Source organism: Aneurinibacillus tyrosinisolvens (genome assembly GCF_001015055.1).
GTDB classification, from domain to species: domain Bacteria; phylum Bacillota; class Bacilli; order Aneurinibacillales; family Aneurinibacillaceae; genus Aneurinibacillus_A; species Aneurinibacillus_A tyrosinisolvens.
The window spans coordinates 1-55,688 of the sequence record NZ_BBWZ01000013.1; the positions used below are offsets into that span (position 1 = coordinate 1).

At 46.2% G+C, this 55,688-nt stretch carries 60 protein-coding genes, 1 pseudogene and 1 riboswitch (1 of these 62 running past the window's edge); of the genes and pseudogenes, 45 read left to right on the forward strand and 16 right to left on the reverse strand.

The window, feature by feature from the left end:
- Positions 1–288: 288 nt before the first annotated feature.
- The 9 genes from MBEAL2_RS13430 (at position 289) to MBEAL2_RS13475 (ending at position 8,392) form a co-directional block, all read left to right on the forward strand.
- Entirely contained in the window at positions 289–1,332 is a 1,044-nt protein-coding gene (locus tag MBEAL2_RS13430; RefSeq protein ID WP_047152810.1) for a two-component system sensor histidine kinase NtrB, read from the forward strand.
- A 330-nt stretch (positions 1,333–1,662) separates the two neighbouring features.
- Positions 1,663–2,097, forward strand: a complete 435-nt coding sequence (locus MBEAL2_RS29275) for a MarR family winged helix-turn-helix transcriptional regulator (RefSeq protein WP_052947710.1) — start codon at positions 1,663–1,665, stop codon at positions 2,095–2,097.
- Between the two features lie 142 nt (positions 2,098–2,239).
- A complete protein-coding gene (locus tag MBEAL2_RS13440) occupies positions 2,240–3,223 on the forward strand; it encodes an ABC transporter ATP-binding protein (RefSeq protein ID WP_047152811.1) in 984 nt (327 codons plus the stop codon).
- Positions 3,220–4,335: an ABC transporter permease gene (locus tag MBEAL2_RS13445; RefSeq protein ID WP_047152812.1), complete on the forward strand. Its 1,116-nt coding sequence runs from the start codon at positions 3,220–3,222 to the stop codon at positions 4,333–4,335. Before MBEAL2_RS13440 ends, MBEAL2_RS13445 begins: the two co-directional genes overlap by 4 nt.
- Before the next feature lie 33 nt (positions 4,336–4,368).
- The gene (locus tag MBEAL2_RS13450) at positions 4,369–4,806 is read left to right on the forward strand and encodes a DUF6526 family protein (protein ID WP_047152813.1); all 438 of its coding nucleotides are present in this window, start codon (positions 4,369–4,371) and stop codon (positions 4,804–4,806) included.
- Positions 4,807–5,339: 533 nt separating this feature from the next.
- Positions 5,340–6,851, forward strand: coding sequence for a protein adenylyltransferase SelO (locus MBEAL2_RS13455; RefSeq protein WP_047152814.1), 1,512 nt, complete (start codon positions 5,340–5,342; stop codon positions 6,849–6,851).
- 298 nt (positions 6,852–7,149) lie between these two features.
- Positions 7,150–7,650: a peroxiredoxin gene (locus MBEAL2_RS13465; RefSeq protein ID WP_269082478.1), complete on the forward strand. Its 501-nt coding sequence runs from the start codon at positions 7,150–7,152 to the stop codon at positions 7,648–7,650.
- A gap of 40 nt (positions 7,651–7,690) precedes the next feature.
- A complete protein-coding gene (locus MBEAL2_RS13470) occupies positions 7,691–8,125 on the forward strand; it encodes a glycine/sarcosine/betaine reductase selenoprotein B family protein (RefSeq protein ID WP_047152817.1) in 435 nt (144 codons plus the stop codon).
- Between the two features lie 99 nt (positions 8,126–8,224).
- Positions 8,225–8,392 (forward strand): hypothetical protein, encoded by a 168-nt coding sequence (locus MBEAL2_RS13475; RefSeq protein ID WP_236692837.1) that lies wholly within the window; start codon positions 8,225–8,227, stop codon positions 8,390–8,392.
- 96 nt (positions 8,393–8,488) lie between these two features.
- Here the strand turns inward: MBEAL2_RS13475 and MBEAL2_RS13480 are convergent, their stop codons facing one another.
- Positions 8,489–9,385: an AraC family transcriptional regulator gene (locus tag MBEAL2_RS13480; RefSeq protein ID WP_236692841.1), complete on the reverse strand. Its 897-nt coding sequence runs from the start codon at positions 9,383–9,385 to the stop codon at positions 8,489–8,491.
- A gap of 207 nt (positions 9,386–9,592) precedes the next feature.
- Here MBEAL2_RS13480 and MBEAL2_RS13485 point away from each other — a divergent pair, with 207 nt between their 5' ends.
- The 3 genes from MBEAL2_RS13485 (at position 9,593) to MBEAL2_RS13495 (ending at position 12,913) form a co-directional block, all read left to right on the forward strand.
- Positions 9,593–9,856, forward strand: coding sequence for an Atu4866 domain-containing protein (locus MBEAL2_RS13485; protein ID WP_047152820.1), 264 nt, complete (start codon positions 9,593–9,595; stop codon positions 9,854–9,856).
- A 19-nt stretch (positions 9,857–9,875) separates the two neighbouring features.
- The gene (locus MBEAL2_RS13490) at positions 9,876–10,613 is read left to right on the forward strand and encodes an SDR family oxidoreductase (RefSeq protein ID WP_047152821.1); all 738 of its coding nucleotides are present in this window, start codon (positions 9,876–9,878) and stop codon (positions 10,611–10,613) included.
- A 209-nt stretch (positions 10,614–10,822) separates the two neighbouring features.
- Positions 10,823–12,913, forward strand: a complete 2,091-nt coding sequence (locus MBEAL2_RS13495) for a thioredoxin domain-containing protein (RefSeq protein WP_047152822.1) — start codon at positions 10,823–10,825, stop codon at positions 12,911–12,913.
- A gap of 156 nt (positions 12,914–13,069) precedes the next feature.
- Here MBEAL2_RS13495 and MBEAL2_RS13500 read toward each other — a convergent pair whose 3' ends face one another.
- Genes MBEAL2_RS13500 through MBEAL2_RS13510 form a run of 3 tightly spaced genes read right to left on the reverse strand, consistent with a single transcriptional unit; the run spans position 13,070 to position 14,814 of the window.
- Positions 13,070–14,206, reverse strand: coding sequence for a zinc-dependent alcohol dehydrogenase (locus MBEAL2_RS13500; RefSeq protein ID WP_047152823.1), 1,137 nt, complete (start codon positions 14,204–14,206; stop codon positions 13,070–13,072).
- 21 nt (positions 14,207–14,227) lie between these two features.
- Positions 14,228–14,590 (reverse strand): spore coat protein, encoded by a 363-nt coding sequence (locus MBEAL2_RS13505; protein ID WP_047152824.1) that lies wholly within the window; start codon positions 14,588–14,590, stop codon positions 14,228–14,230.
- 17 nt (positions 14,591–14,607) lie between these two features.
- The gene (locus tag MBEAL2_RS13510) at positions 14,608–14,814 is read right to left on the reverse strand and encodes a hypothetical protein (protein WP_047152825.1); all 207 of its coding nucleotides are present in this window, start codon (positions 14,812–14,814) and stop codon (positions 14,608–14,610) included.
- Positions 14,815–15,329: 515 nt separating this feature from the next.
- Here MBEAL2_RS13510 and MBEAL2_RS13515 point away from each other — a divergent pair.
- Positions 15,330–15,746: a hypothetical protein gene (locus MBEAL2_RS13515; RefSeq protein WP_047152826.1), complete on the forward strand. Its 417-nt coding sequence runs from the start codon at positions 15,330–15,332 to the stop codon at positions 15,744–15,746.
- A 242-nt stretch (positions 15,747–15,988) separates the two neighbouring features.
- Positions 15,989–18,124 carry an ATP-dependent Clp protease ATP-binding subunit gene (locus tag MBEAL2_RS13520; RefSeq protein ID WP_047152827.1) on the forward strand — a complete coding sequence of 712 codons (2,136 nt, stop codon included), beginning with the start codon at positions 15,989–15,991 and terminating at the stop codon, positions 18,122–18,124.
- 32 nt (positions 18,125–18,156) lie between these two features.
- On the opposite strand, the gene MBEAL2_RS13525 is transcribed toward MBEAL2_RS13520, so the two are convergent.
- Positions 18,157–18,516 carry a hypothetical protein gene (locus MBEAL2_RS13525; RefSeq protein WP_201780819.1) on the reverse strand — a complete coding sequence of 120 codons (360 nt, stop codon included), beginning with the start codon at positions 18,514–18,516 and terminating at the stop codon, positions 18,157–18,159.
- A gap of 202 nt (positions 18,517–18,718) precedes the next feature.
- Between MBEAL2_RS13525 and MBEAL2_RS13530 the strand changes: the two genes are divergently transcribed.
- From MBEAL2_RS13530 to MBEAL2_RS13545, 4 genes and pseudogenes are all read left to right on the forward strand, one after another.
- The gene (locus MBEAL2_RS13530) at positions 18,719–19,378 is read left to right on the forward strand and encodes a VC0807 family protein (protein ID WP_052947711.1); all 660 of its coding nucleotides are present in this window, start codon (positions 18,719–18,721) and stop codon (positions 19,376–19,378) included.
- A gap of 340 nt (positions 19,379–19,718) precedes the next feature.
- Positions 19,719–20,602 (forward strand): annotated as a pseudogene (locus MBEAL2_RS30230) (MFS transporter).
- Entirely contained in the window at positions 20,584–20,820 is a 237-nt protein-coding gene (locus tag MBEAL2_RS32870) for a hypothetical protein (protein ID WP_236692842.1), read from the forward strand. Before MBEAL2_RS30230 ends, MBEAL2_RS32870 begins: the two are co-directional and overlap by 19 nt.
- Positions 20,821–20,883: 63 nt before the next feature.
- Positions 20,884–21,747, forward strand: coding sequence for a DUF1002 domain-containing protein (locus tag MBEAL2_RS13545; protein ID WP_047152829.1), 864 nt, complete (start codon positions 20,884–20,886; stop codon positions 21,745–21,747).
- A gap of 48 nt (positions 21,748–21,795) precedes the next feature.
- Here MBEAL2_RS13545 and MBEAL2_RS13550 read toward each other — a convergent pair whose 3' ends face one another.
- On the reverse strand, positions 21,796–23,091 hold the full coding sequence (locus tag MBEAL2_RS13550; protein WP_052947712.1) for a homoserine dehydrogenase: 1,296 nt from the start codon (positions 23,089–23,091) through the stop codon (positions 21,796–21,798).
- 79 nt (positions 23,092–23,170) lie between these two features.
- Positions 23,171–23,275, reverse strand: a riboswitch (SAM riboswitch).
- A 275-nt stretch (positions 23,276–23,550) separates the two neighbouring features.
- On the opposite strand from MBEAL2_RS13550, the gene MBEAL2_RS13555 reads away from it, so the two are divergent.
- The 3 genes from MBEAL2_RS13555 (at position 23,551) to MBEAL2_RS13565 (ending at position 26,201) form a co-directional block, all read left to right on the forward strand.
- Positions 23,551–24,138 (forward strand): hypothetical protein, encoded by a 588-nt coding sequence (locus MBEAL2_RS13555; RefSeq protein WP_047152830.1) that lies wholly within the window; start codon positions 23,551–23,553, stop codon positions 24,136–24,138.
- 194 nt (positions 24,139–24,332) lie between these two features.
- Positions 24,333–24,734 (forward strand): adenosylmethionine decarboxylase, encoded by a 402-nt coding sequence (gene speD, locus MBEAL2_RS13560; RefSeq protein WP_047152831.1) that lies wholly within the window; start codon positions 24,333–24,335, stop codon positions 24,732–24,734.
- A gap of 180 nt (positions 24,735–24,914) precedes the next feature.
- The gene (locus MBEAL2_RS13565; protein WP_047152832.1) at positions 24,915–26,201 is read left to right on the forward strand and encodes an acetyl-CoA hydrolase/transferase family protein; all 1,287 of its coding nucleotides are present in this window, start codon (positions 24,915–24,917) and stop codon (positions 26,199–26,201) included.
- A gap of 108 nt (positions 26,202–26,309) precedes the next feature.
- On the opposite strand, the gene MBEAL2_RS13570 is transcribed toward MBEAL2_RS13565, so the two are convergent.
- Complete coding sequence (locus tag MBEAL2_RS13570; RefSeq protein WP_047152833.1) at positions 26,310–26,561, reverse strand: hypothetical protein; 252 nt, start codon at positions 26,559–26,561, stop codon at positions 26,310–26,312.
- 166 nt (positions 26,562–26,727) lie between these two features.
- Here MBEAL2_RS13570 and MBEAL2_RS13575 point away from each other — a divergent pair, with 166 nt between their 5' ends.
- The 5 genes from MBEAL2_RS13575 (at position 26,728) to MBEAL2_RS13595 (ending at position 31,604) form a co-directional block, all read left to right on the forward strand.
- Positions 26,728–27,270, forward strand: coding sequence for a D-glycero-alpha-D-manno-heptose-1,7-bisphosphate 7-phosphatase (locus MBEAL2_RS13575; protein WP_047152834.1), 543 nt, complete (start codon positions 26,728–26,730; stop codon positions 27,268–27,270).
- Between the two features lie 72 nt (positions 27,271–27,342).
- Complete coding sequence (locus MBEAL2_RS13580; protein WP_047152835.1) at positions 27,343–27,540, forward strand: hypothetical protein; 198 nt, start codon at positions 27,343–27,345, stop codon at positions 27,538–27,540.
- 25 nt (positions 27,541–27,565) lie between these two features.
- Positions 27,566–28,948 carry a class II fumarate hydratase gene (locus MBEAL2_RS13585; protein WP_047152836.1) on the forward strand — a complete coding sequence of 461 codons (1,383 nt, stop codon included), beginning with the start codon at positions 27,566–27,568 and terminating at the stop codon, positions 28,946–28,948.
- An 86-nt stretch (positions 28,949–29,034) separates the two neighbouring features.
- Positions 29,035–30,138: a flavodoxin-dependent (E)-4-hydroxy-3-methylbut-2-enyl-diphosphate synthase gene (gene ispG / locus MBEAL2_RS13590; protein ID WP_047152837.1), complete on the forward strand. Its 1,104-nt coding sequence runs from the start codon at positions 29,035–29,037 to the stop codon at positions 30,136–30,138.
- Between the two features lie 179 nt (positions 30,139–30,317).
- The gene (locus MBEAL2_RS13595; RefSeq protein ID WP_047152838.1) at positions 30,318–31,604 is read left to right on the forward strand and encodes a cation:dicarboxylate symporter family transporter; all 1,287 of its coding nucleotides are present in this window, start codon (positions 30,318–30,320) and stop codon (positions 31,602–31,604) included.
- A 161-nt stretch (positions 31,605–31,765) separates the two neighbouring features.
- Here MBEAL2_RS13595 and MBEAL2_RS13600 read toward each other — a convergent pair whose 3' ends face one another.
- A complete protein-coding gene (locus tag MBEAL2_RS13600; protein ID WP_047152839.1) occupies positions 31,766–31,966 on the reverse strand; it encodes a cold-shock protein in 201 nt (66 codons plus the stop codon).
- A gap of 203 nt (positions 31,967–32,169) precedes the next feature.
- Here MBEAL2_RS13600 and MBEAL2_RS13605 point away from each other — a divergent pair, with 203 nt between their 5' ends.
- On the forward strand, positions 32,170–33,318 hold the full coding sequence (locus MBEAL2_RS13605) for a PASTA domain-containing protein (protein WP_047152840.1): 1,149 nt from the start codon (positions 32,170–32,172) through the stop codon (positions 33,316–33,318).
- Between the two features lie 84 nt (positions 33,319–33,402).
- Positions 33,403–34,572 carry a CaiB/BaiF CoA transferase family protein gene (locus tag MBEAL2_RS13610; RefSeq protein WP_047152841.1) on the forward strand — a complete coding sequence of 390 codons (1,170 nt, stop codon included), beginning with the start codon at positions 33,403–33,405 and terminating at the stop codon, positions 34,570–34,572.
- Here MBEAL2_RS13610 and MBEAL2_RS13615 read toward each other — a convergent pair.
- Positions 34,565–35,371 (reverse strand): DUF2935 domain-containing protein, encoded by an 807-nt coding sequence (locus MBEAL2_RS13615; protein ID WP_047152842.1) that lies wholly within the window; start codon positions 35,369–35,371, stop codon positions 34,565–34,567. The two genes, MBEAL2_RS13610 and MBEAL2_RS13615, sit on opposite strands and share 8 nt — an antisense overlap.
- A gap of 92 nt (positions 35,372–35,463) precedes the next feature.
- On the opposite strand from MBEAL2_RS13615, the gene MBEAL2_RS13620 reads away from it, so the two are divergent.
- Positions 35,464–35,808 (forward strand): thioredoxin family protein, encoded by a 345-nt coding sequence (locus MBEAL2_RS13620; protein WP_047152843.1) that lies wholly within the window; start codon positions 35,464–35,466, stop codon positions 35,806–35,808.
- Here MBEAL2_RS13620 and MBEAL2_RS13625 read toward each other — a convergent pair.
- Entirely contained in the window at positions 35,798–36,817 is a 1,020-nt protein-coding gene (locus MBEAL2_RS13625) for a GIY-YIG nuclease family protein (RefSeq protein ID WP_047152844.1), read from the reverse strand. The two genes, MBEAL2_RS13620 and MBEAL2_RS13625, sit on opposite strands and share 11 nt — an antisense overlap.
- 112 nt (positions 36,818–36,929) lie before the next feature.
- On the opposite strand from MBEAL2_RS13625, the gene MBEAL2_RS13630 reads away from it, so the two are divergent.
- The gene (locus MBEAL2_RS13630; protein ID WP_047152845.1) at positions 36,930–37,436 is read left to right on the forward strand and encodes a MogA/MoaB family molybdenum cofactor biosynthesis protein; all 507 of its coding nucleotides are present in this window, start codon (positions 36,930–36,932) and stop codon (positions 37,434–37,436) included.
- A gap of 119 nt (positions 37,437–37,555) precedes the next feature.
- On the opposite strand, the gene MBEAL2_RS30235 is transcribed toward MBEAL2_RS13630, so the two are convergent.
- Complete coding sequence (locus MBEAL2_RS30235; RefSeq protein ID WP_082129932.1) at positions 37,556–37,669, reverse strand: DUF1540 domain-containing protein; 114 nt, start codon at positions 37,667–37,669, stop codon at positions 37,556–37,558.
- Positions 37,670–37,694: 25 nt separating this feature from the next.
- Positions 37,695–38,237, reverse strand: a complete 543-nt coding sequence (locus MBEAL2_RS29280) for a TraR/DksA C4-type zinc finger protein (protein WP_052947713.1) — start codon at positions 38,235–38,237, stop codon at positions 37,695–37,697.
- 196 nt (positions 38,238–38,433) lie between these two features.
- On the opposite strand from MBEAL2_RS29280, the gene MBEAL2_RS13640 reads away from it, so the two are divergent.
- Together MBEAL2_RS13640 and MBEAL2_RS13645 are read left to right on the forward strand one after the other, a co-directional pair.
- A complete protein-coding gene (locus MBEAL2_RS13640; protein WP_047152846.1) occupies positions 38,434–39,186 on the forward strand; it encodes an SDR family NAD(P)-dependent oxidoreductase in 753 nt (250 codons plus the stop codon).
- Positions 39,187–39,284: 98 nt separating this feature from the next.
- On the forward strand, positions 39,285–40,028 hold the full coding sequence (locus MBEAL2_RS13645) for a DUF8580 domain-containing lipoprotein (RefSeq protein ID WP_152667794.1): 744 nt from the start codon (positions 39,285–39,287) through the stop codon (positions 40,026–40,028).
- 54 nt (positions 40,029–40,082) lie between these two features.
- Here MBEAL2_RS13645 and MBEAL2_RS13650 read toward each other — a convergent pair whose 3' ends face one another.
- Positions 40,083–40,682, reverse strand: a complete 600-nt coding sequence (locus tag MBEAL2_RS13650) for a guanylate kinase (protein ID WP_047152848.1) — start codon at positions 40,680–40,682, stop codon at positions 40,083–40,085.
- Between the two features lie 215 nt (positions 40,683–40,897).
- Between MBEAL2_RS13650 and MBEAL2_RS13655 the strand changes: the two genes are divergently transcribed.
- The 10 genes from MBEAL2_RS13655 to MBEAL2_RS13700 all read left to right on the forward strand — a co-directional run bounded on the left by MBEAL2_RS13655 (position 40,898) and on the right by MBEAL2_RS13700 (position 49,404).
- Positions 40,898–41,752, forward strand: a complete 855-nt coding sequence (locus tag MBEAL2_RS13655; RefSeq protein WP_047152849.1) for a tyrosine-type recombinase/integrase — start codon at positions 40,898–40,900, stop codon at positions 41,750–41,752.
- A gap of 138 nt (positions 41,753–41,890) precedes the next feature.
- Positions 41,891–42,946, forward strand: coding sequence for a type III polyketide synthase (locus MBEAL2_RS13660; protein ID WP_047152901.1), 1,056 nt, complete (start codon positions 41,891–41,893; stop codon positions 42,944–42,946).
- A gap of 4 nt (positions 42,947–42,950) precedes the next feature.
- Positions 42,951–43,520 (forward strand): isoprenylcysteine carboxyl methyltransferase family protein, encoded by a 570-nt coding sequence (locus tag MBEAL2_RS13665; RefSeq protein WP_047152850.1) that lies wholly within the window; start codon positions 42,951–42,953, stop codon positions 43,518–43,520.
- Positions 43,521–43,598: 78 nt separating this feature from the next.
- Positions 43,599–44,813 (forward strand): aminotransferase-like domain-containing protein, encoded by a 1,215-nt coding sequence (locus tag MBEAL2_RS13670; RefSeq protein ID WP_047152851.1) that lies wholly within the window; start codon positions 43,599–43,601, stop codon positions 44,811–44,813.
- Between the two features lie 172 nt (positions 44,814–44,985).
- Complete coding sequence (locus tag MBEAL2_RS13675; protein WP_047152852.1) at positions 44,986–45,567, forward strand: molybdenum cofactor guanylyltransferase; 582 nt, start codon at positions 44,986–44,988, stop codon at positions 45,565–45,567.
- Positions 45,568–45,569: 2 nt separating this feature from the next.
- Complete coding sequence (locus MBEAL2_RS13680) at positions 45,570–46,826, forward strand: molybdopterin molybdotransferase MoeA (protein WP_047152853.1); 1,257 nt, start codon at positions 45,570–45,572, stop codon at positions 46,824–46,826.
- Entirely contained in the window at positions 46,823–47,335 is a 513-nt protein-coding gene (gene mobB / locus MBEAL2_RS13685; protein WP_047152854.1) for a molybdopterin-guanine dinucleotide biosynthesis protein B, read from the forward strand. The genes MBEAL2_RS13680 and mobB overlap by 4 nt, the downstream gene beginning before the upstream one ends.
- Positions 47,335–47,802: a molybdenum cofactor biosynthesis protein MoaE gene (locus MBEAL2_RS13690; protein ID WP_047152855.1), complete on the forward strand. Its 468-nt coding sequence runs from the start codon at positions 47,335–47,337 to the stop codon at positions 47,800–47,802. Before mobB ends, MBEAL2_RS13690 begins: the two co-directional genes overlap by 1 nt.
- Positions 47,802–48,044: a molybdopterin converting factor subunit 1 gene (gene moaD, locus MBEAL2_RS13695; RefSeq protein ID WP_047152856.1), complete on the forward strand. Its 243-nt coding sequence runs from the start codon at positions 47,802–47,804 to the stop codon at positions 48,042–48,044. The genes MBEAL2_RS13690 and moaD overlap by 1 nt, the downstream gene beginning before the upstream one ends.
- Before the next feature lie 136 nt (positions 48,045–48,180).
- A complete protein-coding gene (locus MBEAL2_RS13700) occupies positions 48,181–49,404 on the forward strand; it encodes an L-lactate MFS transporter (RefSeq protein ID WP_047152857.1) in 1,224 nt (407 codons plus the stop codon).
- 32 nt (positions 49,405–49,436) lie between these two features.
- Here MBEAL2_RS13700 and MBEAL2_RS13705 read toward each other — a convergent pair whose 3' ends face one another.
- Positions 49,437–50,333, reverse strand: coding sequence for an AEC family transporter (locus MBEAL2_RS13705; protein ID WP_047152858.1), 897 nt, complete (start codon positions 50,331–50,333; stop codon positions 49,437–49,439).
- Positions 50,334–50,588: 255 nt separating this feature from the next.
- Here MBEAL2_RS13705 and MBEAL2_RS13710 point away from each other — a divergent pair, with 255 nt between their 5' ends.
- Both MBEAL2_RS13710 and MBEAL2_RS13715 read left to right on the forward strand, forming a co-directional pair.
- Positions 50,589–52,511: an ABC-F family ATP-binding cassette domain-containing protein gene (locus MBEAL2_RS13710; RefSeq protein ID WP_047152859.1), complete on the forward strand. Its 1,923-nt coding sequence runs from the start codon at positions 50,589–50,591 to the stop codon at positions 52,509–52,511.
- Positions 52,512–52,647: 136 nt separating this feature from the next.
- Complete coding sequence (locus MBEAL2_RS13715) at positions 52,648–52,833, forward strand: type Z 30S ribosomal protein S14 (protein ID WP_040305028.1); 186 nt, start codon at positions 52,648–52,650, stop codon at positions 52,831–52,833.
- A gap of 63 nt (positions 52,834–52,896) precedes the next feature.
- Here the strand turns inward: MBEAL2_RS13715 and MBEAL2_RS13720 are convergent, their stop codons facing one another.
- Positions 52,897–53,331 carry a GyrI-like domain-containing protein gene (locus tag MBEAL2_RS13720; RefSeq protein WP_047152860.1) on the reverse strand — a complete coding sequence of 145 codons (435 nt, stop codon included), beginning with the start codon at positions 53,329–53,331 and terminating at the stop codon, positions 52,897–52,899.
- Positions 53,332–53,561: 230 nt separating this feature from the next.
- Between MBEAL2_RS13720 and MBEAL2_RS13725 the strand changes: the two genes are divergently transcribed.
- The gene (locus MBEAL2_RS13725) at positions 53,562–54,665 is read left to right on the forward strand and encodes an enoyl-CoA hydratase/isomerase family protein (protein WP_052947714.1); all 1,104 of its coding nucleotides are present in this window, start codon (positions 53,562–53,564) and stop codon (positions 54,663–54,665) included.
- Between the two features lie 49 nt (positions 54,666–54,714).
- Here the strand turns inward: MBEAL2_RS13725 and MBEAL2_RS13730 are convergent, their stop codons facing one another.
- A protein-coding gene (locus tag MBEAL2_RS13730; protein WP_047152861.1) for a deoxyribonuclease IV crosses the window boundary here: on the reverse strand, positions 54,715–55,688 show its 3' portion. Its footprint extends 130 nt past the window's final position; the window shows 974 of its 1,104 coding nt (coding positions 131–1,104); the start codon falls outside the window, past its right edge — the gene reads right to left on this strand; it ends in the stop codon at positions 54,715–54,717.

Below are 55,688 nucleotides of genomic sequence, written 5' to 3' on the forward strand. Positions count from 1 at the left end.
TGAATTTGTGGAACTCTATACCCCATATATCCGATAGAAGGCAAGAGAAATTACTGTAGTTAGGGCCATGCAGAAAGCTGAAACAAAAAACCACTTTCTACAAACTTGGTAAAGAATATGAAAAGGAAAGGGCAGTTAGTCAGTAATGATTAGTTGCTCTTTCTTTTGTCCGATAATATCTCGTTATGGATATTTTTTTATTTTATATGAATTAGTGTTATTTTGTTTAAATTAATTATATTTTTAATGAATTATTTTCTATATTTAGGTTAGAAAAGGGTGATTTACTTGGAATTGAAAATTGATTTAAAAGATATAGACTTTCAGCAATTGGTTGAGTGTTCTCTTAATGCGATTTGGGTTATCGGAGAAGAAGGAAAAATCCTTTATTGTAATAAGGCTTGTTTGGAATTGTTAAAATTAAGTTCTGCCCAAGAGATTTTATACAAAAATTTGTACGTTTTTCTCCCTTACGACATCCATGATATTTGTAAAGAACGATTAAAAGGTGTGCTGGAAAAAGAGGAAGCAATCGAATTGTTTGAAGCGAAAATGATTAGAAATGATGGGAAAGTTATTGACGTTGAAGTAAGGACTGTACCTTATTATTTTAAAGATAAGGTCTTGGCTCAAGTTATTATTCAAGATATAACGCAGCGTAAGATAACAGAGAGACTTTTGAAAGATAGAGAAAAATTAGCTTCAATTGGTCAAATAGCGGCTGGTATTGCTCATGAAATTAAAAATCCTCTAACATCAGTAAAAGGGTTCTTACAGTTATTAAAAGAATCCCATCCGCATCGTTATTTAGAAACGATGGAAACTGAACTGGAACAAGCATTTGATACTCTGGACAATTTCTTACAGGTATCCAAACCTAATTTACAAGATGAACCCTTTATTCCGGTTAATTTATGTAAGGAATTAACTTCTCTATTATCTTTATTCCAGCAGAGACTTTACAATGTGCAAATAGAAATTGATTTAAAAGATTCAGAGAGAAAAGTAATGGGAAAAAGGAATTTATTTCTAAAAGCATTTTTTAATCTTATAAAAAATGCACTTGAGGCTATACAGGACAAAGGAAAAATTAGAATTGAACATTATTATAAAGATGAATACATTCATATAAAAGTGAGTGATACGGGAGTAGGAATACCTGAAGATGAATTGAAAATGTTGGGGACACCGTTCTTTTCCAACAAAAGTGACGGAACAGGTTTAGGTTTAACGCAAGTGTTTACAACGGTACATGAACATGCAGGAAATATCTCCATTCAAAGTACAATTGGAAAAGGGACTAGCTTTCATATTCAACTTCCTGTACATTAACTGTACACCGGCCACAGGTACCTTTTCGATAGCTAACGTCCAAGGGTTGTTCTTATTGTAGAGTTGCTTCCAGCAATGTCTGATTTGCAATCGGGACCCATTGAAATTTCGATTGATTTTGCCACAAATGGATTCTGGCTTGATGAGACGGTTTGCACCCTAACCGCTTATGCCTCCATACAAAATTGGTTGTCCTATACCTGCAAAAAACTTCTCTTCGAGGGTGTGAAAATGACATTTGACAAAAGATGGAACTGGAGTTATATTTGATTTATTACCATTTTGAAAATATATTATTTGGAAATAAAGAAAGGAATGTTATAGTATTCTATGGATCCTCAGCAAATTGACTCTGTACGCGAATTTATTATGTTTGTAGGGCAAAAACTAAAAAAATGCACGCAAAGCTTTGAAAACAATCGTGATTTGACTAAGCATGAATTCAGCATATTGTTCATATTGGGTCAAAAAGGACCTCTAATCGTAAAAGAAATCGCCCAGAATCTACAGGATGTGAGCTTAAGTACGTTAACCAGGCTGCTCGACAGCTTAGAGCAAAAGCAGTATATCGAGCGCAGCCTCGACCGAACCGACCGCCGGAGCTTTGTAATCACACCGACAGCAAAGGCAAAGGAGCTGATGGAAAGCTTTCCACAGCATATGGAGGCGCTGGCTAAAGGGATATTGGAGGGGTTAACCCCAGCCGAACGTTTGATGTTGCTGGAGTTATTTTCGAAAGTCCGTTCCCATATTCAAAGCATGTAAAACAGATCGGGAACAGTAACACGAATTCCCTTGAAACTCTGGGGTTCGCACGAAATTTATTACCATTTTGGAAATATTTCTTCATAAAAATATTTATTTTTGAATATAAATTGATCATCATTACGTATAGCAGGAGGTTCATATGATTTCAGAATCACCCATAGCTTCTGATCCGATTACAGGTACCCCCATCATCGAAGTCGAAGGACTTTTTAAGCGATACGGAGACTTTACAGCTGTCAATGGTATTCACTTTCAAGTCATGCAGGGAGAAATATTCGGCCTGCTGGGTCCAAACGGTGCAGGAAAAACAACAACGATGGAAATGATCGAAGGGCTGCGCAAACCGGATAAAGGCACGGCTAAGGTAGCTGGATTTGATACTCATACCTCTCTAAACAAGGTAAAGGAAGTCATCGGCGTCCAACTCCAATCGACGTCCCTATTCGAGCTGCTTACGGTAAGGGAAATTATGCAGATGTACGCCAGCTTTTATAAAAAATCTTTGCCGGTGGACCCCTTATTGGAACAAATGATCTTAACTGACAAGGCGAAAGGCCGGGTCAAAAATTTATCGGGCGGACAAAAGCAGCGGCTTGCCATTGCGTTAGCTCTTTTGAATGACCCGAAGGTTGTCTTTTTGGATGAGCCGACGACCGGGCTCGATCCGCAGGCCCGGCGCACGCTTTGGAATATTATTTTACATATGAAGGGACAAGGGAAAACGATTGTACTGTCGACGCACTACATGGACGAAGCGCACGCATTGTGCGACCGGATCTGTTTGATGGATCGCGGGGAAATCATCGCTCTGGATACGCCCCGCAGCTTAGTCCGTAGCCTGCAATCAGACAGTGCGATTGAATTTCGTCTGGTAGAAGTCGCGTCCACTCATGTAGACAGCACGGAGCTGCTTTCTCAGCTTCAACAGCTGAAGGAGGTCAAACAGGTAGATAGACGCAATGAGGTATTTACTTTATATACGGATTATCTTCAAGCGACCCTGCTTGATTTCATTCAATTTGCGGATTACAATGGCATTCGTTTTGCAGACTTACAGACGAGAACCGCAACCTTAGAGGACGTATTTTTACACATGACGGGAAGGAGCCTGAGGGAACGATGAATGCTTACTTTCAATTAACGTTGGCTCAGCTTCGTATATTTGCCCGGAATCGGTCGGTTATCTTTTTCACGCTATTGTTTCCTGTATTGCTCATGGTTGCGCTTGGTTCATTCTTGGGAAACGGCAACACCGTTTCTGTCAACGCCATTGTGCTTGATCAGGACCAGTCGGCCTCATCGCAGCAGTTTATTGATGCTTTACGTACACAGAAGGCGGTTTCCTTGGCGATAGGGCAAGATAAAACACGCGCCCTGAATGAGCTGAAAAAAGGAGACCTTCAACTGGTCATCGTCATCTCCAAAGACTATGGTAAAACCGTATCTACTATAAAGGACTCCTCCCCAGCAGGCTCAAGCAAAACAGCAAAAATTGCCGTTTATTACGACGAGACCAACCTTGCTACATCTCAAGTTGGGCTGACCATTGTGGATCAGGCTGCAGACAACGTAAGCAAACAGATAAGACAGTATAGACAGTGGGTTACTGTCGAGCCGAAAGGCATCCAAGCAGTCACGTTGAAATATATTGACTTCCTGGTGCCGGGCATTGTTGCCATGATGATTATGTCGACCAATTTAAACGGCGTTGCCGGGCAAATCGCTGCATGGCGCGAACGCGGTATTTTACGCCGTATGCAGAGCACGACGTTAAAGGCTTCGACCTTTATCGCCGCTCAAATTACGTCTCGCCTCATTCTTAACGGATTTCAGGCCATCATTGTTTTGCTGATCGGCTACTTGTTTTTTCATACACAGGTTAATGGCTCCTGGCTTCTGCTGATCCTATTTGTCATCCTGGGTACGCTGACCTTCATGTCAATCGGCTTTATCATAGCTGGTCTAGCAAAGACTCCGGAGAGTGCGGGGCCAATTGCAGGTTTCATTTCTTTCCCGTTATTATTCTTGGGCGGTGTGTTTTTCCCGGTCAAAAATATGCCGGAAGTGCTGCAGCCGTTCGTAAAGCTATTGCCAATCACTCATTTGTCGAATTCTCTACGTCAGGTGATGAATGTAGGGGCAGATTTATCTACTCTTTGGCCTGAGGCGGCACTGCTTGGGGGGTGGATGGTTGTAGCCTTCGTGATTGCCAGCATTTCGTTCAAATGGGAATAAATCTTTTTATGATAAGAGGGAGAGGTTGCAAGTATGGATCAACAACAAAACTATGCCAATCATAAGCAAATTGTACCTGTCGTTCATTACTTTTTCGTGCCGCTGGGTCTCATCTTGATCATTACCGCTATCGTCTATGCAGTAATTTCCATCATGCATGGGGAGCAAATCTTTGCCTCCTTACTGATTTTAGTGTTAGCGTTCATATCCGCTCTTAGCATACCATTGGCACGTGGATTTGTCTTAAAAGTACAGGATCGGTTAATTCGCACCGAAGAGGATGTACGCCATTTCAAATTAACCGGCGAGTGGTTGGATCAGCGCCTGACGATCAAGCAGATCATTGCGCTGCGCTTTGCAAGTGATCAGGAATTTCCCGCACTATGCGAAAGAGCCGTTAAAGAAAATCTTACTCCAACTGCGATTAAAAAGGCAATCAAGGACTGGAAAGGCGATTACTATCGCGTATAAACTATAATTTCTTTATATCTCTATTAATATCAGTTGCATATCATACTAGGGTTCTGGTACAAAAAGAAATAAAGTCGATGAACAACACTCCCCCACTTATCCGCGTTGCGTCTTGAAGTGGGGGTTACTCCGTATTTTCATCATTACTTATTTGAGAAGGGATATCGTAAGCGAATTGATTTGTCTGGTAAAGATAAAGAGAAATGGGCAGAAAGGTATGATGAAAAAGAAGTAAGCCAGAAAAGTGCGGAAATTCCGATGACGAAGTGAGTGGGAAGCTGAGAGGAATTGCTTTTTTTCTCTGGTGAAAGAGAATGGATACGATAAATGCTCCTCAATCTTAACTACAACATTGTTTCCACACATTAGTCATGTTGAGTGGTTGTGTTGATAGAGAAGAAATAGATTGAAATTAAAGGGTATGGAAAATAGACAATTAAAAATATTATGGAATGTATATGATTTTTGTTTTATGTAAAAGAAAAAACTAGGATATAAAAATACAAAAGAAGAAAAGGGGAAAAGGAGATACGATGACAAAGGGAAAAGCAATCATAGAAACAGGATGGAACTTAGACAACAGTTATGCACGTTTGCCGAAATCATTTTTTACCAGCCTCAATCCAACCCCTGTACGCTCACCGAAGTTGATTATTCTCAATAATCCGTTGGCAACATCCCTGGGGTTGAACGTCCAGGCCCTGCAGAGCGAAGGTGGGATAGAAGTGCTTGCTGGCAATGGAATTCCTGAAGGCGCTTTGCCTCTTGCTCAAGCTTATGCGGGGCATCAATTTGGGCATTTTAATATGTTAGGGGACGGCCGGGCTCTGCTGATTGGCGAACAAATCACCCCTTTAGGTGAACGGTTTGATATTCAGCTCAAGGGTTCAGGCCGAACGCCATATTCCCGCGGGGGCGATGGTCGAGCGGCACTTGGACCGATGCTGCGCGAATACATCATCAGCGAAGCAATGCATGCGCTTGGTATTCCTACCACCCGCAGTCTGGCAGTGGTCACAACCGGTGAGCCAGTAATCCGCGAAACCGAACTGGCTGGTGCAATTCTGACCCGCGTGGCTGCCAGTCATCTGCGCGTCGGCACCTTTCAATACGTTGCAAACTGGGGCACAGCCCGGGAACTCCGGGTCCTGGCTGACTATACACTAAAGCGCCATTTTCCAGACGTTGAAGCTGATGAGAGACCCTATCTTTCGCTACTTCAGGAAGTGATTAAGCGTCAGGCGGTGCTGATTGCCAAATGGCAACTGGTTGGTTTTATCCACGGGGTGATGAACACCGACAACATGACCATTAGCGGAGAAACCATCGATTATGGTCCTTGCGCCTTTATGGATGGTTATGACCCGGCAACGGTATTTAGTTCCATTGACATTCGTGGCCGCTATGCTTATGGCAATCAGCCGCATATTGGCGGGTGGAATCTTGCGCGATTTGCTGAAACCCTATTGCCGCTGTTGCATGAGAATCAGGAAGAGGCTGTCAAACTGGCCCAGGATGCCATTTCAGATTTTCCGGAGTTGTATCACCGTAATTGGCTCGCAGGAATGAGAGCAAAGCTGGGGATATTTAATGAAGAGATACAGGATGGCTCCCTTATCGAAGACCTCCTCGGTATGATGGAGAAGTATCGTGCGGACTATACCAATACCTTCCGCGCATTAACTTTTGGTATACAGGAGGATACGGTTCTGTTCGGGACCCCAGAATTTGCTCAGTGGCATGAGCTGTGGCAGGCGAGACTAGGCAGGCAGCAGGAATCGAAAGCCTCCTCGCATCAGTTGATGCGGAACAGCAATCCTGCGCTAATTCCTCGGAACCACCGGGTAGAAGAGGCACTAGAAGCCGCAGTGAAACAAGGAGACTATAGCGTGATGGAGCGGCTTCTTGATGTTCTTTCAAGCCCCTACGCGCACTCTCCCAAACAGGCTGATTACTCCACACTGCCTGCGCCATCAACCTGTCCTTACCGAACCTTTGCGGTACCTGATATAGAAACATTAGACCAACTAATTGATGTCAAGTAAAACTTTACAATAAATGTTTACAGAAAAGGGCATGCTAATTGGCCCTTTTTCTATTACTACACAAATCCAGCCATGTTACATTCCATAACCGAATGGAAGAATATTGGGGTGGTTTGCCAATGACGAAAAGCCTGCCTTCTAATATTAGATGGTGGGCTTTCTTGAGAAGCAATCCTGTTCTGTTGATAATGGAATTTACTAGATCAAAATTTTACATACTTTAGCGGTTAAAGATGAAGGGAGTAGTCAATAATAAAAGTTGTTTAGCATGAAAGAATGGAAAGAAAGGAGAGTTATTATGCCTCAAGGAGCTACTGAAACAAGTACCCTAAAAGTAGGGGATCAAGCACCTGACTTTACATTAGAGGCCCATGGTGGCCGCATGGTTACATTAAGTGAATACCGAGGATCTAAAAATGTGTTTCTATGTTTTTACCCTCTAGATTGGACACCTGTTTGAGGTGCTCAAATGCCTTCATACGAGGATGATATACCTCGTTTTGAAGAGTATGATACCCAGGTTCTGGGTATAAGTGTTGACAGTGTTCATAGTCACGAAGCATGGCAAAAATCAATTGGTGGGATTTCTTACCCGCTGTGTGCGGATTTTTATCCACACGGAGAAGTTGCGGAAAAATACGGTGTTCTTCGTAAAAACAAAGATGAACCAGCCTATGGAGCTTCTGAACGTGCCCTTTTTATTATTGATAAAGAGGGGGTTGTTCGATTTATTGATGTTCATCCAATCGGTCGACAACCGGATAATGAAGAATTATTTGATGTCTTACGTAAACTCTAGGTAAGAATGTAACAATAGGCTGAAAACAAGGAGATTGTGTATGGAACTCTCTAGAAAAGCTATCCCATATACACCTGTTAACAAACCGTTACATGAGATGACAGTCATGATTGTTTCAACTTCTGGGGTACACCTAAAAGATCAAGAGCCGTATAACACTGATCCTGCGGAAGGAGATGCAACCTTTCGCATCATACCGGGAGATGTGGAGGCAAAGGACTTGACGGTGACCCATGCGGCACCAAAGGAGCATTATAATACGGATGCTCCCAAAGAAGACATTAATTGTGTTTTTCCAATCGACCGGTTAAGAGAAATGGTCGATGAGGGGGACCTTGGTGGAGTAGCTGAAAAACATCTAACAATGATGGGCTATTCCATGAGGTTAAATAAAATAAACAAAGAGACGATTCCAGCTCTCGTTAAAGAAGTCGTTCGGTCAAAGGCAGACGCAGTACTTTTAACTGCCGGCTGACCGCTTTGTCATCGCACTGTAGTTACAGTGCAGCGTGGAATTGAGGCTCAGGGGATTCCAACCACTTTAATAACGCTGGATGTTGAGCAATCGAGTCTGATGAGACCTCCTCGAGCCATTCATCCAATCGGGTTTGAATTTGGGCACTCTTTAGGAAAGCCGAATGATAAAAACACCCAAATGAAAGTGTTGGAAGCAGCTCTGAATGAATTAACCGTAAAGCAAGAGCCTGGTAATATTCATGAAGTGCATTTTCCGAGCTATTAGGGAAATGCTTTATAGCCTGATATAATCACAACAAGGGACGGGTCTTGAATTTCCGTCCCTTTTGTTACGTATACCTGTGTCAAATGAGAAAAACAGTTAAGATTCACGAAGGCGTTTTATATCGCTTATAGGGGGTAGACCGAACATTCGAGAATATTCACGACTGAATTGAGAAGGACTCTCATAACCAACTTGGAACCCGGCATTTGCAGCGTCCGCTACCTCAGAAAGCATGAGGCGCCGAGCCTCTTGTAATCTTAATTGTTTTTGATATTGCAAAGGACTCATTCTCGTAACTTGTTTAAAATGATGATGCAGTGATGAAGAACTCATGTTTGCGGTCAAAGCTAGTTCTTCAATACGTAAAGGCTTAGCAAAATCTCGCTTTATGACATGAATCACTTTGGCGACACGCTGCGCATGACTACCGATCATTGCTATCTGTTTTACAGAATCACCCTGTTCATCTTGTAGAATTCGGTAAAGAATTTCACGAATCACTATAGGTGCGAGCACGGGAATATCCTGTGGCGTATCTAAAAGACGAACAAGTCTTAATACGGCATCAAGCAGAAATGAATTCGTCTTACTTACAAACAAGCCTCGTTGGGAATCTCCCTTTTTGCTCGATGTTTGATCAGATTCCTTAATAATGTCGAAGATTTGCTTCGGATCAAAATCTAATCGAAGACACAAGTACGGGGACTCTGGGGTCGCCTGGATTATTTCTCCCGAAATTGGCAGATCCACAGACACAACGAGATAATGAGCAGGATCATATTGATAGCCATCCTGTGCCAGCATAACTAGTTTTGTTCCTTGGGCGACGATACATAAGGCTGGCTCATGGATTGAGTGTATTGGTTCTGATTTATGAGAAGCACGAATGAAATGCAACGAAGAAATAACAGTAGAGTGAACCCCATCTTCATCACAAAATCGTTCAATGTGTTGCGCTAATTCCTTTTGCTGCTCCATGACTCTATTATCCATTATTTTTTCTCCCATCATATTGACTCCTTTCTTCGATATAGGAATACTTGCGAAACAGTATGACCTCTCTAATCCTGATAGCCCCATTTTATGAAAATTTAGAGGATTAGGCAATGATTCTCCGCGAATTGGCTACCTTATAAAGTCCGGATTGCGCGATAATAAATCTGTCCTCAAAAACAATCAGTCGGGAGGGAGCAATCAGAAATGGCGAAACAAACAAGCAAAGAACAATATCCATATGTCGGTATGTGGGTCACGAAAGACGGGTATATCCGTCATGAACTCCTGCCTAACGGCCGCTACGATGAGGCCCGCGGCAACAGAAAAAGTGCTTACCAAGGCAGTTACACAATTACAGGCAATCATATCGATTATGTCGATGATACTGGTTTTACTGCAGATGGCGATTTTCGAAACGGAATTCTCTATCATGCGGGAATGATTCTCTATCGAGAAGAAAAAATGTGAAAATCTAAGGGGGAAAAACATGTCTAACATTGCAGGGAAAGTAGTAGTAATTACGGGGGCAAGCAGCGGTATCGGTGAAGCTACGGCACGTCTTCTTGCCCAAAGCGGTGCCCATGTTATATTAGGTGCAAGGCGCACGGAAAAACTAGAGGCTCTTACATCCGCAATTCGTTCAGAAGATGGCTTAGCCGATTATAGGGCACTGGATGTCACCAAAAGGGATCAAATGGAAGAATTCATCAGCTATGTGAAAAACACATTTGGACGAGTGGATGTGATTGTGAATAATGCAGGTGTGATGCCTCTCTCAAAACTTGAAGCTCTGAAGGTTGACGAATGGGATCGTATGATCGACGTGAACATTCGCGGCGTTCTTCATGGCATTGCAGCAGGGCTTCCGATTATGAAGGAACAAGGATTTGGTCAATTCATTAATATTTCCTCAATTGGCGGACACGTCGTTTCGCCTACTGCGGCTGTGTATTGCGCCACTAAATTCGCTGTCCGGGCTATCTCTGAAGGGCTGCGTATGGAGGTTGGCGATGATATCCGCGTAACCATCGTCTCACCGGGGGTAACCGAATCAGAACTCGCTGATAGTATTTCGGATGAAGAATCTCGTCAGGTGATGAAGGAGTATCGGAAAATTGCGATTTCACCGGACGCTATTGCTCGTACGATCCTATTTGCGATTGAGCAACCTGCGGACGTTGATGTTAACGAGATCATTGTACGACCAACCGCGAGTGCCAATTGATGCTTTGAAATACCGTATCGAAAGATTTGTGTAAATTAACATATTCCTCTCTCTTTTGGTAAATGTACAAATAAGGGGCTAACACCTTGAAGAGGAGAGTATACGCGGAATTCGCCAACCCCCCCAGACCTTTTAGAACATTATGAGCTTAATAGATCATAAATATTGTGTATATAATAAGGGAAGTAAAATTTGGTAGGGGGTTTAAGATGAGTTCCAATCATGAAAATAAGCATCCTAATCGGTTAGCGAATGAAAAATCACCGTATCTTCTGCAACATGCCTATAACCCTGTAGATTGGTATCCTTGGGGTGAAGAGGCTTTTAATAAAGCTCGCACAGAAGATAAACCGATATTCTTATCCATCGGTTATAGCACCTGTCATTGGTGTCATGTAATGGCTCATGAAAGCTTCGAAGATGAGGAAGTCGCAGCGCTCCTTAACGAGCATTACATATCCATCAAAGTCGACCGCGAAGAACGCCCGGACATCGACCAAATTTACATGACTGTCTGCCAGGCCATGACCGGCCAGGGCGGATGGCCGCTCACCGTTATTATGACGCCGGATAAAGAACCATTCTTCGCCGGCACTTATTTCCCTAAACAAAGCAAATACGGCCGGCCGGGAATGATGGATCTATTATCTCAAATCCACGATAAATGGACAGAAGACCGCGACGAGGTCGTCGGCACAGGAAAGCAAATTACACAGGCAATCAAAGATCATCGAGGTGCCAAGCGCGGAGGTGGAGAACTTACCCCGGAAGTGCTTGATAAGGCATATGACCAGTACAACAGCACATTTGACGGTCAGTATGGCGGTTTTGGCCAGGCTCCTAAGTTTCCATCACCGCACAACCTGGCATTTCTATTGCGGCACTGGAAGCTTAGCGGTCAACAGCATGCCCTGGATATGGTCAAAAAAACACTCAACAGCATGCATAATGGAGGAATTTACGACCATGTTGGCTTTGGTTTCTCCAGATACTCTGTTGACAGGGAATGGCTCGTACCCCACTTCGAAAAGATGCTCTACGACAATGCTCTCCTGGCACTCAGCTATTTAGACACATATCAGGCCACAGGAGAAGAGCGGTATGCGCAGGTAGCACGCCAGATTTTTACCTATGTACTGCGGGATATGACCGATCCCCTGGGCGGCTTTTACTCTGCAGAAGATGCGGATTCCGAAGGGGAGGAAGGCAAATTCTATGTCTGGCGTCCGGAAGAAATTGAGCTTATCCTTGGCAAGGAGGACGGCGCGCGTTTCTGCCGCATTTATAATATTACAGACCATGGTAACTTTGAGCATAATACAAGCATCCCTAATCTCATTCACCAGTCCCTCAAGGACTCCGCAAGAGAAGAGGGGATGAGTGAGGAAGAACTTATCTCTTTCGTTGAAAGGTGCCGCCAGACTTTGTTTGATGCAAGGGAAAAAAGGGTTCATCCGGGCAAGGATGACAAAATCCTGACCGCCTGGAACGGATTGATGATTGCCGCCATGGCGCGTGGAGCTATAGTACTGAGCGAACCTGCTTATGCAGAAGCGGCAGCCAAAGCGGTATCTTTTATCCGAGAAAACCTGCAGAATGAGAACGGAAGGCTGCTGGCGCGCTACCGTGAAGGCGAAGCAGCATTTCCAGCTTATGTCGATGACTATGCGTTTCTCATCTGGGGTCTCCTGGAGTTATATGAAGCGACTTTTGATACGGACTACATTGTGTATGCGCTTGACCTGCAGGAACAGCAGTTTGAATTATTCTGGGATCGGGAAGAGGGCGGCTTTTATTTCTACGGCAGTGATAGCGAGCAGCTCCTACTTCGTCCAAAGGAATTATATGATGGTGCGATGCCTTCCGGAAACTCTGTTTCGGCAATGAATCTTATCCGTTTAGCGAAGCTAACTGGCAGGGAAGATATCAGCCGCCTGGCAGAAGACCAGATTGATGCCTTTGCGGGAGAGGTTTCCCTGTATCCGCAAGCTCATGCGCATTTCATGATGGCAGTGCAATTTATACTTGGCCCGGCAAAAGAAATTGTCATCGCTGCACCCAATGCGGAGGCGGCACAGGAGATGATAGGTACCATTCGTGCCCAGTTCCTCCCAAACACTGTCATGAGCCTGGTAACGGAAGAGAACCGTGCTGAGTTTGCCCGATTAGCACCCGTAATAGAAGATAAAACAATGGAGGATGAGAAGGTAACCGTTTATGTATGTGAGAATTTCTCTTGCCAGGCACCAGTCACAGATGTGGAGCAACTCAGAAAATTTTATTCGCCAGGCACTCGTTAATGACTGGGCCAATAACAGTTGATGGATCCTCTCTTGGTGTGTAAATTTCATTTACCAATCATTTCGTTTGGTTGTTAAATGCTACGAAAAAGTAACTCAAAAGGCCCTTTCCTACTCGAAAGGGCCTCTATCGAATCGCCTTAATTTAAACCGCCTCTATGGCTTAAGAACGACTTTAATACATCCGTCCGTTTTTGTGTCAAACACTTCATATCCATGTTTCGCTTGGTCCAGAGGGATTACATGGGTAACAACGTCCCCCGGATCCACTTTTCCTTCAGCAACTAACTTGTACATGTGCGGCATAAAAGGAATGACCGGCGCCTGTCCCATTTTCAAGTCAATATTGCGGTTGAATAAATCGCCAAGCGGGAAGGCATTATACCTCATGCCGTAACCCCCTGTAATATGAAGGATTCCCCCTTTTCGTACAGCCTGGGAAGCGATAATAACAGGATTTATTGAACCGCCTTGAAGCTTCAAGCCTGTTGCAAGAAATTCAAGCGGTGTCATCTTCGCATCCATGCCTACAGCGTCTATAACGATATCGGCTCCGCCTTGCGTAATTTCTTTCAAATGGGTTCCAATGTTTTGTTCTTGTTCAAAGTTGACGATTTCTACTTTGTTTGTCCGCTTTGCATGCTCGAGACGGTAATTGACATAATCGACCGCAATGACTCTTTTTGCCCCTTTAAGCCAGGCGAATTTTTGTGTAAGCAGTCCTACTGGACCACACCCCAGGACAATAACCGTATCACCTTCTTTTACGCCGGCATGTTCGACGGTCCAATAGGCAGTTGACATGGAGTCCGCGATTAACACTAATTTTTCATCATCCACTTCACAGTCATCCGGCAGCCGGAAAGGAGTGAAATTCCCATACGGAACCCGCATGTATTCCGCTTGCCCTCCTGCATACCCGCCGAACGATTCGGAATAGCCGAAATATCCACCGGCGTCTCCATGTGGATTCGAGTTATCGCATTGGCTTGTCAGCTCGTGGTTACAATACCAGCATTGGCCGCAGGCTACATTAAAAGGGATAATAACCCGGTCTCCTTTCTTTACTTTGGTAACCTCAGGACCTACTTCCTCGACAATTCCCATCGGTTCATGCCCGATAATATAATCTTCGGGAAAATTGGCAATCATTCCGTGAATTAAATGCAAATCCGATCCGCATATCGCTGAACTTGTTACCTTAACGATAATATCGTCCGCTTTTTCGATTTTGGGATCTTTGACTTCCTTGACCTGCACATCTTTGATACCCTGGTACGTAACAGCTTTCATTGTACGTTTTTCCTCCTACTTTCAATTATTTAGGTCGGCGAATGTGCCAAGCCGAGAGGTATGGTCAGGAAAGAGATCCATAGCAGCAATTTGCACCGTCGTCTGAGCTGATTTTAAATCCAATTTAAATTGTTCATTCACATTATAAGGATGCAGCCAGCCTTTGCTCATCATGAGCTCGGAAATCTCTTCGTGCAGCACAAGAGCCTGCTCCAACTGATTGCGTACAATCGTTCTGGCTTCCGGAGTTGCCGTTTCGGTTAATGCAATGGCACAGTTTCTTACCCCGTTTTTTGCGGCCATTAAAAAATCAAGTGCAATAGCAGAATCAGCAAGATTGGGCATTCCGTTGGCGTTTATCGGGTCTAAATAGTCGTTATTCATCTGTTTTTCACCTCCGATTACTGTGTTGGAATTCTTGTATAAAGAGTTTGTAGGTCATTTATCGCTTGAATGGATTGTTGTACGTCTTTTTGCATTAATGTTTTAAGGTCTTTATCAAAAACTAAGCCTTGCATCATTTTTGATTTGGCCAGGCAAATCGTTTTAAAGTTAAGGAGCTCATGTATTTCCATCGTTTCATGCGGTCCCAGATTTTGCTGTTCCATGTGTTCACCTCCCAAATTTTTAACAGCTATATTTTTTCCTTATCGCCCGGACTTATACAAATTCATCCTCAGAGGAAGAGCGGGCCAATTTAATTCGAAATCTGGCTTATGATCTTCACAGTGTCGAAGAGAGAACGAAGAAGTTAATATTGCTTGCAGGCTTTGATAAAAAGTTGAGATTTACGATCGAGCGCGAGAATGTCCCTTATTTCAACGAGGGGATAAATGGCGCCTGTTGTTTCTTTCCAGATGATATATAATAGAAACATACGTTCGTATTTCTATTCTGTGAAAGGAGGTCTTCCATGGGCGCACAGACGAAAAATTGTATTCCGCCTTTCTGTTGATGCATACCACACCCGGCCTCACTGCCCTGAACCGAACCGGATGCCTTACCGATTTTGATGCTTTTCTTCCTTTGCACGATTAGGAAATCGAACGATTATATTCGCTACCCAAACCCTAACTATACAGTATGGGCGTATAGCCCTTGATAATAAATGAGAAAGATAAAGATGCGTCTTGAACCGGGCGCACAGGATGAGAATCGCTTCAGCGGAAGCGTTGTCCATGAAAGCCACCGGGAACCGTGCCAGCGCCCGCTTGTTGTACCCGCCACGAACGCAGGCGGCGAGAGAGCCGGAAACGCACATGTACCGGGGAACCTCCCTACTTCAGAGCGGAGAGGTTCAGACATACTATCATTTGGAATCTTCATAAAAGATGACCAGGGAGGAATCAAAATGCCGGATCGTACTCAACAAGTAGCACAACAAGGACAAGAACAAAATAATGTTGGAACAGAAAACGATATTCCAGGTGTTCCGCATATGCTGGAAAACAACGTTCCAGGGCTTCGGCAAGGACTGGGGAAGAATTACACTTCAGGCGTTCATAAAGGAATGGAAACGGAAATTAGTAAGCAGGAATAGAGTAAAAAAAGCGGAATGGCATGTAAGGAACGTGCTCTTCCGCTTTTTCTATTCTTCTACTGGTTATTAGGAAAAGTTTCTTGCTTAATTTTAACTATTGATAATCAGTAAAGGTCAGAGTATAATAAAAACAAGAAGGTCAAAGAAAGTCAAAGTCAAACGTTTAAACAGCAATGATTAGAATTGCTTTTTATATAAATTTATTTTACGTATTCATTATTCCAATAGAGGAGGTACGAAATATGCTTTGTCAATTTTGTAATGAAAAACAAGCGAACATATTTTTAAACATTCAAATGCAAAATAAAGTACAAAAATTATATTTGTGCCAAGAATGTTATACAAAGATGGGAAATAAGATGGGAGCAGGGATGAACTCGGGTTCTTTCCCATTCTCAGGATTTGATGAATTCATGAAAGGTTTTGGAACACCATCCATGAATTCAAATATAGATAAACAAAACAGCCATTCCAACGGCCCGGGACAGGGAGGAATTCTGGATGGCATCGGACGCAACTTAAGCGAAGCGGCGAAAGCGGGAGTGATTGACCCGGTTATCGGACGCGATGAAGAGATTGAACGTGTCATTGAAATTCTGAACCGCAGAAATAAAAACAATCCTGTGTTAATCGGGGAACCCGGGGTAGGGAAAACGGCGATTGCAGAAGGATTGGCCTTAAAAATTGCAGATGGACAAGTCCCTGCAAAACTGCGCAATAAAATCGTATATACGCTTGACGTAGCCTCCCTCGTAGTCGGAACAGGGATCCGCGGGCAATTCGAAGAAAAAATGAAACAGATTATCGCGGAACTTCAAAAGCGCAAAAACGTCATCTTGTTTGTAGATGAAATTCACCTGCTTGTCGGTGCTGGATCCGCAGAAGGATCGATGGACGCCGGAAACATCTTAAAACCGGCCCTGGCACGTGGAGAACTGCAAATCGTCGGAGCAACCACGCTGAAAGAATATCGCAGAATAGAGAAGGATGCGGCCCTTGAACGCCGGTTCCAGCCTGTTATGGTCAAAGAGCCGACTGTCGAAGAAGCCATTGAAATTCTGCAAGGCATTCGTTCGAAATACGAATCATACCACCAGGTATCTTACTCTGATGAAGTCGTTCGTGCGTGTGTTGAATTATCTCACCGCTATATTCAGGATAGGTTCCTCCCGGATAAGGCGATTGACCTTCTGGATGAAGCCGGTTCTAAAATCAATCTTCGTTCTTCCGGACAGGATGCGGAAGAACTGCGTTCCCGGCTTACTCAACTGATCGAGGAAAAGAAAGAAGCTACCAAAAACGAGGACTACGAGCGTGCGGCTAAACTTCGTGACGAGGAAGCACGCATCCTTGAACAGCTCGATCAAGCTGATGGAAATGCTCAACATGCAGTTGTCTCAATAGAAGACATTCAAGAAATCATTGAGCGTAAAACAGGCGTGCCCGTAAAGAAATTACAAAGCGATGAGCAGGCGAAAATGAAAAATCTCGGCGAGCACCTTGAAGGCAAAGTCATTGGCCAGTCTCAGGCGGTTAGCCAGGTGTCCAAAGCGATTCGCCGCAGCCGGGCAGGATTGAAACCGAAAAACAGACCGATTGCCTCCTTCCTGTTTGTTGGACCAACGGGGGTAGGGAAAACCGAGTTAACCAAAGCACTTGCGGAAGAATTGTTCGGTACAAAAGAATCCATGGTTCGATTAGACATGAGTGAATACATGGAGAAACATTCCGTTTCTAAATTAATCGGTTCACCTCCTGGATATGTAGGCCATGAAGAAGCCGGTCAATTGACGGAGCGTGTGCGCCGGAACCCGTACAGCATCATTCTGCTGGATGAGATTGAGAAAGCGCATCCGGATGTTCAGAACATGTTCCTGCAAATTCTTGAAGATGGCCGTCTAACTGATAGTCAGGGACGCACGGTAAACTTTAAGGATACGGTTATCATTGCAACGAGCAATGCGGGAATAACCGAGAAGAAAATTACCGTAGGCTTTGGCGCAAAAGCACCTCAAACATCAACCATAATGGATTCACTTGGTTCCTACTTTAGACCTGAATTCCTCAACCGATTTGACGGCATCATTGCGTTTAATCATCTGGAAAAAGCTGACCTTGTTCAGATTGTCGATTTAATGCTGGAGGATATTGTGGCAAACCTGAAAGAACAAGAGATGGAGCTTGCCATTTCGGAAGAGGCAAAGGCGAAGTTAGCTGAGCTGGGTTATCACCCTGCTTTCGGGGCTCGTCCATTGCGCCGCATGATTCAACAGCATGTAGAGGATGGCATTGCTGATCTTATTATTGAAGAAGAGGATGTAAAACAAATCTTTATCGACGTAAACGATGATCAAATTACAGTCATGAAAAAAGCGTAAGGATTCGCGTTATCGCGAATCCTTTTTTTGTTTCATTGTTGCAGAGTCTGAGGGTATGTTCTCATAAACCCTTGTTGAGCCATCGCCTGTGAACCGGGAAACCCGCTTGCCTGTTGAGTAAAGGTATTCATGCCGGCCATCTGGCCGGACTGGCCGAGCTGCTGCTGCAGCTGGCGGGCAAGCTCCTCGATTTGCATCAACTGCTGGGCCGCTCTTTGTTCCAGGCCGGCAAATGTTTGAAACTGATTCGTAGCCTGAATAGGACTCTGCTGTAAACGCTGGAATTGCTGGGCATTTAGTTGTTCCTGCTGGTGCAGCTGGTGAGCCATCTGTTGGATTTGCTGAAGTGATTGCTGGACCTGCTGCGCAGCCTGTAAAATCCGTTGCGGCATGTTGATTCCTCCTTAATCTGGTGTCATCGTCGAATATAGCATGTCCCGTCCGCTTCTTTTTATGCACTTTTTTCCAATAATACGGTACATATGTTTCGATTTATTTTCGTAACAATAAGAGAAAAGAATTGACATACCGACCGTTGGTTTGTATACTCAGATTATAACCGAGAGCGGTAGTTATAATAAGGGGGCATGCGGTGTGAGTGTTCGTTCAAAAAAAGATGTGTTCCAGAGTATTTTGCTTACTGTTGTAATGAATGGTGTGATTCCACTCGTCGTGTATAACGTATTATTATCCTATTTTTCAAGCATTGGAGCTTTAATGATGGCCACTGCGATTCCCCTGTTTGATAATCTTTACCATGTTATAAAGCATCGCAAAGCCGATGCGTTTGGCCTGTTCATGTTAATCGGTTTCATCCTCAGCCTTCTCATGCTGTTTTTGGGCGGTGATGAAAAACTGATCCTATTAAGGGAGTCGTTTGTTACTGCGGTGATGGGTTTGATTTTTATCTTATCCTTATTCTTTTCAAAACCGCTCATTTATCATTTTGCTATCCGATTCACAACGAATGACGATCCGGCTAAGAAATCGAAGTTCGAAGAAGGGTGGAAAGTCCCTTATTTTCGATTCGTTGTTCGGTTGATGACGGGAGTTTGGGGCTTCGCTCTTTTAGGGGAGGCTGTTATTAAAACGATTCTTGTTTATGAACTTTCCATTTCCGTATTTTTAGCTGTTTCACAAGTCGTATTTTACGGCATTCTGGGAGTAACAATTGTGTGGACGGTTTTATACCGGAGATATGCGAGCAAGAGGCTGGAAGAGGTAAAGAAACAGGCGGCTGGACTGTATTGCTAGTGAAAGATTATTCCTTCTATCTATATTCATTAAATGCATTTTCCGTTCCGCAGCGCCCCGTATTTATGCATGGAAAAGATACTGGACTAAAAGCCATCCTTAAACACAAGGATGGCTCTCTTACGTTTGATTGCCGATTCACGCTGCAGTGCGCTCAAAACAGATGCCAGCCGATGCACAAGTACAAATTTATATTTCTTTGTGCCATAATGAAGCATAGAATCTGGAGGGGTTTTATTTATTAGAAAGAGGGTTGTTATTTATTAATAAAAAACTTATCGTTTACCTTGTTTCCTTTGCTGCTTTTTTCGGTCCTTTTACCCAGACGATTTATACGCCGATGCTTCCGGAGATTCAACAGCAGTTTCAAACATCGGAATTCGTCGTCAACTTAACGATTTCTGTCTTTACATTTGTTCTTGCGCTTATGCAGATTGTTTATGGGCCGCTAACAGATAAATGCGGCAGGCGGAAGGTTCTTCTACCCAGTATTATCGTGTACATAGCAGCTTCGATCGGAGCTGCACTATCGCCGTCCATCTGGCTGCTGCTTTTTTTCCGTGCCCTGCAGGCGGCGGGAATTGCCGCCGGTTCCGTTGTTGCAACGACCGTAATCGGCGACTTGTTTGAAGGAAAAATGCTGGGGCGCTCCATGGGAACCTTCCAGATGCTCGTTGCGCTTGGTCCGGTTGTGGGCCCTGTTGTAGGGGGGTTGTCGGTGAACTCACAGGATTTCACGGGGTGTTCTGGGTGCTCGCGGCAACAGGTGTTCTAATGTGGATGGTGAACGCGCGGTTTTTGCCGGAAACAAAGCCGGAAACAGGGGGAGGCAGACGCTTCAGTGTGCGTGACTTCGGTGGGATTTTGAAAGATAACACAGGATCGGCAGTCATACTGCTTGGGTTTGTACAATATTATTCTATGTATAACTTCCTTGTCTTTCTGCCGCACCTTTTATCAACATTTTATAACTTGTCTGCCAGCCAGAAAGGCCTGGCCTTTCTTCCAATGTCCCTGTTTATCGTCATTGGCAGCTATCTTGGAGGACGGCTGCAGGAACGCCGTGACAGCCGCAGATTTCTTACTGCGACTTCATCGTTAAATGTGGGCGCCATTCTCCTGTTTGTATTTCTTGCTCCGCTTTCCCTGCCGGCGCTCATTACCGGCATCGCGTTGTTTGGCCTGTGCTTGGGCTGTCACTTCCCGTGCAAACAACGCTTCTGAGCGGTGCGTTTAAACAAAACCGGGCAACCGCAATTGGAGTGTACAACTTCTTTCGTTACATCGGGATGGCGGCGGGCCCGATTATTGGGACGCCATTATACAAACTGGGGAATCGGGTTGAATTTGTTTTTGCGGCCTTCATCTTTGCCTGTGCCGTATTGTTTGCTGCGCGCCGGCTTTCCCCGGCAAAGCGTGAATCTGATGGACAGTTGTGCTAGCCAACTTTCTTGCCTGTGGTATAATCGGGGAGTAAACAAATTATAGGGGAGGAGTGAAAGGGATTGAAGAAGCTTTTTTTACTGGTGCTTCTATTTCTTCTTTCCACAACCACAGTATTAGCGGACGCCGCACCAGGTGATACCGTCATAACACTGGGAAATGATTTAAAACAAGCCCAAAAGGATCAACTGCTCGGCAAGTTTAACGCGCCGAACGCCCAAACGGTAACCGTAACTAATGAAGAAGAACATAAGTATCTCGATGGTTTGCTAAGCAAAAACTTAATCGGAAAACGCGCCATTTCATCGGCGATGATTCAGATTGCCGAGCCGGGCAAAGGAATCTCAGTCGAAACGAATAACATTACGTGGGTAAGCAAGGCAATGTATGAGAATGCGCTGGCAACGGCGGGGGTAAAGGATGCGATTGTAAGAGTGGACGCGCCTTTTCCTGTTTCAGGCACGGCCGGCCTTACCGGGGTAATGAAAGCGTATGAGACGGCTACTGGCAAAAAAATTGATGAAAATCAGAAAAAAGTAGCCAATGAAGAGATGGTAACAACGGCAGCCATTGGCCAGCAAATTGGCGACAAAGAAAAGGCTGCGGAGCTGCTGACGCGATTAAAAGCGGAATTGGCCAAGCAAACCGGTAATTTAACCGACGATCAGCTGCGTCAAGTCATTACCAACGTTGCGGGCCAGATGGGATTAACCTTATCGGATAGCGAAATCGACTCACTTGTCAGCGTCCTGCGCAAGATCCAGGGATTAAACATTGACTGGAATAAAGCATTAGATCAGATTACGAGCTATAAGGGTGAGGTTCAAACCTTTTTAAACAGCAACCCGGAAGCAAAAGGCCTCGTGCAGGAAATCCTTACTTTTTTACAAGGGCTCATCAATCAGGCGCTTGGTTGGTTCAAATAAAACAAATAAGCAAAGCCACCGTTCGGATTCCGTTCGGTGGCTTTTGAATTATACGAGGGCGTTATCCGGCTGCTCAACAGCAGCGAGACTGTCGTCGAGGACAGGGCGGATGACAAGAGACGCCTGTAAATGGCCGGCAAAAGATTCAATCTTTGCCTGGTTTGGTCTGCCGATAATGGCGGCGACGTAGATCTTGCCATCCTGTTCTGCCGTTTCTACCGCGTGTAAATACCCTGCCTCTGAAGACAGGAAAGAGAGCAGACGCGTTTTTCGTTCATCTTCCGCTTCATTCTCAAGGATAAAGAGAGCAGCTAAGGCCTCTGCCTGTTCCGTTTTTTCATCAGGGCCGATGCTGTCCGGCTCAGTAGGGTGGGCGGCAAAGCGCAGCCCCTGAACCGCGTTTATCATGTCTTCCACGATGGCGCTCCCGGTCGGGAAGGAGCCTGCTCCTCTACCAGTGAAGAACAAATCGCCAACAATGTCACCCGTAACAAATACACCATTATATTCATCCTTTACACCGGCCAGCGCATGGGTAAGAGGGAGCAGGGCGGGAACGACACGCTGGGTATACCCTCCACCTGCACGAACAGCGGTGGCGATCAGCTTGATTCGATAGCCGAGTTTTTTGTATAACGCGATTTCTTCTCCCGTCACGGTCGTGATTCCTTCCCGTTTTCCGCTGTCCGGGGAGGCTTCCGTTCCAAAACAGAGATGGGATATAATCGTGATTTTATTGGCTGCGTCGAAGCCTTCTACATCTGCTGTAGGATCCGCTTCAGCAAAGCCTTTTTCCTGTGCCTGTTTTAATGCTGTATCATAGGAAAGCCCTTCCTCTTCCATTTTGCTTAAAATATAATTGGTTGTGCCATTCAAAATCCCATGGACACGGGTCACCCGGTTGGCTTTAAGCAAGTGGCTTAATGTATTCAGGATCGGAATCCCGCCCCCGACGCTTGCTTCGTACAGCAGGGAAACATTATATTCGTCGGCAAGAGCGTGCAGATGAGCGCCGTATGCAGCAAGCAGCTCTTTGTTTGCGGAAATAACATGACAGCCTTTTTGGATGGCGCTTTCTACATAATGAAGCGTTGGGTCCAGTCCGCCCATTGCATCAATCACGATATCGACCGGCTGCTCAATCAGCTGATGAAAATCCATCGTCAGCAGGGAAGCATCCACGGTTACATTTCTTTCTTTTAATGGATTGCGTACAAGGATGCCGGCAATTTCAAATTCTCCGCCCGCCTGTTTCTTAATTCGCTCCGCATGGCTCTGCAGGATGCGGACAACGCCGGAACCAACCGTACCGAGCCCAAGTAATACAATTCGGAATTTTTTCATGCAAGTTCCTCCTCAATGTTGATTTTTCTATGTAAAAAACCTTCTTCACTAAGAAGAAGGGTGGCATACTGCCGCCTTCTTCTTATCTGTACAGAATAAAATTCTGTCAGGAATTAGCACCTTCCCACAATTGGGGGGTTGCCGGGCGTCATCGGGCCAGTCCCTCAGCCTCTCTCGATAAGAAGAGAATCCGATATTCATTTCTTAAAGTAAAACACAGAACAAAAACGCTGTCAATGTTTTCCGACCCCGCGTGCGGAAAAATAGGAAAGTGTGGTAAGATAAAAATGTAATTTTTTATAATATAACGTATTCTACTAAGAATCAATCAGTATTCATGGCAATTAGCGTGAAAATGCTCCATAATGCTCTGTTTTTCTGTAGCACAAGCGATTGGAGAATGTCTACGGTTTTTCGTTATAATAGTAAAGTAGGAAAAAATGTATGGGAGAGATTTGTATGGCTCAACGAGTAGCCACGGAATACAAGAAACTTGTCCTTGAATTACAGGCGTCGGAGATGGAATCATTTATTCATTTGTTTCAGCATGCGGAGTTTGAAACGGAAGTACGTATCTTTGAGAACGGCGAAAAAGAAATTGTCCTTTTTAGCAAAGAAGAGCAGCTTCCCTTTTCTTTTAAGTTAAACGGTAACAAATACACATGTGAAGGAGCGTGTATGATCCGCGATGTGAAGCTGGCCAACCAGGTGCGCATAGCGGTACGGAAATTTAAAGGAACTGCCATCGCACACCGCATCTATCCGACGTATACGATGATTTACTACTATGTAAGTGGAAATGTAATAAAAATCGTAGAGCAGAAACAAGACAGGGAAACCATCGTTTTTGAATACAAGGATACGCTTGGTGACATGCAGCGTTTATTTGAAGCGTCCGGGGTTGAAGATGAGATCAAGTGGATTCGCATGCATATTGACCAGCTGCTGGATTTACGGAATAAAAGAACGATTCTTCAATTGCCGAATGCGAAAATTGACCGCCAGTTGAATGAACTCTCTCATCAACTATTTATTCTGGAAGCATAAAAGAAGTGAGTAGCAATGTTAATTCTTAGCAAATAATTGTTGCATATTCAATGGAAACATGTTATCTTCTTCTTTGTGATATAAATTAGGAACCAGGATTCACTCAAGGAAGTTTCTCCTCGAAATTATAGTGAATGACGTAGGTCCTAGCGATATGAAGTATAAAAAAATTTGCTAGGAGGGGGGACCGAAAGATGGAATATTCTACTTTCGGAAGACATGTAGCCATTGATACTTGGGGTGTCGATTTTAAAAAATTAAACAGCGCGGAGTTCTTGCAGCGCCATATGGTGGAAGCTGCGGAAGCGTGCGGTGCTACGGTGTTATCCGTGCAATCTCAGCAATTTGAACCGCAGGGTGCAACCGTACTGGTTCTGTTGTCAGAGAGTCACATTTCGATTCATACGTACCCTGAACGTGGGTTTGCCGCACTGGATTGTTATACATGCGGTGAAACAGTGGATCCTGAGTTAGCGATTGAGTACATGGTAAACATTCTTCAACCGGAGAAAGTATACGCACGGAAGTTAATCCGTGGAGTTGGGGAAATGGAAGTTGTGGAATCCGACATTACAAAAGTGAAACAGAACGCGTAAAAATGAATAATTAGACACAATACGTCCATCCTTAACAAAAAGGATGGACTTTTTGCTGTTTCTTAATATAATAGCTATTGTGCAAGGCAGAAAATAACCTGGTATGATTGGATTTTTTTGTCTTGCCTGGGATGGCAAGGGTTAGTGTATGGGAAGAGATTCATAACGGAGGGTTAGAAAATGAATCAGTTAATAAATGAAGAAAAGAAGAAAACAGCAGCAGATGTACTATCCTTGATTCAGAATGGGGATGATATTATCGTTCCGCTGGCAAATGGGGAGCCGGTTGTACTTCTGGATACGATTGAAGAGAATGCTGAGCGCTGGACAGGCGTGCGGATTCATCAAATGCACGCTTTAAAAGAGCGTCCTTATATTCATGGCAAGTTCGGCAATCATCTGCGCCATGTCGCTTACTTCTTAAGCGGGGCGTCCCGTAAGGCGTTCCTGGCCGGAGAGTGTGAGCTTGTGCCAAATCATTTCCATGAAGTACCGCGCCTTATGCGGGAAACGACAAAGACCTCCCTTATTTTAGCCGCCGCGTCCCCGATGGATGAGCACGGGTATTTCTCCCTCGGAACAAACGCGGATTATGTCGCTTCCTTTATTGGAAAAGCGCCATTCTTCCTTGAAGTCAACAAAAACATGCCTCGTACGTTTGGAGGCAATCAAATTCATATTAGCCAAATCGCCGGTTATATTGATGTGGATTATCCTCTCCATGAAGCAAAAGAACCTGTTATCACTGACATTGACCGGAAAATTGCAGCGAATGTCGTGGATCGAATTCCTGACAGCGCAACGCTTCAAGTAGGAATTGGGGCGATACCGAATGCGATTATCGGCTTCCTGGATAATCATAAAAACATTGGAATTCACACAGAACTGCTCACAGACGGGCTTGTCGATCTGGCGGAGAAGGGCATTGTAAACGGGTTAGATAAATTTACCCATAAGGGGAAAATCGTCGGGACCTTCGCTCTTGGAAGTAAAAAGCTTTATGATTTTCTTGACGAGAATACGGGAGTAGAAATGCTTCCCGTCGATTATGTGAATGATCCGCGCGTGATTGGACAGGAGGAAAACATGATTTCGATTAATGCGACCACGGAAATTGATTTCCTCGGCCAGTGTGCGTCGGAAACCATTGCGGGGCGCTACTACAGTTCAAGTGGAGGACAGGCTGACTTCGCCAGGGGAGCCCGGTTTGCGAAAAATGGGAAGGGATTCATTTGCCTTCATTCGACAACGCGGGATGGCTCCATTTCCCGCATCCGGCCGCAATTAACGATCGGATCCGCTGTTACGACATCGAAGAATGACGTCGATCACATTGTGACGGAATATGGGGTTGCGGCTCTCCGTGGCAAGAGCATTTCCCAGCGCACACGGGAACTATTGGCGATTGCGCACCCCAAGTTCAAAGAAGAACTGGAGTTTGAAGCGAAAAAATTTGGTTTAATGTAAAACGAAGCCCGGCCGGAAGCCGGGCTTTTACTCTGAATACGCATAGATCATATATGAAACAATACTAAAGGATTGACCTTCTTACCTCACGGAATGCTAATCGTTTTGCTAATAAGAAGGTGAAGTAGTAACGACTTTCGCGGAATAGAAGCCGTTCCGGATCGGGTGTAAAATAAGTTTCCCTTCTCCCTTGGACAGCTGGCGCAAGACGATAGGAACATCCTCTTCGCTGATAATCGTTTCTGCTTCGTGGTACAAACGGTGCAAAAGCTCGCTATGGTGAGGGGGATGAATTTCCGGTAAACATTCGCAGTAATACGCATATAGACCGCAATGGGCACAGAAGAATTTAGTATCCATGATTTATTGCCCCTTTCCCGATTTTAAGAATTTTCCGTCGTCGCTGTACCTTCATTATATCATGGGGAAAATAAGGGTAAATAAATAGTGAACGACTTTTATGAATATTTAGTAACAACATTCGACATAGACGGGCATTCTTCGTTTATAGCTGGGGGGAGTTTTCTTGAAAAGAGCCTTTTTTCTCGATCGGGACGGGGTAATCAACGACAATCCGCATCCCATCAATCACGTTAGCCAGTTTGTTTTTTTAGAAGGAGCCCTTGCTGCCATTCACACTCTGCATACGAAGGGGTACGAAGTATTTGTCGTTACAAACCAGGGAGGCGTCGGCCTTGGATTCATGCAGCAAAAAGAGCTGGATGAAATTCATAACTATATGGAAGAGAAAATTAGAGAAGCGGGCGGCCACTTGACTGAAATCAGGGCCTGCACGCACAAGCCAAAAGCGAAATGCGCCTGCAGAAAGCCGGAACCCGGGATGATGTTAGAGTTGATAGAACGCCACCAGATCGATGCGAGCCGCAGCTTTATGGTAGGGGATTTTTATACGGACGTACAAGCCGGGCACGCGGCTGGTTTGAAAACGATTTATATTGGTAAGGAAAGTATGAAAGGAAAACACCCACAGCCCGATTATGTATTCAATTCCTTACAGGAAGCTGTCCGCTCCCTTGATCAATTAGAAAACGAGACACGTCAAAAATAAAGAGAACCTTTTCAAAAAATTAGGACTACTATAATATTAAAGAAACGGCTTCACGAAAAGGGGAGAAAAGGATTGAGCGAGAATACAGATTTATATGAGCGGTATAATAAGCTGCCAACGAGCGAATTGGAAGATATTTTATACGACATCGAAATGTCGGCGGCCTTAACGCTTGGAATGAATACGTATATTGAACTCCAGCACAAGCAGGCGCTCCGTAAAATACTAAAGGAGCGGGGCGTTGATGTCGGGCGGCTGCTGGGTGAATAAACGATAACAAAGGAGGGAAGCTCTCTTGACACAATTCCGGATTACACACGATACGCTCGGTGAAATTAAGGTGCCTGCCCACGTTTATTATGGTGCGCAAACGCAGCGGGCCGTTCAAAACTTCCCGATTAGCGGGCTGCGCCTGCCGCGTGCGTTCATTCGCGCGCAGGGGCTGATTAAATGGGCTGCGGCAAAGTCAAATACTGAATTAGGAGAGCTTCCGAAAGATGCCGGTGATGCCATCCAGCAAGCGGCAGACGAGGTCATTGAAGGAAAACTGGACGCGGAATTTGTGGTGGACGCATACCAGGCAGGAGCGGGAACCTCGCAAAATATGAACGCGAATGAGGTGATCGCCAGCAGGGCTTCCGAACTGCTTGGGGGAGAAAAAGGCGATTACAGCAAGGTCCACCCGAACGATCACGTCAACATGGCGCAGTCCACGAACGATACGATCCATGTCGCGATTAACATCGCTGCGGCAGAGCGCGTGCAGCATGAACTTCTACCCGCGCTGGACCAGCTATGTGAGAGCTTTCAAAAAAAAGCGGAGGAATTCCATTCCGTTATTAAATCCGGGCGGACCCACCTGCAGGATGCTGTCCCGATGCGGCTTGGGCAGGAGTTCGGCGGCTATGCGGCAACCTTGCAGGACAAGCGTGACTATATTGCCAGAGCGGCTGAGGCTCTCCTTGAAATCGGTCTGGGCGGCAATGCGGTTGGAACGGGGATTAATGCGCATCCTGAATACGCAGAACGGGCAATTCGTTACATAGCAGAGCGAACGGGCCTTGCGTTCAAGCCGGCTTCCCACCGCTTTATGTTTATGCAGAACACACATGCCGCCATTCGGGTAAGCGCAGCGATAAAAGAGCTGGCTCTGCACCTTATTAAAATAACGAGCGACATAAGGCTCCTCAGCTCCGGCCCGCGTACCGGCATCGCAGAACTGATACTTCCCGCTGTTCAGCCGGGCTCATCGATTATGCCCGGAAAGGTAAACCCGGTCATCCTTGAGATGATGTATATGATCTGCGCGCAGGTAATTGGAAACAACGAAACGATTACCGTTGCCGGCATGGGAAGCCAGCTGGAGATTAACGTCATGATGCCGGTCATCGGCCACAATCTCCTCCAGTCTATCCACATCTTAAGCAGCGGAATGCGGGTGCTGGACGAGAAGTGCATACGCGGCATTACGGCGGATGAGGAGAGGTGCAGGGAACTCATGGAGAGAAGCCTGGCGCTCGCCACTTCCCTTAATCCGCTTATCGGCTATGAGAAGGCAGCCTCCATTGCGAAGGAAGCGTTCCGTACGAAGAAAACGGTCGGTGAAGTGGTGCGGGAGCAGGGTGAATTGAGTGCACAGGAGATTGCCCATGCGCTAAACCCTGAGAGGCTTGTATAATGTAACGATACATTCTCGCTTTGCAGGTTTTGTGATAAGATAAGAAGCGATAGAAATAACTATATCCTGTAAAGGAGAAACGAGATATGTATCATCGTAAACAGACTAGACCGGTGAAGGTAGGGAATTTAACGATAGGCGGGAGCGATCAGGTCATCATTCAGAGCATGACGACGACGAAGACTGCAGATGTGAAAGCGACTGTCGAACAAATTCACAGACTGGAAGAAGCGGGCTGCCAAATCGTCCGTGTAACCGTTAATAATATGGAAGCAGCAGAGGCAATTAAAGAAATTAAGAAGCAAATTTCAATTCCGCTCGTTTCCGATATCCACTTTGATTATAAGCTTGCCTTGAAGGCAATTGAGAACGGTATTGATAAAGTACGCATTAACCCGGGGAATATCGGCAAGCGTGAAAAAGTAGAAGCGGTTGTGAAAGCATGCAAAGATAATGGGGTTCCGATTCGAATCGGTGTCAACGCGGGCTCCCTGGAGAAGCATCTGCTGGACAAATACGGATATCCGACCGCGGATGCGATGGTGGAAAGTGCGCTGCACCACATTTCGATTCTTGAAGAACTGGACTTCCACGATATCATCGTCTCGCTTAAAGCTTCGAATGTTCCGCTGGCCATTGAAGCGTATCAAAAAGCGGCCGCCGCGTTCTCCTATCCGCTTCATCTAGGGATTACAGAGGCGGGGACATTATTTGCCGGAACGGTGAAAAGCGCTGCCGGGCTCGGTGCTCTTCTGTCCCAGGGAATCGGATCTACGATGCGTGTTTCGCTCAGTGCGGATCCGGTTGAAGAAATAAAGGTAGCACGGGAACTCCTTAAGACATTCGGCCTCGCATCGGATGCCGCGACCCTTATTTCCTGCCCGACGTGCGGCAGAATTGAAATTGACTTAATCTCAGTCGCGAATGAAATCGAGGATTATATCGCCACAGTTAAGGCACCGATTAAGGTCGCCGTGCTCGGCTGTGCTGTGAACGGGCCGGGAGAAGCGCGCGAGGCTGACATCGGAATTGCCGGAGCCAGAGGGGAAGGGCTTCTGTTTAAACACGGAGTGATTGCCCGCAAAATCCCGGAAGAGAGCCTTGTAGAGGAATTGAAAAAAGAAATTGATGAGTTGGCTGAGATTTACTATCGCACCGGCTCGCTGCCGGGGCATCCGGCCCATACGTAAACACTTTCTGCTGCAAAAAATAAATAACCGTTTTGGAAAAAGCATCCTTAGAGTAGGATGCTTTTTTGCGTGGCAATGTAGGTTTAACATGTTTCCTGTAGATTTCTGTTGTTCGGCCGTAAACTAGAAACAGAAACATAACAATATGTTAACGAAAAAATAATGAAAGCGGTGACATAATGAAAAAATTTGGCCTTGTTGGACAAATCCTTATCGGGTTAGCCCTCGGTATTGCGGTTGGGGCTTTCTTCTATGGAAACCCGAAGGTAGAGGAAATCCTGCAGCCAATCGGAACGATTTTTATTCATTTGATTAAAATGATCGTTGTACCGATTGTTATTTCTACCCTCATCGTTGGCGTTGCCGGTGTCGGTGACGTAAAGAAGCTGGGGAAACTCGGCGGAAAAACCATCCTTTATTTCGAAATTGTAACGACACTTGCTATCATTATCGGATTGCTTGTGGCAAATATTTTCCATCCGGGTACTGGAGTGGATATGAGCCACCTTGCGAAGGGGGATATAAGCAAGTATGTAGCGACGACTACGGAGACAAAATCTCATGGTTTCTCCGATACGCTCGTTAACATTGTACCGACGAACATTGTAGAATCGATGGCGAAGGCGGACATGCTGGCCATCATTTTCTTTTCCGTTATCTTTGGCCTTGGTTTGGCCAAGCTCGGCGATAAAGGACAGCCGTTGTTAACCTTCTTCCAGCTGGTTGCGGACACGATGTTTAATGTAACAAATATGATTATGCGTTTTGCTCCGTTTGGTGTTTTTGCCTTGATTGGTGTAACAGTATCCAAGTTCGGTATTGCTTCGCTGCTGCCGCTGGGAAAACTGATTATTGTCGTATACGCTACAATGTTATTCTTCATTATCGTTGTACTCGGACTCATTTCGAAATGGGCGGGTGTGAATATTTTCCACCTCTTTAGCGTGTTAAAGGAAGAGCTGTTGCTTGCCTATTCGACAGCCAGCAGTGAATCCGTATTGCCCCGGATTATGGAGAAGCTTGAAAAATTGGGATGCCCGAAGGCGGTTACCTCCTTTGTTATCCCAACAGGGTATTCGTTTAATCTGGACGGAAGTACCCTGTATCAGGCGCTTGCTGCGATTTTTATTGCGCAGATGTACGGGATTCACCTTTCTATCGGACAGCAGATTACACTGATGCTTGTCCTGATGCTTACTTCCAAGGGGATCGCCGGCGTACCGGGGGTATCCTTCGTTGTTCTGCTTGCCACGCTTGGTTCTGTAGGAATTCCGCTTGAAGGACTTGCTTTCATTGCCGGAATTGACAGGCTGCTCGATATGGCCCGCACGGTCGTAAACGTAGTAGGAAACAGTGTTGCTGCCATCGTCATGTCAAAGTCAGAAGGACAGTTTAATAAAGAGAAAGCGCAGGAATATATTAGAACTGTCCAGGTGAATTCAAAAACAACCATACAGAATCACTAACAGAACAGAAACCCCCGTCGGTTAGAACGGGGGTTTCTGCTTTGTCTGGCTGTAAGACTCAAAGTGTTATTTGAAGTTTTGGTGTATTTACCTCCTGGGAAAAAAGACAAAACAAAACCCCCGGAATGCCGGGGGTAGGGGTAACTGATTACGTATACGGTTTACAGCCTGGTAACGTTGGAAGCTTGAGGACCACGGTCGCCCTGTGTAATTTCAAAACGGACTCTTTGTCCTTCGTCGAGCGATTTGAATCCTTCGCCCTGGATAGCTGAGAAGTGGACGAATACGTCTTCTCCGCCCTCGACTTCGATAAAGCCAAAACCTTTGTCTGCATTAAACCATTTTACTGTACCTTCTTGCATAAAATAAATTACCTCCTGAATGCATGTTCGTATGCTATACTTGAATGTGCCATACTGCTTTATGTAAGCGGTATTGTGAAAATGTTTCACAAATTTTCCTGGCACAAACAGCATATCATTGTACTATTGGGGCTGTCAAATTCGCTCCGGAAAAGAAAAGGGCGCAACTCCGGAGTAAATAATGAAATAAAGGATTTGGTGGTATGATCAAAAAAGGATTGTATGACAGGTACGTACCGGATGTGAACATTCACTCCGACAACATGGGGAATATCCATCGAGGCCATGATAGCCTTCTAAAGAGGGACATCCTCATCTATAGAGAGCCTTGGAAACCGTCTGACAGTAAGAAGCATAGCAGCGAACCGAAGGAAAATGGTGTAAGATTCACCGGTCAGCCATTCGTGCTGCAAATTCTTGATCGCGGAGTAGAAGAGCAAGAAAACTACTACGTGCTTGAATACATTCCGGGCTTATTGCTAAAGGATGCGGTAAACGAGAAGAAGCTATCGCTCAAAGAGACGCTTGGCATGGCAGTCCAGTTTGTCCAAATGCTGGAAGAAGCCAGGCGGGATGGACTGCGGGGGATTGTCCTTTCGGAAACGAACCTCTGGCTTACGGAGGAAGGAGAGGTTAAGCTTATCAATTCCTGGACAACTAGGTCTGGGCAAACAAAGGAAGTTGAAGGCATCCTCCGGCTTATGCACTTTATGATGTTCGGACAGGTGGAAATTCGTCTGCCGGTTTTGCAGGTCATTGAAGAAATCGCCCTCTCATTTCAGGGGAACCCATATATTGTAAGGAAATCGTTAAAAGCAATGATCCGCAGGGAAGAGAAAAAATCAAGTGAGCGGTATGAGGAAATGCTCAAGCAAACGCTAGAGGATTTTACGTCATTGTATCAATATGTAAAACGCAACCAGGTTACAACCGTACGGAAGGAAGCGCAGGATCCCGCCTTTGAGGCGGTAGAAGAGATACCAGGTCCGGCGTGGTATAGGACGAAGAAACTGCCTGTGAAGTACCTTGCCATCATTGGGCTTCTTATCGTTATTTCGATGACTGCATTTTCGTTTTTCAGCAGCGATAAAGGGCAGACATCGGGCTCCGCGGCAGCGGTAACGGACACAGGAGGACCCGTGCAGGAGAAAAAAGCAACCGGGATCGAGGTGCCGGACGTATCCGGGCTTTCCCTGGAGGAGGCCGGCAGCAAGCTGGACGCGGCGGGAGTACGTTATAAATATTATCTGGAATCTTCGATTCGAAAGAAGGGCACGGTGTTGAAACAAAGCCCTGGAGCCGGTGAGTTTGTACGCCGTACGGATATTGTGTCGTTATGGGTAAGCGAGTGAAAATAGACAGAATGTTATTTAAAAATAGCACGTAATGTGCTATTTTTTTTTAGTAAGGAAAAAGAAAATAGTGGGAGGGGAAGCATGAAACAGACACTGGACGGAATCAAAGTGCTCGATTTAACACGTTTGCTGCCGGGACCCTTGTGTTCAATGTATCTTGCTGATTATGGTGCGGAAGTAGTGAAAGTCGAAGACCCGTTTATTGGTGATTATGCGCGGGATATGGAACCGATGCTGGCAGGCAGCGGCGCGCTTTATCAGCTTGTAAACAGGTCAAAGAAAAGCATTTCCCTTAATCTGCAGAAAAGCGAGGGCAAGGACATCCTTCTGCACATGGTAAGGGAGGCGGACATTCTAATTGAAGGGTTCCGTCCCGGTGTCATGAAACGGCTGGGCCTTGACTATGAAGAAGTAAGGAAGGCGAACCCGCGCATCATCTACTGCTCCATTACCGGGTACGGACAGACAGGGCCCTATGCCGAGATGGCCGGCCACGATCTTAATTATGTCAGCTATACCGGCCTGCTTTATGAATCGATTCGCCGCTCTGGGACTGCTGCGGTGATGCCGGCGGTGCAAATCGCGGATATTGGGGGAGGAACCCTGCACTCTGTTACCGGTATTTTGCTCGCCTTATTGAAAAGGAACAGCAGCGGCACTGGGGAATATATCGATGTATCGATGATGGATGGCGTGTTTCCGTTTATGATTCCGGCGATAAGCTACCACCTTGCAGCACCGTCACCCGAAGACTCCGGCTTCAATCCGCTAACAGGTTCACTTGCCTGCTATAATGTATACCGGACCGCCGATGAACGCTGGTTTGCCCTGGGCGCCCTTGAGGAAAAATTCTGGAGGCGGTTCTGTGAAGTCGCCGGCTTGTCCAATCACCTTCCGAACCACTGGGATCCTGCGAAGCAGCCGGCTATCGCGGAACAATTAACCGGGTTTTTCCATTCGCATACTGCGAGCCAAATTGCGGACAAATTTAAAGACGAGGATGTTTGTTTAACCCCCGTCCTCTCCATTGGTGAAGCCATAGACAACCCCCATGTGCAGGCCCGCCGTATTTTTCAAAATTGGGCACAATATGAAGAAGTTACAAACGTGAAAAACCCGCTGCTGCAGGACTTTGAGCTGGACGGTTGTACGATTCCACCGGCCAGATGGGTTGATACGGAAGCCATTTTGCTGGGGCATGGCTATTCGGATAAGCAAATTCAGCAGTTTAAAACGAGCGGAATTATTTAGCCTTCCCCCGTTCTTCGGGTACTAAAGAGGCTTCAAACATATCAATAATGAGAAGGAAACGCTCTGCTTCCCTGAACGTATGATCGGCAAGCAGCGGGTGAATGATGCTTCGAATGCGGCACGCTTCAATTAGTTCGTGAGCTGTTTTCTTAAAATCGCGCAATGAACGGACGGATACCCGATTCGTATCGAGAAATTGCCCGAGCATTGGAACCGTTTGTGATTGCGGCCGCATGGATTCAAGGTCCACGGCCTGGAAAAGGAGTTGATCGAACTGGTAGCTGAAATCCGCTGCCTGTGCAACAAGATCGCGTTCGGAAGGGTCAAGCAGGTGCCCGATAAATTTCGCATGATCAGCCATGACGCGAAGAAAAAATACGTTCTCATTAATAATCGCATCGGGAACGGGATCTAGCGTGCCTTTGTTTAGCTGTTCTAAACGGTTCATAAAATAGGCCGCTTCACGGCTTGTGTGATCAACGAGCAGTGGGTAGTTGTTTGTGATGATTTTGCATGTAAGAATTAAATCGAGCACTTTTCTTTTAAACGACCAGATGTGAGCTGTCGCATGATAGGCTTCCATATTGAAGCGTGCCATTTGTTCCGAGTCAGTATCAACTGATAGCTGCTGCGATTTTTCTTCTATTTCTTCAAACATGCGGTAATACCGGTCAGCCTCCTGCGCCAGCTGCGTCTGATCGACCGTAAATCCAAGGCGCAGGAAGAGGGCATGTTCCTTCATAATCCGGCTCCAAAAACGAACTTCGTCCAGTGACCGCTCAACAAATAGAGTTGTCATTCCTATTCCTCCCCTAATACAATACGTAGTATATGGGTATGAAGAAATAAGATAGAATAGACATCGAAACTACATAAAGAGGAGTGTAACCGATGACAGAAATCAATACAGTAGAACAATTCAATCAAGCCGTGCAAGCGGGAAAGCTAACGGTGGCAAAGTTTTACACAGACTGGTGTCCGGATTGCCACCGCATCGACCCGTTTATGCCGGAAGTAGAAGAGGCATATAAAGAAAAAATCCAGTTCATCAGCGTGAACCGGGATAAATTCCCCGAGCTGTCGGAGCTGCTGAATATTTTCGGAATCCCAAGCTTTGTTGCTTTTTATAAAGGGGAAGAGCTTATTCGCTTCGTCAACCGCGCCGGGAAGACAAGGGAAGAAATTGAAGCTTTCCTTGACCGCTCCGTGCAAGTTTCCGGTGCCATTACCGGGTAACCACACTCTCTTCATTCAATGGGTAGGTTTCCAGTTCATCCGCGTGGTGTTCGAGCCAGGAGGCGATAATTAACATTTCGTCGACTTCCTCAACGCCAGGGGAAGATAATTTTCCTTTTGTGCCGCGGTAAATACGCCGGGCTTCCTGGAGCATGGCGGAGACAGCTTCCTCTTTACCGGATTGGGCTTTCAGCGTTTCAATCAGGCGTCCATGGATAATCACAAGCCCGGTATAATGGAGATCGCCCGCCTGTGAGACTACAAGGGTGTGGTGGCTGTTCACCGACCGTTTGATTTTGCTGTTGTATTGTGCGAGGCTGATGAGCCGCTGCCACTGCATCGCTTCCTCAAAACGAAGGGAAGCGGCACAATCATCGCGCTGCATCTCGAGCTCATCCTTGACTGCAGCCTGTCCGCCTTCGAGCACGGCGATAGCCCTTGTTACATTTGTTTCGTATGCAGCATCTATACTGCTGTCAATACAAGGGGCAAGGCATTGCTTCATATCCGCATAGAGGCAGGAGCCGGAAGGGAGCGGGCCCGAGCAGCGGCGCAGCTTGAGCCAGTTGTTCAGCGCATCAACAGCATGATGCAGCCAGGAAGCCTTTAAATAAGGGCCGAAATACATCGCACCAGGGATAATAGAGTCGCGCGATACTTCCACGTACGGAAAAGGCTGATCTGTGCGCAGCACGATAAAGGGGTAGGCCTTGTAATTTCTTAATGCCCGGTTGTACAGTGGAAGATGAGAGCGAATGAGCCGCGCTTCCATCAGAAGAGCTTCTAGCTCGGATGAGGCAAAGCGAAGCTCAACGGTTTTGGCAGCACGGACCATTCTTTTCGTTTTTTCCGTATGCTGTTTTGTATCGTAAAAGTACGTAGCGATTCGTTTTTTTAAATTTTTCGCCTTACCGATGTAGATGATGTTATCATCCTTATCCCGGTAAAGATAGACGCCGGTACGCTCCGGTAAGCCCAGGTGAAATCCTGGCTGTATTATGTAGATCATGGGACAACCTCATTTTTATATGGTTCTTTTTATTTTACCATATTATTGTTATGTTACCTAGAAAGTTTTGTGTAAATTGCTAGATTATAATCCGAATGGGGAGGGACGTTTCATGTCCGTATCCGAACATAAAAATGCGGCACCGGTAAGCATAGGGTGCATGATCATTACCGTAAGCGATACAAGAGACGAAACGACGGATAAAAGCGGACAGCTTATCCGTACGTATGTGCAGGACGCAGGCTATACCGTCCAGCAGTATGTGATTGTAAAAGACGAAGAGGGGCCCATTGCCAAAGCCATTGAAAAAGGGGTAGAAGATAGTACCGTCCAGGCGGTTCTTCTAAATGGAGGGACCGGGATAGCGAAACGGGATGTTACATATGAGGTTGTTGAATCGCTGCTCGATAAAGAACTGCCGGGCTTCGGGGAAATTTTCCGGATGCTGAGCTATACGGAAGACATTGGATCTGCCGCTATTTTAAGCCGTGCGATCGCTGGGGTCTATAAGGAGCGGGCGATTTTTTCCATGCCGGGATCATCGGGTGCGGTGCGCCTTGCGATGAGCAAGTTAATTATTCCTGAAATCGGGCATATCGTGCGGGAATTAAATAAATAACGGAAATAGCAGAAGCCTGGTTTTCACTCGGAAAACCAGGCTTTTTATAGACAGTCCATTTTATTCTATTCTCTGGGTATCGACAGACTTATAGTCTTCGCATGCCGTTTCATTGGCCGCTAAGCTCTCCCGGTATAAAATTTCGATTTCGTTACATCTATGCGGCCCGCGACACAGAAGTCGCCTGGAAGCCAGAAATTGCAATGTTCCGCTACACACTTTACCTTTGTCATTCGGGTGCCCCCCTATGCCGCTGGATTATTCCTTATTTTCGCCCAAATCATAAGGCCTGTCATTATAGCCCGCTACATCTTCCCACGCATTCTCATGTAGGCCATCAGCAGCTTTCGTTACGTTTGGTGATAGTATTTCCTCTTCGATGGGCCTGTCTTCTCTATAATCGGACAGTCCCGGGGCGGCTGCGGCGCCGGCATCATATTGTTCATGCAGTTCCTGGTGCTCCATACAGTACCGTGTGGTCGGCATCGCCTCCAGGCGCTCAAATGGGATCTCCACTCCGCAGTCTTCGCACTTCCCATATATGCCTTCCTGTATCTTGTTTAAAGCATGATCAATGTCCTCCACCATGAAATTCTCATGCTCACTTAACGAAATCGCAAGCGCTCTTTCGAACACTTCGGAGCCAAGATCCGCGGGGTGGTTATCGTATCCTGACAGTTCCCCCGTGTCCTCACTGATGGATCGAGAGAGGTCCGGTTCAGAAACAAGGGTAGTGTCGGCTATCGCAGTTCGCTGTTCATGCAGCTGCTGCTCTAATTGTTCCAATTGAGTTTGGTTCATCGCTGTAAACTCCCTTCCATTACCTTTACTGCTTACTTTCCCTTTGTAAAGCTGGATGAAACACCAGTAAAAGCAGAGAGGCATTCAACAAAATTAAACGTACGTTTAATAGACTGAAAATATTACCAAGGTGATTTTTCGATTACAATGGGGAAAAGATACAGGGAGAATAAAAGGCGGAAGGAAGGAGATACATATGCTATCCAGTTTTGAAAATAAGGTCGTCATCGTTACAGGAGCAGGAAAAGGGATTGGGCACGGGGTCGCCCTTGCTTATGCCCGGCACGGAGCAAATGTCGTGCTGGCGGATATCAATCAAGGCGAGGGAGAAGAAACGGCAAGGTCAATCGAGCGGGAAGGGGGAAGGGCGGTTTTCCAGCAAACCGATGTGAGCCGGATGGAGGATATTGAGAAGTTAATGGCGAGGGCTGTTGCCGAATTTGGCACGATTGACATCCTAATAAACAATGCAGGCGTATCACGCTGGAAGTCGCCGTATGAAATAACGGTAGAAGAATGGGACTCTGTTTTAAATACAAACTTACGCGGCATTTTTTTCTGCGCGAGGGAAGCCGCCAAAGTGATGCGGGAGAATGGCGGGGGTTCGATTGTAAATATGGCCTCTACCCGTGCCTTTATGTCGGAGCCGGATACGGAGGCTTATGCGGCATCCAAGGGAGGAATTGTCGCGTTAACTCACGCGCTTGCGATTTCATTTGCGAATGATCGGATCCAGGTCAACTCCGTCAGCCCTGGCTGGATTGAGACAGGGGATTATAGCGTGCTCCGGGAAACGGATCATGAGCAGCATCCATCCGGCCGGGTCGGTAACCCAGAGGATATCGCACGCACCTGCCTTTTTTTAACAAGTAAAAACAACGACTTCATCAACGGAGAAAACCTTACGATTGATGGGGGAATGACCCGCAAAATGATATACGAACCATAAATTTATTTTTTTGTGTTTACCCCAACTTTTTCGCACACAGCGACGTCTTAATAGATAGGACACAGCGAAGTGAAAATGCGGAGATGGGGGTGGCTTTTATGAGAAGGAAAATGAGCAGGTGGTATGCGGTGATGGCAGTACCGCTTACGATTGGATTACTATCTGCCTGTACGCAAAGCGAGATGGCTCAGGATAAGACGAGCGGGCAGACGCAGCAGGCGCAGCAAAATGACCCGCAAAAACCTGCAGTGGGAACAGGTGATGGGAAAGCGGCCGGGCAGGCCCAGACGCCTGAGCCGAAGACGCCCGCGGCAGAACCGAAAACAACCGGCCACGAAATGAATCAGAAGGGCACAACGGTAAAAAGCCTGCCGAAAAACAAAACCATTGAGGTTACCCTTGAGGGGATGAAGGAAAAGAAAAAGGGGACGCTTTTTAAAAGCGAACAGAAATACTACTTGTATACACTTCCCGGGTTTACTGCCACGGGGGAGGAACCGGGGAAAGACATGATCCTCGTGGATCGGGATGATCGGCATTTTATGCGCATTGAACGATTTCCGAGCGATGTGAATATAGCAGATGCAATCAACAACGCAAAGGAAGAGTTAAAACTAACGGGAGAAGTGAATGAGCATAAGGGGGACTTGGCCGATCCTTTTTTCAACCAGGCGAAGGCATACTTGTTTGCTTCCGATGGGAAAGTCACACACGCGATTATTATACAAGAAATCAAGGGCCAGAAATTCCGCTTTACACTCAACATTGCTGGTACTGAATCGTCTGAAGGCATGATCCCGAGCTTCTGGGCGATGATAAAAACGATCGGCATACTTAAATAAGGCAGGCAGCGGGAAGAGAAAAGGAGCAGCGAATCGCTGCTCCTTTGTTGATCGTTATATCGTTGGGCTTCCGTCCGGAATGAGGTTTCGGTTCAAATACGTATCGACGACCTCGCTGACATTGAAAACAGTGTGTGCCAGGTCATTGTTTGCAAATGCGTGTTCGCAGCAATCCTTATATGCCATCTCTTCCTCGTAATAATGCAGATGGCACTGAATAACTTCATCCGAATAGCCCCGGCGCCGCTGATTGTTTAAAATCGTATCACGGTCCGCATGAATACAAATACGCACCACGTGTTCACCATACGCTTTCTTTACAATTTCGGCACCATAATGGTTGAGTATAAGGTAAATCTTGCCGTTCTCCCGCAAATAGTCTTCAATTTCACTCTCTTTAATGCCATACAAAATCGTATCGAGCTCCAGCGTCTCAATAAACTCCTGATTTCGCTTCATTCTGGTAAACTCTTCTTCTGTAACGAAGTGGTAGTCCTGGCCGTCTACTTCAACCGAGCGCCGATTTCTTGTCGTATAAGGGATTACACGCTGCATACCGAGCGTTTCGCCTACCATGTCCGCGACCGTCTTGCGCCCAGCACCATATGGGCCTGTGAACACAATAATTTTATCCTTCTCGTCTAACGTGTACATAGCAACCCTCCTTATTGAAGTTGAAATAGACATCTACTTGTAGTGTACCACAAATTAACAAAATATTCTACATAATCTGCAATAACCCTCTTGACGTTTGGCTTTTCATTCGATAGGATAGAACTAAAATACTGCGTATTATTCTAAAAACTCATAAATATACACTTTCACACCACAGCAAACAATCCACTAATCAGTCCTAAAGGAGGGTCCATATGAAGTTTAAATTTTACAGTCATGTTGAATATGAAAGCTACCTGCTGGGGCAAGCCCGCGCTGATTTAACGATTGCTTCCTATATGATGGAGATGACGATGTTTTTTGCATGGCTCGCCCGCGTGCACCCAAACCTTGAAGTATACCAAATTGGCTATCAAATCGTATCTGCTTTTATCGAAGAAGAAATAAAATCCGGCAAACAGATATCGACCGTCAACAAAAAAATCTCTGCATTAAAGTCATACTTTCATTTTTTATGGCTCAAGGGAGCCATTGGAATTGATCCCTGTGCTAAGCTGAGAAGAAAAAAGGATGAGCGCGAGGAACAGGCATTTTATTTACAGGACGAAGAAATCGACTTTTTATTACATACCATTCGCGAAGATGCGGCTGCGAGGAAAAATGAAGACGTATATTTGCGCAATATGTCGCTGGTCTCGCTGTTTCTCTGGGGAGGGCTGCGGATTCAGGAGGCGGCAAACCTTCTCTGGAGAGAAGTCGTATGGGAGCAAACGAAAGCGATTGTCGCTATTTCTTTTGGCAACCTGCGGCGCGTTGTTCTAAATGAAAATGAAGCAAAGCCGCTGAATGAATACTATAATAAAAACCTTGAATCTTTATTTGTTTTTCCTTCGCGCCAGGGCGAAAAAATCAGCCCGCGCAGCATTCAGTTTATTTTAAAAGTACTGGGAGATAAATCCGGACTGCACATTACCGCCCAGAAGCTGCGCAATACGTTCTCTATCCAGAAATTGCAGCAAGGGTACAGCCGGGAAGAGGTTGCGGATCTTCTTGGCATTGACCAGCTCATCATTCCGGACCATGTGCTCGAAGAAATCGGGAAGAAGTAAGAAACAAGGGAGGTCATTCCACTCACCTTTCCCTTCCGCGAGGAAGGGGGGACTGTCCGCTCCTTCGCATAGACGTTTTCGGATGGAAATTTAAGGGTATAAATAGGAGGTACATAAAAGAGAATGGGGCGATATATCATGTCTCGAATTGTTGCGGTTGGAACTTCATTGCCTCCTTATATATTACGGCAGGAGGAGATAAGCGAATTTGCGCGTCGTTTGTTTTCAAACTCTTTCCGGGACATCGACCGCCTGCTGCCGGTATTCCAAAACAGCCAGGTCGAAATGAGGCACTTTTGCGTGCCATTGGAATGGTTCGGAGAGCCGCATTCATTCGCCGAAAAAAACAGCTTATACCAGGAATGCGCGCTGCGCCTGAGCGTGGAAGCGATTAAAGATTGCCTGGAAAAGGCAGGCCGGACGGCGCAAGAGGTTGATCATATTTTCTTTGTTTCGACAACCGGAATGGCTACCCCGAGTATCGATTCACGCATCATAAACGAAATGGGTATGAACATACATACAAAGCGCACCCCTGTATGGGGACTTGGATGTGCAGGCGGGGCTGCCGGCTTGTCACGCGCAAAAGAGTATACAACCGCTTATCCGGAGTCGCACGCTCTTCTCGTAGCCGTCGAGTGCTGTGGACTGACTTTTCAGCATGAAGATAAATCAAAGAGCAACCTTGTAGCTACATCGATTTTTGCCGACGGAGCGGCTGCGGTCCTCATCGAAGGCGACAAGTGTGAAGGAAGAACAAAGGGCCCGGAGATTTTGCACACGATGAGCACATTGTGGCCGGAAACAGAAGATGTGATGGGCTGGGACATTAACGAACACGGCCTGAAGGTTATTTTTTCAAGGGATATTCCTTCGCTCGTTGACAAGCTGTTGAAGCCGAATATCCATTCTTATTTAGAGATGCATCAGCTGCAGGCAAGCGATATTACGCATTTTATTACACACCCGGGCGGACGTAAAGTGATCGAAGCGTACGCGGAAGCGCTTGAAATTAATATCGGGCGTTTTGCCCATGCCCTGGACATCCTGCGCCGGTGCGGCAATATGTCATCGGTAACCGTGCTTTTCGTTCTCAAGGCTTTTCTTGAGAAGGGCATCGGAGAAGGAGAGCTTGGGCTGATTACAGCTCTGGGTCCCGGCTTTAGCTCGGAATTACTTCTGATTAGAGGGTGAGAGAATGGCCGTATTTTATATCGTATTCCTCCTGATTATCATCCAGCGATTTGCGGAGCTGCGCATCGCAAACCGCAATAGAAAATGGATGCTTGCTCGAGGGGGGACAGAAATCGGCGCCGGACATTATCCGCTTATCGTATTGCTGCATGCGGGCTTTTTTGCCTGTCTATGGATAGAGGCGGTTTTAAAAGGATTTCCGGTATCCGGGGTGTGGCCTTTCATTGTATGCCTGCTTGTCATTGTCCAGGTGATTCGCTACTGGGCCATCACTTCTCTGGGGCCTTACTGGAACACGAGAATTATTTTCGTTCCGGGGGCAGATGCCGTCCACAAAGGACCGTACCGCTACATGCGCCATCCAAATTATAGCGTTGTAATTCTTGAACTTCTCCTTATTCCGCTCCTTTTCAATGCATACATAACGCTTCTTCTTTTCGGGTTTCTCAACGCCCTTATGCTGCGGCACCGCATCCGCGTCGAGGAAGAAGGGCTCATAAACCACACAAACTATGGAAAAACCATGGAGGGCCGCTCTCGTTTTATTCCAGCGAAACCAGAAGAAAAAACGTAGGAGGGGTTGCCAATCCTCACAAAAAGGTTTACTGTATTTTTAATATTTAAAAAAGAGACCAGTTGAGGTGGCTAAGGAATGAGATATGCATTTGCACAACGAACCCGTAATTTTGAATCTTCCGCAGTAAGGGATATACTTAAGGTAGTAAACCAGGGAGATATTATTTCTTTTGCAGGGGGGCTGCCGGACGATGATTTATTTCCTCTCCAGGCTGTGGATGAAGCCTATCAGCGCGTGTTTGAAGCAGGGAAGAAATCGTTGCAGTACGGATTAACCGAGGGGTTTATCCCGCTGCGTGAAAAAATTATCGAACGAATGACGAGAAAAAACATTCATATGGATGTAGATAATATTATGCTAACGACCGGGTCCCAGCAGGCCATTGATTTATTTGCCCGCATCATGCTCAACCCGGGGGACGTTGTCTTAACCGAGAACCCAACCTATTTGGCTGCTCTACAGGTGTTCCAATCATATGAGGCGACGGTTGTTGCCGTGGACACGGATGAGAACGGAATGCTGCCTGGGGATTTGGAAGAAAAAATGAAAACACACCTGCCGAAATTCATTTATGTTGTTCCTACGTTTTCCAATCCGGAAGGCAAGGTATGGTCGTTTGAGAGGCGGCAGCTGCTGCTAAATCTTGCTAAGAAGTACAATGTCGTTATTTTTGAAGACGATCCGTACGGTGAAATTCAATTCGACGGGGAAGAAACATACACGCCTATCGCTGCGCTGGATAATGGAGAAACGGTTCTGTATACAAGCACCTTCTCCAAAACCGTCGTGCCTGCACTTCGGACGGGGTGGGTAATGGGTCCGTACCAGATCATCCGGATGATGGCGCAATCCAAGCAAGCGGCCGATTTGCATTCCAGTTCGATCGATCAGCAGGCCTTGTATTATCTCCTGCAGGACTTTGACCTTGATCAGCATATAGCCGTCCTTCGCGCTGAGTATAAGAAAAGAATGCACGTCATGCTGGACCAGTTGGAGCGTTTGTCCCTGCCTGGCCTGTCCTACGTTGTTCCAAAGGGCGGCATGTTCTTCTGGGTAGCCCTGCATAAAGAGTTGAATACAACATTGCTGCTTAGCAAAGCCGTTGAACAAGGAGTAGCCTACGTTCCCGGCGCGCCGTTTTACGTGTCCGACGTACAGCATAACACATTCCGGCTTAACTATACGCACTCCGTACCGGAAAAAATCGAACGCGGTATGAGCAAGCTTGTAAGTGTGCTTGAAGAGGCATACAGCACAATTCCAGCGGATAAAGCGCTGCAGAAAATATAGGAAAAACAAATCTCCCCCGTACTTTCTGTTCCGGGGGAGATTTGTTTGTTCCTGGCTAAAAAGAGGGTATATCACTTTAAATATGCTCGAAATGTGATTTGTTTCATATCCCGGCCTGCATAAATGGGGTAAAATGAAAAGCAAAGGCCCTTACATAAGGAGGATGGCGGATATGCAGGGTGTTATTCTGGCTGGCGGAAAAAGCAAACGAATGGGAAAACCGAAAGAAATGCTGGAACTTAGCGGCCAGACGCTGCTTGAAAGGACATGCCTGCTGCTCCTTGAAACAGTGGGCAACTGCCTTGTGGTATCCAATAATGATGAACACAGTAAAATTCTCCCTGACATTGTACCCGTTTATCCTGACAAATTCCCGGAACAGGGGCCGTTAGGGGGAATCGGGACGGCGATGGCTCACAGCCCGCACCAGCGTTTGTTTATTGTTGCGTGCGATATGCCCCTGCTTACACAGGAAACAATAGCCTACATCACCGAGCAGTCGGAGAAGGCCGATCCTGAGTTCGACGTCGTACTCCCTTCCTGGGGGGGCAGGCAGCACCCGCTCTGCGCGATTTATCACCGGCGTCTTTATCCGGTGATTGAACAATTGCTTTTAGGCGGCGACCGCCGCATTTTTCATTTGCTGCAAGATGTAAAAGTAAAGAATATAGACCTGACACCGATTGCGGCATACGATGTGTTTTACAATATGAATACGCCTGAAGAATACGAGCATGTAAGGAAGGAAGGGTAGCTATGAGATTTTACCGCGAGCCGATTCAGGTCGCAGACGCACAAGAAAAAATTCTTTCATACGCTGAAAAAACCAAAACCGAGACCATCCCTTTGATTGACTCTGAAGGGAGGCGGCTGGCGCAGGATATTTATGCAACGTGTGACGTTCCCCATTTCACAAAATCACCATATGACGGGTTCGCCGTGCGGGCGGAAGATACGAACGGCGCTGCCGTCCAATCCCCCGTACAGCTGGAGATTATCGGCACTATCGCCTGCGGTGATGAACCGGCATTTTCTATCGGACAGGGACAGGCTGCCCGTATTATGACCGGTGCAGCGCTTCCTGAAGGCGCAGATTGCGTCATTATGTTTGAGATGACAAGTGAAAATGAAGCAAAAGCAGAGCATACGGTAGGAATCAAAAAAGAAATGGCCCCCGGAGAAAATGTTATTTTACAGGGGGAGGAAACAAAAGAAGGCGCTTTTCTTATCCAGGAAGGCAAAAGGATCGGCCCTGGCGAGATGGCGATTCTTGCGACCTTCGGCTACGCCAGCGTTCCTGTATACCGCTTGCCGCGCATCGGCATACTCGCCACAGGATCGGAGCTTCTCTCTCCGGAAGAGCCACTGCGTTATGGGAAAATACGTAACAGTAATAGTTACATGACGGCAAGCCAGGTTCGGCAGGCGGGCGGAATCCCGGTGCTCTACGGCAACCTGGAGGACAATGCCGAGCGGGCGGTTGAGAAGGTACTCTCCATCCTCCGTGACGTAGACATTGTTATTACTTCCGGCGGGGTGTCTGTCGGGGATTTTGATATTATGGTAGAAGTGTTTAAGCGGCTTGAAGTAGATTTGTTATTTAATAAGCTATCAATGCGGCCAGGAAGCGTAACATCAGCAGCCAGGTACTATAATCAGTTTATTTTTGGCCTGTCAGGAAACCCCGGGGCCTGCTTTGTCGGGTTTGAGTTGTTTGTCCGTCCGCTTTTGCACGCGATGCAAGGGAAGCAAAATGTCCGGTTGCCGGAAATGGAAGCGGCTATCGGGGTAGATATGAAAAAGCCATCTTCTTTTGCCCGGTATATACGAGGGGTTTGGAAGCAGGAGAAGGGCAGAATTGTAGCCTATCCGGTCGGGCCTGATAAATCAGGGGTCGTAACGAATATTGCGGATGCCAACTGCCTCATCTGTGTGCCTGCAGGCGGCCGGGGAATCAGCCAGGGAGAGCCGGTAACAATCCTGACGCTGCCGTATGGGGCGGGTGGAGAATGAACGAAGAAAAAGTCCTGAACCAGCCCCCCATCATACAGGTAGTCGGGTATTCGAACAGCGGAAAAACGACGCTTGTCTGTAGAATGATTAAGCATCTTACAAGTAAAGGCTACAAAGTAGGGTCGATCAAACACGATGCCCACGATTTCGAGGTCGATAAACCGGGCAAGGATACGTGGAAACATAGGGAGGCGGGGGCAAGGGTCGTTGCTATCACTTCTGCGGATAAAACAGCCATCATAATCCAGCAGCACAAGTCCATTGAAGAGCTGCTGCCGCACTATGAACGCATGGATTTGGTTATTGTAGAAGGATATAAATTCGCCGGCTATCCGAAAATCGTTGTCATCCGAAAGCCGGAGCATGAGGAGCTGCTTGAGAAAGTGACCTCTGTACTGGCAGTCGCTGCCTGGTATCCACTTGAAAATCTTCCGCATAAACAGTATGACATTAATGAATACGAAAAAATAACCGGCGAGGTGCTGGCTTATATTAAAGGTGATAAATAATGGAGCGATTTGAAATTGTTGACCAGCCCATCTCGGTACAGCACGTAATGGACAAGGTCATCCACCCGAATGCAGGGGCTGTCAATTTATTCGTTGGCACTGTCCGGGAGCTGACAAAAGGAAAGAAAACATTGTATCTTGAGTACGCTGCCTATAAAGAAATGGCGGAAAAGCAACTCCGGCGCATCGGAGAAGAAATAAATGAGAAATGCCCGGATGCGCTTGTCGCGATTACACACCGCATTGGACGGCTTGATATAAGCGATATTGCTGTTGTCATTGCCGTAGCAACGCCTCACCGCGCCGACTCCTATGAATATTCGCGATACGCCATTGAGCGGATTAAAGAGATTGTCCCGATCTGGAAGAAGGAACACTGGGAAGACGGGGTGGAATGGATCGGGGATCAGAAGGAACAAGTTCCTTATCCTGCGGGAAAACCGGACATGGAAGGAGATGCACAGTAATGGTTATCGTTAAACTTTTTGCCGCCATGGCGGAGGAAGCGGGCGTTGATACGATTGAGCTGCCCTGGCAGGACGGGCTAACGACACAAAGCGTTAAAGAACTGCTCGCCGAGCGTTACGCTCCGCTTACAAACCGCCTGGAAGCAGCGATGGTGGCGGTTAATCAAGCGTTTGTTCCAGGGGAGAGGGAGCTTCATGATCATGATGAAGTGGCCTTCATTCCGCCGGTAAGCGGGGGATAATCATTCATTTGACCCTGCCCGTTGCTTGCCGGCCTATGCCGCTTATTCTTTCGGAATCCGCATCTTCAAAAGCAATTAGGCAATAATAAGTTTTGATTGCTGACGATAAGCCGGAGGAAAGAAAGGAAAGCTTGCCATGAAGAATAGAGCTGTGAACCAGTGGCCCGTTGTTCTGGGCACTATTATCGTGCAAATGGGTCTTGGAACGATTTACACATGGAGCTTGTTCAATCAGCCATTGGCCGGGAAGTTTGGCTGGAACCTCAGTTCTGTGGCCATCACCTTCTCGATTACGAGCTTTGCCCTGGCACTGTCAACGTTGGTTGCAGGCAGGCTGCAGGATAAATGGGGCATCCGCAAACTCATTACCCTGGCAGGGGTTCTCCTTGGAATCGGGTTAATGCTAAGCTCACTCATCTCTTCGCTGCCTATGCTTTACCTGCTGGCGGGTGTTGTCGTAGGTTTTGCGGACGGGACTGCCTACATCACTTCCCTGTCGAATCTAATTAAGTGGTTTCCCGAACGAAAAGGGTTAATTTCAGGCATCTCCGTCTCCGCGTATGGGATGGGCAGCCTGATTTTCAAATACATAAACGCAGGATTGATACAGTCCGCCGGCGTATCCCGAGCCTTTTTATACTGGGGCATTATTGTCCTATTTATGGTCGTAGCGGGAGCCCGCCTTTTACGGGAACCTGTTACAAACGAGGTTTCCCCGGAAGCGATTCACCAGAATAAAAGCAACTATACCGTCAGAGAGATGCTGCACACCAGGCAGGTTTACCTGCTGTTTATTATGTTCTTTACCGCCTGCATGAGCGGCCTGTACCTCATTAGCATTGTCAAAGATATCGGCGTCCTGTTGGCAGGACTTGATGTAGGGGCAGCGGCCAACGCCGTGGCTATGATCGCTATTTTTAACACAGTCGGCCGCCTGATTCTTGGGGCGCTGTCCGATAAAGTCGGCCGTCTGAAAGTTGTCGCGTTCACCTTTATTGTGACTGCTGCAGCTGTCCTGGCACTCAGCTTTGTTCACTTGAATTACGCCATCTTCTTCATCTGTGTGGCAAGCATTGCTTTTTGTTTCGGCGGCAATATTACTGTATTCCCGGCCATCGTCGGCGATTTCTTCGGTATGAAGAACCATAGCAAGAATTATGGCATCGTCTATCAGGGCTTCGGACTGGGCGCACTGTCCGGTTCATTCATCGCAGCATTCATGGGCGGATTTAAACCGACTTTTATTACGATCGGTACCCTGTGTATTTTGTCATTTCTTATCACCATTTCAATTAAACCGCCTGACCGGCGCGAGGGAGAGAGGGGGCAGAAGGTAAAGGCGCACGGCAGGCTGGTGTGAGGCTCCGGCCAGTAAGGCTCGGACAAGGCTTCTTACTCCGTCATCGTCAACAAGATAGTAATGGATAGAAAACTAAGAACAGTGGAAACCAGGGTAATGCTCGACACGAGCTTCGCTTTCGCATCAAATTGCACGGCATATAATAGCGCAGTAGCGGCTGACGGCATTCCGGCAAGAACAAGCATGACCTGTTTCGATAATAAAGAAATCGGAAACAAACTGCAGATCCCCCATGCTAGAAGCGGGGAAATAATAAGCCGGATAATAGTTCCGAGTGATACCAGCTTGCTGTCCAAATCCTGTACCGTTACTGTTGCCAACTGCATTCCCAGCACGAGCATGACGACTGGAATGGACGCTTTTCCGACCAGATCTACAGCCTGCATGAAATTGCCTGGCAGTGGGATATGACAGTATTGAAGAAGCAGACCGACGGCGACCGCATAGATGTTTGGTATACGAAAAATGTTGAGAATCGCATCTTTTACACTCGCCTTGCCTCTGGAAGCGAAATAAACAGCAAATATCCCCATAAAAATGGAATGCAGCACCATAATTAAAACCGCTTCATGAAATCCCTTGTTTCCGAAAGCAAATAAGATAATTGGAGCGCCGTAATTTCCGGAATTCATAAACGCGGTCGTAAGCATTAATGCGCTTTCCGTCCGGATATCATACCGGAACAGGCGGCAGGCCATCTTAGTCGTTACTATTAATGCTAACAGCAATAAAAGCTGGATAATAACCATGTAAAAAAATTCACCGTTTAACCTGGCGGTGTAAAATGTCTCAAAAATTAAAGCCGGCGATAATATGTATAAAGACATGTTTGAAATACTTTTGATATCAAGATTGAACTTCTTCTGTACAATGTATCCCGTTAAAAAAATCAAAAATACAGGAAATACGGTTTCCAGTAAGGGAATCATTTTCAACCTCCTTTCTATTTCACTCTACTAATCTTTTAATTATATGCTTTCGATTTGGTCCTTGTATAGAACCTAAGCACGTCTTTGTTTACTATAATTGTATTATGTAAACATCACCAAAGGAAATATATAACGTCCCTTGGGTGGGATATAAGCAATGCGCTTGTTGTCGTGAAGAAAAAATAATAAGTTATCCAGAAAATTGGTTTATAATGAACATATATAAAAAACTTGAAAGCTAAAAGGAATTTTCTTATGAATCTTTTAACGATAGAATCAGTTTCTAAATCATACGGCATGAAAACACTTTTTGAAAATATTTCTCTCGGCATCCACCAGGGAGACAGAATCGGGATTATCGGCGTGAATGGCACGGGAAAGTCCACCCTGCTCAAAATTATCGCCGGCATGGTCCCACCGGACAGCGGGACAGTGACCACAGGAAATCAAGTACGGATTGAATACCTGGCCCAGCAGCCTGAATTTGATGAAGAGGGGACCGTTCTCGATCAGGTTTTCCCCGAAAGCTCCCCTGTCATGAAGCTTATTAAAGACTATTCACGCACAATCGAACGGCTTGCGGCGGACCCTGGGAATTCGGCCCTGCAAAACCGCCTCGGTGAACTGAATCAGCAAATGGATACGGCGGAAGCATGGGACATCGAAACGAACGCGAAAACGATTCTTACGCGCCTGGGCATCCACAATTTCTCCACGTCCGTCCACCAGCTTTCCGGCGGACAGCGCAAAAGGGTAGCGATGGCCCGAGCACTTATCAATCCGGCCGATTTACTTATTCTCGATGAGCCGACGAACCACATCGACAATGAAACGGTTGAGTGGCTGGAAGGGTACTTGTCCCGCTTCAAAGGCGCGCTTCTGCTCATTACCCATGACCGGTATTTTCTTGACAGGGTAGTCAATCGAATTATCGAAATTGATCAGGGCAAGCTGCATCCGTATGAAGGAAATTATACCTATTTCCTCGAGAAAAAGGCAGACCGAGAGGAAAGAGAGGCGGCGATGGAAGCGACGCGGCAAAATATTCTGCGTAGAGAGCTTGCCTGGCTGCGCCGCGGAGCAAAGGCAAGGACAACAAAACAGAAGGCCCGCATTGAACGGGCCGGAAAGCTGCAGGATGACAAACCGGCAGCTGCCGCGAAAAATCTTGAAATCGCCTTAAAAACACAGCGCTTAGGCAAAAAAATCATCGAGCTGGACGAAGTGTCAATCATGCTTGACGGCAGGACACTCATCCATGATTTAAGCTACATTGCCGTCCCGCACGATCGTCTCGGAATTGTCGGGCCAAACGGCAGCGGAAAATCAACGCTGCTCAAGATGATTACAGGAAAGATAGCTCCGTCCAGCGGTTCGGTCGCACTCGGTCCTACGGTAAAAATTGGCTACTATGGCCAGGAAAATACGGAAATGGACGATGAGCAGCGTGTCATCGACTATATTAAAGAAGTGGCAGAAGTCATTCACTTAACGGATGGCAAAACCGTATCTGCAGGGCAGATGCTGGAGCGTTTCCTGTTTCCCCCGGCCCTCCAATGGAGCCCGATTGGAAAGTTATCCGGCGGGGAAAAGCGCCGGCTGTACCTTCTGTGCATACTCATGGGCGAGCCGAACGTCCTCCTGCTGGATGAGCCGACAAATGATTTGGATATCCAAACGCTTTCCATTTTGGAAGACTATTTAGAGCAATTCAGCGGCGTTGTCATTATCGTTTCCCACGATCGTTATTTCCTCGATCGAACGGTTGAACGGTTATTTTCTTTCGAAGGAAACGGTACGGTAAAAGAATATACAGGTAACTACACCGATTACCTTGAGAAAAGAAAGCAGGATGAATCCGCAGCTTTGCCTGAACCCCAGAAAACAAAAAAGGAAACGAATCCCGACAACAAGGGGAAAGCGGACAAAGATGAAGGGCCACGAAAGCTCAGCTTTAAAGAACAAAGAGAATTCGAGAGCATTGAGCAAAAAATAGGTGAGCTTGAGGAACGCAGCACAGAACTGGAAGCCGCGATGGCACAAACCGTTACAGATTATGTAAAGCTGCAAGAATTGACCGACGAGAAAAAGAGAGTGGATGCCGAGCTGGAAGCTACCGTGGAACGCTGGGCTGAGCTTAGCATGCTGGTCGAGGAATTCAATAGCCGCAAAAAATAGCCGTAAAGGAGAGAAAAGGTCTCTCCCTTGTCTATCTTGACTGTCCTGTGATAAAATAAAATATCGCTTTATAACATGCACGGGGAATCCCGTTCACATAATAAGATGAGAAAATGAAGGGAAAGGAGGAAACTACGTGGCTAAGAAATCAATGATCGTCAAGCAGCAACGCAAGCCAAAGTTTAAAGTACAGGCATATACACGCTGTGAGCGCTGCGGACGTCCGCATTCCGTATACCGCAAGTTTAAGCTTTGCCGGATTTGCATTCGTGACCTTGCCTACCAGGGACAGCTTCCCGGCGTAAAGAAAGCAAGCTGGTAAAACGAACGTTTATAAAAAGGTGGAAACCCCTGGAAACGGCTAAATATAGCGTTTCCAGGGGTTTTATTTTGCTCTTACATACAAGTCGTGCCCTTCTTCTGAACCGTTTTGTACATATCCGTAGTCAATTTTAAATTGATCTGTTTTGTACTTGTGTTCATCTGCCCACCTATACATTTTAGAGAATGATTGAGCAATTTCCTGCAGGGATCCTTCATGATAATAATGAATATACTTTTGTTTTGGAATTAAACAGGTAACCATGCCTTCGGGGACTTCGTTATCTGCTTCCACTTCTACGCAAATAATCTGTGTGTATAATTCCGCCTCATACTGCAGACTAATATCCATCATTTTATCACGTACTCGATGATTAATTTCGTGAACACGCTGCTTAAAAACCTTCCAGGTGTCAGGCATTTCTTTATGTAAGCCCTGCCAATCAGCTACCACCTGGATTCCCACTACTTTAAATCCATCTTTTTCAATGATTTCCATCTTAATCATCTCCCATATAAGGCAGTGTAGTTAAAGTGAGTTTATTCTATATTATCATATCTTACAGATGATTTTGTTAATTTGATAAAATCATACCTTTATTATCTATAATCGATTACCCTTATATAAGGGTGGATCGACTCCCATAGCTTCTGGTTTAAAAGGAATTTCTTATCATGGTGTCGAAACCATATATAGAATAGTAAAGAGAAGAACAGGAGGGCTGCAAAGTGGAGAATGCAATCGAAACGGAAAGAGAAGTCCAATTTAATGTAAAGAATGGTGCCGGCCGCATCCTTTTAAACCGCCCCAAAGCATTGAATGCCCTATCCGCCGGGATGGTAGCTGAAATCGGCGAGCAGCTCGCCAGGTGGGAGAATGATGATTCCGTTGCCCTCGTTTATGTTGAAGGAGCTGGAGAAAAAGGCCTCTGTGCGGGAGGGGATATGCGCTCGTTTTATGATAAAAAGGATGACAATGTCGAAGCACATGCGCTTGATTTTTTTGCCACCGAATATAAAATGAACGTGGCGCTTCACCGGTATCCTAAACCGATTCTCGCCTACATGAACGGAATTGTGATGGGCGGAGGAATTGGCATTTCCATTTTCGCGAGCGAACGGATTGTTACGGAGCGATCTAAGCTATCGATGCCTGAGATGAATATCGGCTTTTTCCCGGATGTGGGAGGAAGCTATTTTTTAAACCAGATGCCCGGTTATACCGGCCGTTATCTTGCACTAACCGCTTATTTGTTTAACGGTGCGGATGCCCTCTATTTTGGAGCCGCCGATCACTATATCGAATCCGCTAAGTGGGACGAGCTGCGGATGGACATCGAGCAGCACAACTGGATTGCGGAGAATGACGTGGCAGGCGAACTCAAAAAACGTATTCAAACATACGCAGCAGATGCGATTCCCGAATCATCGCTCTCTAAAAACCAGGAGAAGATCGACGCGCATTTCCGCTACGATTCTGTTGCTGAAATTATCACTTCCCTTGAAAAAGCGGCACACGAAGGGGATAGCTGGGCGGACGAGACAGCCAGGGTGATCCGCAGTAAGTCGCCGGTTTCCATGGCCGTCGCCCTTGAGCAGGTAATCCGCGGCAAGGATAAGCCCATTGCCGATTGCTTTCGGATGGAGATGAATATGAGCATGAATTTTATGCACAGCCATGATTTTTACGAAGGCGTCCGTTCCGTGCTGGTGGATAAGGATCGGAATCCTCAATGGCAGCCGGCATCCATCGAGGAAGTGACACGTGAAAGTGTTGAAGCATTTTTTAAAAGCCCCTGGCAGGATGAAAATCACCCGCTCCGCGATTTGTAATAGGAAACAACAAAAAGCCGTTCGAGAAATAAATCGAACGGCTTTTTGTTTACTCTGCGCCCGCAAGCCAGGCGATAATTCGCTTGTTGATTCCTTCTTCCGACTCGTCGGGCAGTAAATCCTCACACGCCACCATATCGAACAGCTTTTCGAGCGGCTCACGCGGGTCTTCCTTTTTCATTTTTTTATCCTTTAGCAGTTCCCAGTTAAGCAAAACATAATCGCGGCGGTCAATATCCTGCTTCTTGAAATAAGACGTCAGCAGCTCTACATCGCCAAGAAAGTTTTGCGAGAACCGTTCTTCAAGGCCATGGCGCAGCAGGGCAATCTCAACCTCGTACATCGGGGATTGATCGGTTTTGTTTTTTCCAACCCATGGTGTTTCAAGGATTACCGGTTTACCTTTCGCCGCCTCATGGTGAACGATGTAATCGATCGCTTTAAAACCAATCATGCCGGAGCCGATAGGGGTGTGGCGATCCTTCGCGTCCCCTCTGAAGTTTTTGCTGTCATTTATATGGAATACAGCCAGCCGATCCAGTCCAATGATTTTGTCGAATTGTTCCATGACACCGTCGAAGTCATTGACAACATCATACCCGGCGTCGTGTGTATGGCAGGTGTCAAAGCAAACGGTCAGTTTGTCATTGAGCTTTACTTTGTCGATAATAGCGGCTAATTCTTCAAAGCGGCGCCCGATTTCCGTACCTTTGCCCGCCATCGTTTCCAAAGCGATGTTTGTGGTTTGTCCTTCATGAAGCACCTCGTTGAGCCCCTCGGCGATTCGCTCAATTCCATATTCGGCATCCTTATCTGTATAAGCGCCCGGATGGAGGACAATATTTTTAACCCCTATGTATTCGGCCCGTTTAATTTCTTCCCGTAAAAATGTCACCGCTAACTCGAACGTATTGGATTTATAGGAACCCAGATTGATAATGTAAGGGGCGTGGACGACAATGTCGTCAATCCCGTGTTTTCTCATGATTTCAAGGCCTTCTTCAACAAAATGCTCTTCCATCG

Excerpts from the sequence above, each read along its gene's own strand:
- MBEAL2_RS29275 (WP_052947710.1), top strand. The coding sequence starts at position 1,663 with ATGGATCCTCAGCAAATTGACTCTGTACGCGAATTTATTATGTTTGTA.
- MBEAL2_RS13440 (WP_047152811.1), top strand. The coding sequence starts at position 2,240 with ATGATTTCAGAATCACCCATAGCTTCTGATCCGATTACAGGTACCCCC.
- MBEAL2_RS13445 (WP_047152812.1), top strand. The coding sequence starts at position 3,220 with ATGAATGCTTACTTTCAATTAACGTTGGCTCAGCTTCGTATATTTGCC.
- MBEAL2_RS13450 (WP_047152813.1), top strand. The coding sequence starts at position 4,369 with ATGGATCAACAACAAAACTATGCCAATCATAAGCAAATTGTACCTGTC.
- MBEAL2_RS13455 (WP_047152814.1), top strand. The coding sequence starts at position 5,340 with ATGACAAAGGGAAAAGCAATCATAGAAACAGGATGGAACTTAGACAAC.
- MBEAL2_RS13470 (WP_047152817.1), top strand. The coding sequence starts at position 7,691 with ATGGAACTCTCTAGAAAAGCTATCCCATATACACCTGTTAACAAACCG.
- MBEAL2_RS13475 (WP_236692837.1), top strand. The coding sequence starts at position 8,225 with ATGAGACCTCCTCGAGCCATTCATCCAATCGGGTTTGAATTTGGGCAC.
- MBEAL2_RS13480 (WP_236692841.1), bottom strand. The coding sequence starts at position 9,385 with ATGGATAATAGAGTCATGGAGCAGCAAAAGGAATTAGCGCAACACATT.
- MBEAL2_RS13485 (WP_047152820.1), top strand. The coding sequence starts at position 9,593 with ATGGCGAAACAAACAAGCAAAGAACAATATCCATATGTCGGTATGTGG.
- MBEAL2_RS13490 (WP_047152821.1), top strand. The coding sequence starts at position 9,876 with ATGTCTAACATTGCAGGGAAAGTAGTAGTAATTACGGGGGCAAGCAGC.
- MBEAL2_RS13495 (WP_047152822.1), top strand. The coding sequence starts at position 10,823 with ATGAGTTCCAATCATGAAAATAAGCATCCTAATCGGTTAGCGAATGAA.
- MBEAL2_RS13500 (WP_047152823.1), bottom strand. The coding sequence starts at position 14,206 with ATGAAAGCTGTTACGTACCAGGGTATCAAAGATGTGCAGGTCAAGGAA.
- MBEAL2_RS13505 (WP_047152824.1), bottom strand. The coding sequence starts at position 14,590 with ATGAATAACGACTATTTAGACCCGATAAACGCCAACGGAATGCCCAAT.
- MBEAL2_RS13510 (WP_047152825.1), bottom strand. The coding sequence starts at position 14,814 with ATGGAACAGCAAAATCTGGGACCGCATGAAACGATGGAAATACATGAG.
- MBEAL2_RS13515 (WP_047152826.1), top strand. The coding sequence starts at position 15,330 with ATGCGTCTTGAACCGGGCGCACAGGATGAGAATCGCTTCAGCGGAAGC.
- MBEAL2_RS13520 (WP_047152827.1), top strand. The coding sequence starts at position 15,989 with ATGCTTTGTCAATTTTGTAATGAAAAACAAGCGAACATATTTTTAAAC.
- MBEAL2_RS13525 (WP_201780819.1), bottom strand. The coding sequence starts at position 18,516 with ATGCCGCAACGGATTTTACAGGCTGCGCAGCAGGTCCAGCAATCACTT.
- MBEAL2_RS13550 (WP_052947712.1), bottom strand. The coding sequence starts at position 23,091 with ATGAAAAAATTCCGAATTGTATTACTTGGGCTCGGTACGGTTGGTTCC.
- MBEAL2_RS13555 (WP_047152830.1), top strand. The coding sequence starts at position 23,551 with ATGGCTCAACGAGTAGCCACGGAATACAAGAAACTTGTCCTTGAATTA.
- speD (WP_047152831.1), top strand. The coding sequence starts at position 24,333 with ATGGAATATTCTACTTTCGGAAGACATGTAGCCATTGATACTTGGGGT.
- MBEAL2_RS13565 (WP_047152832.1), top strand. The coding sequence starts at position 24,915 with ATGAATCAGTTAATAAATGAAGAAAAGAAGAAAACAGCAGCAGATGTA.
- MBEAL2_RS13570 (WP_047152833.1), bottom strand. The coding sequence starts at position 26,561 with ATGGATACTAAATTCTTCTGTGCCCATTGCGGTCTATATGCGTATTAC.
- ispG (WP_047152837.1), top strand. The coding sequence starts at position 29,035 with ATGTATCATCGTAAACAGACTAGACCGGTGAAGGTAGGGAATTTAACG.
- MBEAL2_RS13595 (WP_047152838.1), top strand. The coding sequence starts at position 30,318 with ATGAAAAAATTTGGCCTTGTTGGACAAATCCTTATCGGGTTAGCCCTC.
- MBEAL2_RS13600 (WP_047152839.1), bottom strand. The coding sequence starts at position 31,966 with ATGCAAGAAGGTACAGTAAAATGGTTTAATGCAGACAAAGGTTTTGGC.
- MBEAL2_RS13605 (WP_047152840.1), top strand. The coding sequence starts at position 32,170 with ATGATCAAAAAAGGATTGTATGACAGGTACGTACCGGATGTGAACATT.
- MBEAL2_RS13610 (WP_047152841.1), top strand. The coding sequence starts at position 33,403 with ATGAAACAGACACTGGACGGAATCAAAGTGCTCGATTTAACACGTTTG.
- MBEAL2_RS13615 (WP_047152842.1), bottom strand. The coding sequence starts at position 35,371 with ATGACAACTCTATTTGTTGAGCGGTCACTGGACGAAGTTCGTTTTTGG.
- MBEAL2_RS13620 (WP_047152843.1), top strand. The coding sequence starts at position 35,464 with ATGACAGAAATCAATACAGTAGAACAATTCAATCAAGCCGTGCAAGCG.
- MBEAL2_RS13625 (WP_047152844.1), bottom strand. The coding sequence starts at position 36,817 with ATGATCTACATAATACAGCCAGGATTTCACCTGGGCTTACCGGAGCGT.
- MBEAL2_RS13630 (WP_047152845.1), top strand. The coding sequence starts at position 36,930 with ATGTCCGTATCCGAACATAAAAATGCGGCACCGGTAAGCATAGGGTGC.
- MBEAL2_RS30235 (WP_082129932.1), bottom strand. The coding sequence starts at position 37,669 with ATGACAAAGGTAAAGTGTGTAGCGGAACATTGCAATTTCTGGCTTCCA.
- MBEAL2_RS29280 (WP_052947713.1), bottom strand. The coding sequence starts at position 38,237 with ATGAACCAAACTCAATTGGAACAATTAGAGCAGCAGCTGCATGAACAG.
- MBEAL2_RS13640 (WP_047152846.1), top strand. The coding sequence starts at position 38,434 with ATGCTATCCAGTTTTGAAAATAAGGTCGTCATCGTTACAGGAGCAGGA.
- MBEAL2_RS13645 (WP_152667794.1), top strand. The coding sequence starts at position 39,285 with ATGAGAAGGAAAATGAGCAGGTGGTATGCGGTGATGGCAGTACCGCTT.
- MBEAL2_RS13650 (WP_047152848.1), bottom strand. The coding sequence starts at position 40,682 with ATGTACACGTTAGACGAGAAGGATAAAATTATTGTGTTCACAGGCCCA.
- MBEAL2_RS13655 (WP_047152849.1), top strand. The coding sequence starts at position 40,898 with ATGAAGTTTAAATTTTACAGTCATGTTGAATATGAAAGCTACCTGCTG.
- MBEAL2_RS13660 (WP_047152901.1), top strand. The coding sequence starts at position 41,891 with ATGTCTCGAATTGTTGCGGTTGGAACTTCATTGCCTCCTTATATATTA.
- MBEAL2_RS13665 (WP_047152850.1), top strand. The coding sequence starts at position 42,951 with ATGGCCGTATTTTATATCGTATTCCTCCTGATTATCATCCAGCGATTT.
- MBEAL2_RS13670 (WP_047152851.1), top strand. The coding sequence starts at position 43,599 with ATGAGATATGCATTTGCACAACGAACCCGTAATTTTGAATCTTCCGCA.
- MBEAL2_RS13675 (WP_047152852.1), top strand. The coding sequence starts at position 44,986 with ATGCAGGGTGTTATTCTGGCTGGCGGAAAAAGCAAACGAATGGGAAAA.
- MBEAL2_RS13680 (WP_047152853.1), top strand. The coding sequence starts at position 45,570 with ATGAGATTTTACCGCGAGCCGATTCAGGTCGCAGACGCACAAGAAAAA.
- mobB (WP_047152854.1), top strand. The coding sequence starts at position 46,823 with ATGAACGAAGAAAAAGTCCTGAACCAGCCCCCCATCATACAGGTAGTC.
- MBEAL2_RS13690 (WP_047152855.1), top strand. The coding sequence starts at position 47,335 with ATGGAGCGATTTGAAATTGTTGACCAGCCCATCTCGGTACAGCACGTA.
- moaD (WP_047152856.1), top strand. The coding sequence starts at position 47,802 with ATGGTTATCGTTAAACTTTTTGCCGCCATGGCGGAGGAAGCGGGCGTT.
- MBEAL2_RS13700 (WP_047152857.1), top strand. The coding sequence starts at position 48,181 with ATGAAGAATAGAGCTGTGAACCAGTGGCCCGTTGTTCTGGGCACTATT.
- MBEAL2_RS13705 (WP_047152858.1), bottom strand. The coding sequence starts at position 50,333 with ATGATTCCCTTACTGGAAACCGTATTTCCTGTATTTTTGATTTTTTTA.
- MBEAL2_RS13710 (WP_047152859.1), top strand. The coding sequence starts at position 50,589 with ATGAATCTTTTAACGATAGAATCAGTTTCTAAATCATACGGCATGAAA.
- MBEAL2_RS13720 (WP_047152860.1), bottom strand. The coding sequence starts at position 53,331 with ATGGAAATCATTGAAAAAGATGGATTTAAAGTAGTGGGAATCCAGGTG.